This window comes from Bacillus sp. AFS055030, assembly GCF_002574545.1.
Lineage (GTDB): Bacteria > Bacillota > Bacilli > Bacillales > Bacillaceae_G > Gottfriedia.
Window position 1 is genome coordinate 57,672 of sequence record NZ_NUGT01000026.1, and the last position, 48,112, is coordinate 105,783.

The 48,112-nt window shown below is 33.5% G+C and carries 50 protein-coding genes, 1 pseudogene and 1 other annotated feature (1 of these 52 running past the window's edge); of the genes and pseudogenes, 6 read left to right on the forward strand and 45 right to left on the reverse strand.

The window, feature by feature from the left end:
* The 19 genes and pseudogenes from CN925_RS11580 to CN925_RS11670 form a co-directional block, all read right to left on the reverse strand.
* Positions 1-410 carry the 5' portion of a peptidase U32 family protein gene (locus CN925_RS11580; RefSeq protein ID WP_098846386.1) on the reverse strand. It extends 868 nt beyond the left edge of the window, so 410 of the gene's 1,278 nt are visible here — the first part of the coding sequence; its start codon is at positions 408-410; its stop codon lies off the left edge, out of view.
* Between the two features lie 113 nt (positions 411-523).
* Positions 524-1,456: a peptidase U32 family protein gene (locus tag CN925_RS11585; RefSeq protein ID WP_098846387.1), complete on the reverse strand. Its 933-nt coding sequence runs from the start codon at positions 1,454-1,456 to the stop codon at positions 524-526.
* The gene (locus tag CN925_RS11590) at positions 1,449-2,108 is read right to left on the reverse strand and encodes an O-methyltransferase (protein ID WP_098846388.1); all 660 of its coding nucleotides are present in this window, start codon (positions 2,106-2,108) and stop codon (positions 1,449-1,451) included. The genes CN925_RS11585 and CN925_RS11590 overlap by 8 nt, the downstream gene beginning before the upstream one ends.
* A 234-nt stretch (positions 2,109-2,342) precedes the next feature.
* The gene (gene mltG / locus CN925_RS11595) at positions 2,343-3,437 is read right to left on the reverse strand and encodes an endolytic transglycosylase MltG (RefSeq protein WP_286138330.1); all 1,095 of its coding nucleotides are present in this window, start codon (positions 3,435-3,437) and stop codon (positions 2,343-2,345) included.
* 121 nt (positions 3,438-3,558) lie between these two features.
* On the reverse strand, positions 3,559-3,849 hold the full coding sequence (locus CN925_RS11600) for a DUF1292 domain-containing protein (protein ID WP_056472710.1): 291 nt from the start codon (positions 3,847-3,849) through the stop codon (positions 3,559-3,561).
* A 124-nt stretch (positions 3,850-3,973) separates the two neighbouring features.
* Positions 3,974-4,390, reverse strand: a complete 417-nt coding sequence (ruvX, locus tag CN925_RS11605) for a Holliday junction resolvase RuvX (RefSeq protein ID WP_098846389.1) — start codon at positions 4,388-4,390, stop codon at positions 3,974-3,976.
* A gap of 3 nt (positions 4,391-4,393) precedes the next feature.
* The gene (locus CN925_RS11610; protein WP_056472706.1) at positions 4,394-4,660 is read right to left on the reverse strand and encodes an IreB family regulatory phosphoprotein; all 267 of its coding nucleotides are present in this window, start codon (positions 4,658-4,660) and stop codon (positions 4,394-4,396) included.
* A 114-nt stretch (positions 4,661-4,774) separates the two neighbouring features.
* Positions 4,775-7,426 (reverse strand): alanine--tRNA ligase, encoded by a 2,652-nt coding sequence (gene alaS, locus CN925_RS11615; protein ID WP_098846390.1) that lies wholly within the window; start codon positions 7,424-7,426, stop codon positions 4,775-4,777.
* A gap of 358 nt (positions 7,427-7,784) precedes the next feature.
* Positions 7,785-8,852 carry an AI-2E family transporter gene (locus CN925_RS11620; RefSeq protein ID WP_098846391.1) on the reverse strand — a complete coding sequence of 356 codons (1,068 nt, stop codon included), beginning with the start codon at positions 8,850-8,852 and terminating at the stop codon, positions 7,785-7,787.
* 41 nt (positions 8,853-8,893) lie between these two features.
* Positions 8,894-9,582, reverse strand: a pseudogene (locus CN925_RS11625) (GNAT family N-acetyltransferase).
* A gap of 13 nt (positions 9,583-9,595) precedes the next feature.
* Positions 9,596-9,730: a DUF3918 family protein gene (locus tag CN925_RS11630; protein WP_088013672.1), complete on the reverse strand. Its 135-nt coding sequence runs from the start codon at positions 9,728-9,730 to the stop codon at positions 9,596-9,598.
* Between the two features lie 13 nt (positions 9,731-9,743).
* Positions 9,744-9,932, reverse strand: a complete 189-nt coding sequence (locus CN925_RS11635; RefSeq protein WP_098846392.1) for a hypothetical protein — start codon at positions 9,930-9,932, stop codon at positions 9,744-9,746.
* Between the two features lie 111 nt (positions 9,933-10,043).
* On the reverse strand, positions 10,044-12,401 hold the full coding sequence (recD2, locus tag CN925_RS11640; protein ID WP_098846393.1) for an SF1B family DNA helicase RecD2: 2,358 nt from the start codon (positions 12,399-12,401) through the stop codon (positions 10,044-10,046).
* Between the two features lie 35 nt (positions 12,402-12,436).
* On the reverse strand, positions 12,437-13,096 hold the full coding sequence (locus tag CN925_RS11645) for a tetratricopeptide repeat protein (protein ID WP_098846394.1): 660 nt from the start codon (positions 13,094-13,096) through the stop codon (positions 12,437-12,439).
* Between the two features lie 185 nt (positions 13,097-13,281).
* The gene (gene mnmA, locus CN925_RS11650; protein ID WP_098846395.1) at positions 13,282-14,400 is read right to left on the reverse strand and encodes a tRNA 2-thiouridine(34) synthase MnmA; all 1,119 of its coding nucleotides are present in this window, start codon (positions 14,398-14,400) and stop codon (positions 13,282-13,284) included.
* Positions 14,401-14,427: 27 nt separating this feature from the next.
* Positions 14,428-15,573 (reverse strand): cysteine desulfurase family protein, encoded by a 1,146-nt coding sequence (locus CN925_RS11655; protein ID WP_098846396.1) that lies wholly within the window; start codon positions 15,571-15,573, stop codon positions 14,428-14,430.
* A gap of 54 nt (positions 15,574-15,627) precedes the next feature.
* Positions 15,628-16,044, reverse strand: a complete 417-nt coding sequence (gene cymR, locus CN925_RS11660) for a cysteine metabolism transcriptional regulator CymR (RefSeq protein ID WP_056472685.1) — start codon at positions 16,042-16,044, stop codon at positions 15,628-15,630.
* A 301-nt stretch (positions 16,045-16,345) separates the two neighbouring features.
* Complete coding sequence (locus tag CN925_RS11665) at positions 16,346-16,558, reverse strand: hypothetical protein (RefSeq protein ID WP_098846397.1); 213 nt, start codon at positions 16,556-16,558, stop codon at positions 16,346-16,348.
* Between the two features lie 43 nt (positions 16,559-16,601).
* Positions 16,602-16,934: a DUF4257 domain-containing protein gene (locus tag CN925_RS11670; RefSeq protein ID WP_180232938.1), complete on the reverse strand. Its 333-nt coding sequence runs from the start codon at positions 16,932-16,934 to the stop codon at positions 16,602-16,604.
* A gap of 298 nt (positions 16,935-17,232) precedes the next feature.
* On the opposite strand from CN925_RS11670, the gene CN925_RS11675 reads away from it, so the two are divergent.
* Positions 17,233-18,993, forward strand: coding sequence for a hypothetical protein (locus CN925_RS11675; protein ID WP_098846399.1), 1,761 nt, complete (start codon positions 17,233-17,235; stop codon positions 18,991-18,993).
* A gap of 168 nt (positions 18,994-19,161) precedes the next feature.
* Here CN925_RS11675 and CN925_RS11680 read toward each other — a convergent pair whose 3' ends face one another.
* Complete coding sequence (locus CN925_RS11680; RefSeq protein ID WP_098846400.1) at positions 19,162-20,451, reverse strand: replication-associated recombination protein A; 1,290 nt, start codon at positions 20,449-20,451, stop codon at positions 19,162-19,164.
* Positions 20,452-20,589: 138 nt separating this feature from the next.
* On the opposite strand from CN925_RS11680, the gene CN925_RS11685 reads away from it, so the two are divergent.
* On the forward strand, positions 20,590-21,021 hold the full coding sequence (locus CN925_RS11685) for an SANT/Myb-like DNA-binding domain-containing protein (protein WP_098846401.1): 432 nt from the start codon (positions 20,590-20,592) through the stop codon (positions 21,019-21,021).
* A 99-nt stretch (positions 21,022-21,120) separates the two neighbouring features.
* Positions 21,121-21,339 (forward strand): hypothetical protein, encoded by a 219-nt coding sequence (locus CN925_RS11690; RefSeq protein WP_098846402.1) that lies wholly within the window; start codon positions 21,121-21,123, stop codon positions 21,337-21,339.
* 56 nt (positions 21,340-21,395) lie between these two features.
* Here CN925_RS11690 and CN925_RS11695 read toward each other — a convergent pair whose 3' ends face one another.
* The 13 genes from CN925_RS11695 to CN925_RS11755 all read right to left on the reverse strand — a co-directional run bounded on the left by CN925_RS11695 (position 21,396) and on the right by CN925_RS11755 (position 36,106).
* Positions 21,396-21,644: a hypothetical protein gene (locus tag CN925_RS11695; RefSeq protein WP_098846403.1), complete on the reverse strand. Its 249-nt coding sequence runs from the start codon at positions 21,642-21,644 to the stop codon at positions 21,396-21,398.
* 80 nt (positions 21,645-21,724) lie between these two features.
* The gene (locus CN925_RS11700; RefSeq protein ID WP_098846404.1) at positions 21,725-22,492 is read right to left on the reverse strand and encodes a tRNA threonylcarbamoyladenosine dehydratase; all 768 of its coding nucleotides are present in this window, start codon (positions 22,490-22,492) and stop codon (positions 21,725-21,727) included.
* A gap of 165 nt (positions 22,493-22,657) precedes the next feature.
* Positions 22,658-24,427 (reverse strand): aspartate--tRNA ligase, encoded by a 1,770-nt coding sequence (gene aspS / locus CN925_RS11705; protein ID WP_098846405.1) that lies wholly within the window; start codon positions 24,425-24,427, stop codon positions 22,658-22,660.
* A 19-nt stretch (positions 24,428-24,446) separates the two neighbouring features.
* Positions 24,447-25,712 (reverse strand): histidine--tRNA ligase, encoded by a 1,266-nt coding sequence (gene hisS, locus CN925_RS11710; RefSeq protein WP_098846406.1) that lies wholly within the window; start codon positions 25,710-25,712, stop codon positions 24,447-24,449.
* Positions 25,713-25,776: 64 nt separating this feature from the next.
* Positions 25,777-26,004, reverse strand: a binding site (T-box leader).
* Between the two features lie 71 nt (positions 26,005-26,075).
* Positions 26,076-26,249 (reverse strand): hypothetical protein, encoded by a 174-nt coding sequence (locus CN925_RS21320; protein ID WP_088013656.1) that lies wholly within the window; start codon positions 26,247-26,249, stop codon positions 26,076-26,078.
* Positions 26,250-26,414: 165 nt separating this feature from the next.
* Positions 26,415-26,594, reverse strand: a complete 180-nt coding sequence (locus tag CN925_RS11720) for a hypothetical protein (RefSeq protein WP_098846407.1) — start codon at positions 26,592-26,594, stop codon at positions 26,415-26,417.
* 128 nt (positions 26,595-26,722) lie between these two features.
* A complete protein-coding gene (gene dtd, locus CN925_RS11725) occupies positions 26,723-27,163 on the reverse strand; it encodes a D-aminoacyl-tRNA deacylase (protein WP_098846408.1) in 441 nt (146 codons plus the stop codon).
* Between the two features lie 16 nt (positions 27,164-27,179).
* Positions 27,180-29,375, reverse strand: coding sequence for a RelA/SpoT family protein (locus CN925_RS11730; protein ID WP_098846409.1), 2,196 nt, complete (start codon positions 29,373-29,375; stop codon positions 27,180-27,182).
* 162 nt (positions 29,376-29,537) lie between these two features.
* Entirely contained in the window at positions 29,538-30,050 is a 513-nt protein-coding gene (locus CN925_RS11735; RefSeq protein WP_098846410.1) for an adenine phosphoribosyltransferase, read from the reverse strand.
* The gene (recJ, locus tag CN925_RS11740) at positions 30,050-32,401 is read right to left on the reverse strand and encodes a single-stranded-DNA-specific exonuclease RecJ (RefSeq protein WP_098846411.1); all 2,352 of its coding nucleotides are present in this window, start codon (positions 32,399-32,401) and stop codon (positions 30,050-30,052) included. Before recJ ends, CN925_RS11735 begins: the two co-directional genes overlap by 1 nt.
* Before the next feature lie 39 nt (positions 32,402-32,440).
* Positions 32,441-33,352, reverse strand: coding sequence for a cation diffusion facilitator family transporter (locus CN925_RS11745; protein WP_098846412.1), 912 nt, complete (start codon positions 33,350-33,352; stop codon positions 32,441-32,443).
* Positions 33,353-33,487: 135 nt separating this feature from the next.
* Positions 33,488-35,725 carry a protein translocase subunit SecDF gene (gene secDF, locus CN925_RS11750; RefSeq protein WP_098846413.1) on the reverse strand — a complete coding sequence of 746 codons (2,238 nt, stop codon included), beginning with the start codon at positions 35,723-35,725 and terminating at the stop codon, positions 33,488-33,490.
* A 102-nt stretch (positions 35,726-35,827) separates the two neighbouring features.
* A complete protein-coding gene (locus CN925_RS11755; RefSeq protein WP_098846414.1) occupies positions 35,828-36,106 on the reverse strand; it encodes a post-transcriptional regulator in 279 nt (92 codons plus the stop codon).
* Positions 36,107-36,263: 157 nt separating this feature from the next.
* Between CN925_RS11755 and spoVB the strand changes: the two genes are divergently transcribed.
* Positions 36,264-37,820: a stage V sporulation protein B gene (gene spoVB / locus CN925_RS11760; protein WP_098846415.1), complete on the forward strand. Its 1,557-nt coding sequence runs from the start codon at positions 36,264-36,266 to the stop codon at positions 37,818-37,820.
* A 154-nt stretch (positions 37,821-37,974) separates the two neighbouring features.
* Here spoVB and CN925_RS11765 read toward each other — a convergent pair whose 3' ends face one another.
* Positions 37,975-38,625: a DUF421 domain-containing protein gene (locus CN925_RS11765; RefSeq protein WP_098846416.1), complete on the reverse strand. Its 651-nt coding sequence runs from the start codon at positions 38,623-38,625 to the stop codon at positions 37,975-37,977.
* Positions 38,626-38,845: 220 nt separating this feature from the next.
* On the opposite strand from CN925_RS11765, the gene CN925_RS11770 reads away from it, so the two are divergent.
* The gene (locus CN925_RS11770; protein ID WP_098846417.1) at positions 38,846-39,229 is read left to right on the forward strand and encodes a TIGR04086 family membrane protein; all 384 of its coding nucleotides are present in this window, start codon (positions 38,846-38,848) and stop codon (positions 39,227-39,229) included.
* Between the two features lie 115 nt (positions 39,230-39,344).
* On the opposite strand, the gene yajC is transcribed toward CN925_RS11770, so the two are convergent.
* From yajC to ruvA, 6 genes are all read right to left on the reverse strand, one after another.
* On the reverse strand, positions 39,345-39,617 hold the full coding sequence (gene yajC / locus CN925_RS11775) for a preprotein translocase subunit YajC (RefSeq protein ID WP_286138332.1): 273 nt from the start codon (positions 39,615-39,617) through the stop codon (positions 39,345-39,347).
* A 27-nt stretch (positions 39,618-39,644) separates the two neighbouring features.
* Positions 39,645-40,784, reverse strand: coding sequence for a tRNA guanosine(34) transglycosylase Tgt (gene tgt / locus CN925_RS11780; RefSeq protein WP_098846418.1), 1,140 nt, complete (start codon positions 40,782-40,784; stop codon positions 39,645-39,647).
* Positions 40,785-40,804: 20 nt separating this feature from the next.
* Positions 40,805-41,833, reverse strand: coding sequence for a tRNA preQ1(34) S-adenosylmethionine ribosyltransferase-isomerase QueA (gene queA, locus CN925_RS11785; protein ID WP_098846419.1), 1,029 nt, complete (start codon positions 41,831-41,833; stop codon positions 40,805-40,807).
* Positions 41,834-41,920: 87 nt separating this feature from the next.
* Positions 41,921-42,118 (reverse strand): DUF2905 domain-containing protein, encoded by a 198-nt coding sequence (locus CN925_RS11790; protein WP_056472616.1) that lies wholly within the window; start codon positions 42,116-42,118, stop codon positions 41,921-41,923.
* Positions 42,115-43,116, reverse strand: coding sequence for a Holliday junction branch migration DNA helicase RuvB (ruvB, locus tag CN925_RS11795; RefSeq protein WP_098846420.1), 1,002 nt, complete (start codon positions 43,114-43,116; stop codon positions 42,115-42,117). The genes CN925_RS11790 and ruvB overlap by 4 nt, the downstream gene beginning before the upstream one ends.
* A gap of 5 nt (positions 43,117-43,121) precedes the next feature.
* A complete protein-coding gene (gene ruvA / locus CN925_RS11800) occupies positions 43,122-43,739 on the reverse strand; it encodes a Holliday junction branch migration protein RuvA (RefSeq protein WP_098846421.1) in 618 nt (205 codons plus the stop codon).
* Between the two features lie 195 nt (positions 43,740-43,934).
* Here ruvA and CN925_RS11805 point away from each other — a divergent pair, with 195 nt between their 5' ends.
* A complete protein-coding gene (locus CN925_RS11805) occupies positions 43,935-44,486 on the forward strand; it encodes a GNAT family N-acetyltransferase (RefSeq protein ID WP_098846432.1) in 552 nt (183 codons plus the stop codon).
* An 86-nt stretch (positions 44,487-44,572) separates the two neighbouring features.
* On the opposite strand, the gene CN925_RS11810 is transcribed toward CN925_RS11805, so the two are convergent.
* The 5 genes from CN925_RS11810 to CN925_RS21325 form a co-directional block, all read right to left on the reverse strand.
* Positions 44,573-45,082, reverse strand: a complete 510-nt coding sequence (locus tag CN925_RS11810) for a BofC C-terminal domain-containing protein (protein ID WP_180232939.1) — start codon at positions 45,080-45,082, stop codon at positions 44,573-44,575.
* A 230-nt stretch (positions 45,083-45,312) separates the two neighbouring features.
* On the reverse strand, positions 45,313-45,771 hold the full coding sequence (locus CN925_RS11815; RefSeq protein WP_098846423.1) for a GNAT family N-acetyltransferase: 459 nt from the start codon (positions 45,769-45,771) through the stop codon (positions 45,313-45,315).
* Positions 45,772-45,793: 22 nt separating this feature from the next.
* Complete coding sequence (locus CN925_RS11820; protein WP_098846424.1) at positions 45,794-46,375, reverse strand: TetR/AcrR family transcriptional regulator; 582 nt, start codon at positions 46,373-46,375, stop codon at positions 45,794-45,796.
* Positions 46,376-46,608: 233 nt separating this feature from the next.
* On the reverse strand, positions 46,609-47,373 hold the full coding sequence (locus CN925_RS11825; RefSeq protein WP_180232940.1) for a YhcN/YlaJ family sporulation lipoprotein: 765 nt from the start codon (positions 47,371-47,373) through the stop codon (positions 46,609-46,611).
* 241 nt (positions 47,374-47,614) lie between these two features.
* Positions 47,615-48,112 (reverse strand): hypothetical protein (locus tag CN925_RS21325; protein ID WP_483295192.1); only part of this gene is annotated, 498 nt, incomplete at its 5' end.

Consider the following 48,112-nt stretch of genomic DNA (forward strand, 5'->3'; position numbering starts at 1 on the left):
AAAGATTGTTGTGTACTTAAATGTACTTCTAATTTTGGTGCAGCTTCTTTACATGTTTCAATAATATATGGGTCAGCTACAATAATTCCTGTAACTCCTGCAGCTTCAATCCCTTGTAAATACTCAACTAATCCGTCCATGTTTTCGTTATGAGCAAATATATTTGTTGTTACATAAATCTTTGCATTAAATTTGTTTGCAAATTCTACTCCTTCAGCCATTTCTTCAATTGAGAAGTTATCTGCATTCGAACGTAGGCCAAACTCTCTACCACCAATAAATACAGCATCTGCGCCATATCTTACTGCAATTTTTAATTTTTCTAAATTACCAGCAGGTGCTAATAGCTCAGGTTTTTTTACGATTATACGTTTGCCATCAACTATTTTATCTAATTGTCCAATTGCCATTATGAATCCTCCTCTTTAATACAGGACTACAGTCCAAAGCTCTAAAATACCGTTTTTGGCAATAGAATCTATTGGCTATCCTGTTGTTATTCCATGTTCTAATCTTACTTCTATTAATACACCGTTTCTTTAAAGAAGAATCCTGTGTCCAGTGGTCTGTTTACTGGTTGGATTGCTTCGATTTTGTCGAAAAGTTCGTCTTTGATTTCTTCGTAAGCTTCACGGTCTTCTACACATAGGTCTATAGCTTGTCTATATAGTTTTGTAACTTCAATGATATACTCTGAAGATTTTAAGACACCATCAATTTTGAATGAATCAATACCTGCATCAACTAATTCTTCTAACTCGTTAACAATACAGATATCATTTGGACTCATAATATGCGTTCCGTTTTGATCTTCAAAAATTGGATATTTATTGTTACGCTCGTGGTCAACTAAGAACATATTTCTTTCATATTTCTTTTGTTGAACGATTTCTAAATTCTTTCCTTGGTATTCAAAATAGTTACCAACAAGAGAACGTTTTGATTGGAACATAGCAGTCATTCCATGTACTTGTACTTCGATTTCTACTTTAGCATTTTCTTTTATTTCAGCGACAGCTTCAAAGCTTAATTCTCTAGCTAATACCGCACGTTTAGATCCACGTTTACCCCAGTAATTACAAGTAAACCAGTTTGTAGCTGTTGTTTCAGTATTCCAATGTAATTGCATATTAGGTGCAATCTCACGCACTGACATAAGCACTGCAGGATCTCCAAATACAATTGCATCCACATTTGCATCTCTTAAAAAAGTAATATAATCTTCAATTTCATCAAGAATCTCATTATGGTAAACGCCATTCATCGCTACATATACTTTTACATTTTTTTTATGTGCAATTTCTACTGCTTCTTTTACAGCTTCACGATTAAATTCGCCCGCTAAACGTAATCCAAAACGTTGTTCACCTATAATAACTGCGTCTGCACCAGCATCAGCTAATTTATCTATATCATTTAGGTTAGTTGGCGTAACTAATAATTCAGGCTTATTCATTATTAACTCCCCTTTTTTTGCTAATAGCAACTCCATCACCAATTGGTATAATTGTTGAATCATACTTAGGGTGATTCATTAGCCATTCATTGTAATTTTGAATCTTTTTAATTAATGCTTTCTTTCGTCGATCATCAACTAGATCCGCACTTTCAGCAACTTGGCCTTTAAATAAAACATTATCAGAAATAATAACACCTCTGTCTGATAACAAAGGCTCATATAATTCAAAAAATCGTTTATACTGAGCTTTAGCTGCGTCGATAAAAATAACATCAAATTGTCTGTTTTCAGGCAACTTTTCTTTTAAAAGTAAAGCGTCACCTTCTAAAAGTAGAATTCGATCACTGTAATCACTTCGCCCAATAAACTCTTTTGCTTTGCGAATTCTCTCCGCATTTCGCTCCATTGTAACAATCTTCACATTTGGAAATTCTTTTGCCATCCGAATACTTGAATAGCCTATTGCACTACCAATTTCAAGAATGGAAGTCGGTTGGATTAAATAAAGTAAACCAAGCATAAATTCCATGCCTGCTTTATCCATTATCGGTACATGATGCTCAAGTGCATAAGTTTCCATTTCTTCTATAAAAGGTTCTCTATGTTTATAAAAATTCGACAAGTATTGACGAACTAAAACGTCATTCATTGCTAATAAAGCCTCCAATAGAAATACAACCTTGTCTAAAAACAAGGTGTAAGTAAAATTTCTTTGTATCTGAATTTATTTAGACCCGTAATATTCTAACATAAAAAAAAGACCCTTGGCTAGTACCAAGAATTGTTGCAACGCTTTCACTATTCTTTAATTTACAAAATTCCTCAGTAGACTATTTATACTACTGAGGAATTTAATATTTCGTATACAAGTATTTCCAACTTTTTATTTTATATGCTTTTCTTTTTCAGTATTGTGCTCTTTTAACGATTTTGTAAAGATTACTTTTCCTGTTTTATCAGCAAGGAAATATAAATAATCTGATTTGGCAGGCTCAAGAGCAGCTACTATACTATCAATGCCAGCACTTGCGATTGGACCGATTGGTAACCCTTTAATGTAATAAGTATTATAAGGAGATTTAACTTCTAAATCTTTATATAATACGCGTTGTTTATGTTTACCTAGTGCATACAAAACCGTTGGATCCGTTTGTAACGGCATTCCTATATCTAGACGATTGTAAAATACACTTGAAATTAACTTTCGATCTGTTGTACCTGTGGCTTCCTCCTCGATTAACGATGCCATTGTTAATGTCTGATGGGGAGTAAGCTTTTTGGTATCCATTTCTGTTTTAAATTGGTCTAATATTTTCGCTGTTTCAGTTAACATCGGTGTTATAATTTGTTCTAAGCTTGGGGTAAAATCCCCATACATATAAGTTGAAGGATATAAGTAGCCTTCTAATGGGTAGCGGATTCCAGGTTTAAAAATATCATTCGTTAGTAACTCAGGAAACTTTTTTTGTAGCCCCTGGATAAATACTTTATCATTCAACTGTTTTAGTACAGCTGCTTGATCTAATTTAAATTCTTTTGCAATAATCACTGCGATTTCTTTTAATTGTGAGCCTTCAGGAATCATTACATCCTTCACTGAAACCTGATATTTACCACCTACTTGTAAGTGGTTTACGATCGTTGCAACTCCTTGGTTTTCGCTAAAATGATAATTACCTGATTTCATACTTGTGTTATTATGCAGTTTCACATACATTTTAAAAATTGATGTATTTTTTATTAAGTTTTTCTCTTTTAAAATTGCTGCAATATTATCAACAGAGCTTCCTACAGGAATTGTTACTAATTTAATTTGTTTATTTGCTGAGTTAACAGGTTTTAACATATATTTATAAGTTGCAAACCCCGCTCCAATTACGACAATACAAGCAATAATTAAATATGTAAAAATAAGCATAACTTTGCTTTTTTTATTTGTATTCTTGTATCCATTTTTATCAAAATTGTTTATTGACAAACTTATCTGCCTCCTTTTCCACGTTATAGTATACTACAAAAATGTGCTAAATCGGCAATTTTCTACATAAAAAAATGCTAAACACTTTTATTAGTGCTTAGCATTTTTTTATACAGAGATCTTATTCTCCTTCTTCTTCGTCAAAGAACGTATTTAATACTTCTTCAACCATTTCCCACTCTTCGTCAGATTCGATTGGATATAACTCTCCATCTTCACCATCTTCTGCAGGAATGAAGCTAGATGCATGGTAGATTGGGTCTCCATCTTCATCAAACTCTTGTCCAACTGGACTATAAATTACGTATGATTTACCATAATCATCTGATTCAAAAGTCATGATAATATTGCAAAGAATCTCATTACCTTCCTCATCGATGATTGTAATTTGTCTGTCTTCACCGTGTTCCATTTATATCACCTCTATTATTTTAATCCTTTTATGTATTAGTATAAAAGAAAGTAGATGGAGAAGCCGCCAAAAAAAGTTAAACTGCAAATACTCTTGTTGTCGGCCATATCTCCATTCTTCTTTATCACTTTATACTATCTAAGTAGTTTTGTAAAATAACTACTGCTGCCATTTTATCGATTACTTGTTTTCTTTTCTTACGACTTACGTCAGCAGAGATTAGAAATCGTTCGGCAGCCATTGTTGAAAGTCTTTCATCCCATAGTATAACCGGAAGATTGAATTCTTCTTCAATCATTTTTCCAAAACGCTTGCAAGCTTCACCGCGTTCTCCAATACTTCCGTTCATATTTTTAGGAAGACCTACAACTATTCTTTCGATTTCGTAGCGATCGATGATTTCTTTTAGTCGGTCTAGTCCAAATTTCTGACGTTCTTCATCAATTTTGACTGTCTCAATACCTTGAGCTGTCCAACCAAGCGCATCACTTACAGCTACACCAATTGTTTTAGTACCTACATCTAGCCCAAGTGCTCTCATTAATTATTCTCCACGATGTTGTTGTAAGTAAGATTTAACTAATTCCTCAATGATTTCATCACGCTCTAATTTTTTCATCATACTTCTTGCGTCATTGTGACGAGGAATGTATGCAGGATCACCTGATAATAAGTATCCTACTATTTGATTGATTGGATTGTAGCCTTTTTCTTGTAACGCGTCATGAACCTTTAACAAAACTTCATTAACTCGTATATCTTGACCTTCATCTTGCAAACTAAACTTCATCGTTTTATCAAATGAATCCATACAAAGCACCCCACTTATCCGTATATTTTTAACTAATTACATTGTACCATTTTTATTACGCAGTTACGAATCAGCTAAAAATTTTTATATCTGTTATTGTACACGATTTTTGTATTATTTTGAAATCGTGTTCATCCATTTTTCAACAAAAGCAACAGCTTCGTCTAATTTCGAAGGATCCTTACCGCCAGCTTGAGCCATATCAGGACGGCCTCCGCCTCCTCCGCCACAAATTGAAGCAGCTTCTTTTATTAGATTTCCTGCATGATATCCTTGAGCTACTAAATCTTTTGTAACACCAGCAATTAAGTTTACTTTACCTTCATTAGCAGAACCAAGTAATACAACAACAGAACCAATTTTATTTTTAAGGTCATCAACCATTGTGCGAAGACTATTCATATCTGCTCCATTTACTCTAGCAGCAACGAACTTTACTCCATTTACTTCTTTCACGTTATTACTAATATTTCCTGCTTCAATATTGCTTAATTTTGAAGAAAGTGATTCATTCTCTTTTTGTACTTGTTTTAATTCTGATTGTAAAGTTTCAATACGAGCAACTACGTCTTTCGTATTTGATTTTAATAGGCTAGCTGCGTCTTTTAGTTGACCAATTTGTTCTTGCATATATTCATAAGCTGATTTGCCAGTTACTGCTTCAATACGACGTGTACCAGCTCCAATTCCTGACTCAGAAATTATTTTAAATGTACCGATCGATGCTGTGTTATCAACATGGCATCCACCACATAGTTCAAGACTATAATCTCCAACTTGTACTACTCGTACTACATCACCATATTTTTCACCGAATAATGCCATTGCTCCCATTGCTTTTGCTTCAGCAATTGCTTTTTCAGAAATTTGAACTGGAATGCTTTCCCAAACTTTTTCATTCACTATCTTTTCAATTGTTTCAAGTTCTTCAGACGTTACTTGACCGAAATGTGAGAAGTCAAAACGTAAGCGTTCTTGGTTTACTAATGAACCAGCTTGATTTACATGAGTTCCAAGTACATCTTTTAATGCTTGGTGTAATAAATGAGTAGCTGTATGGTTCTTTACAATACTTGAACGGTTAGCTTTATTAATTGTTGATGTAACTTTAGCACCAACTGATAAAGCACCTTCAACAACTTTCACTCGATGTAAATTTTGACCATTTGGTGCTTTTTGAACATCAAGCACTTCTACCTTTAAACCAGGAGCCGTTAACGTTCCACGGTCTGCAATTTGACCTCCACTTTCAGCATAGAAAGGAGTTACATCAAGAATTAAATGAGCTACTTCGCCATTTGCTACATCTTCAACTTTTTCTCCGTCTTGTACTAAAACAAGAACTGTAGATTCAACCGAACCTTCGCTATAACCTACAAAAACTGAAGTTTCCTTGATTTCACGAAGTGCTTCACTTTGTACTTGCATTGAATCAACATCTTGTCTTGCAGAACGAGCACGTTCACGTTGTTTTTCCATTTCTACTTCGAAACCTTCATGATCAACTGTTAATCCTTCTTCTTCTGCATATTCTTCCGTTAATTCAATTGGGAAACCATATGTGTCATAAAGACGGAAAACATCTTCACCTTTAATTACTGTACTTCCTTTAGCTTTTGCATCCTTCATTACATTTGTAAGAAGTGATAATCCTTCATGTAATGTTTCATGGAAACGCTCTTCTTCATTTTTAATTACTTTTTGAAGGAAAGGTACTTTTTCTTTCACATTTGGATAGTAGCTTTCCATGATTTCTGCAACCACTGGAACAAGTTCAAACATAAATGGACGTTCAATACCTAATTTTTTTGCAAATCGAACAGCACGACGGATTAAGCGACGTAATACATATCCACGACCTTCATTTGAAGGAAGAGCGCCATCTGCAACAGCAAAAGATACTGTACGGATATGGTCAGCAATTACTTTAAAAGCAGTATCTTGATCTAAATTTCCATTTCGATATTTTTGACCAGAAATTGTTTCAACAACATTGATAATTGGCATGAATAAATCAGTGTCAAAGTTTGTGTCTACTTCTTGTAGTACACTTGCCATACGCTCTAAGCCCATTCCAGTATCAATATTTTTGCTTGGTAACTCAGGGTATTCTTTACGGTCTAAACCTTCTTTTGAATTAAATTGAGAGAATACAATATTCCAAATTTCTAAATATCGATCATTTTCTAAATCCTCTTTTAATAATTTAATTCCAATGTTTTCTGGATCATATTTTGTTCCACGATCATAGAAAATCTCTGTACATGGTCCACATGGTCCTTCACCAATTTCCCAGAAGTTACCTTCTAATAAGATAATATGCTCAGGATCTAATCCTAATTTAATCCATAAATCATACGTTTCTTTATCCTCTGGATAGACTGTAACGTATAATTTGTCTTTATCAAATCCAAACCATTCAGATGAAGTTAAAAGTTCCCAACCCCATGTTACAGCTTCTTCTCGGAAATAATCTCCGATAGAGAAATTACCTAACATTTCAAAAAATGTATGGTGACGAGCTGTTTTCCCAACATTCTCAATATCATTTGTTCGAATTGATTTTTGTGAATTTGTTATTCTTGGATTCTCTGGAATAACTCGACCATCAAAATATTTTTTTAATGTCGCTACACCACTATTAATCCATAATAAAGTTGGATCATCTACTGGTACTAAAGATGCACTTGGCTCAATAGAGTGACCTTTTTCTTTAAAGAAGTCTAAGTACATTTGACGAATTTGAGCAGCAGTTAACTTTTTCATTATATTAACCTCCATTTAGTAAATTTATAATGTTATAAAAACAAAAAAATCCCGTCCCTAAAACAGGGACGAGATGTACTCGCGATACCACCCTGATTATGAATAGAAAGCTAGTTGCTTAGGCAAAATGCCTCGAAGTCTATTCATCACCTCAAAGAGACCGTAACGTGATCTGACGCGTCAGTGATTAGCTGCATTCAGGAGTAGCTTTTCTGTCACCCTTCATTAAAGTTTCTTTCAGCCTAGGAAACTTCTCTCTTTCGCATAAGCTTTAAATGGTTTAGTGACATACTGGTTCCTTCAAAATTTTGCAAATATAAATTGTATGAAAAAATAGTATCATTGTCAAAAATGAAAGTCAAGTTGAGAGACGTTCTTTTCTATTACTGTAATAACGAATAACTGAAATGATGACAACCAATAATGGAACTGCAATTAACAAACCAAAAAAACCAGCTATTTCACCTGCAACTAATAGAAAAAACATAATTATAACTGGATGAGTATGAATTGATTTACCAATTATGAGCGGAGAAAGGACGTTACCTTCAATCAATTGTAATACAATTAATGTAATACCTACTCTAATTAATAAACTTGTCCCTTCCGAAGCGGCAAGAAATAAAGTTGGTACTGCTCCAATAATCGGTCCGAAGTATGGAATGATATCTGTTATACCTATGATTACTCCTAATACTAGTGCGTACTTCATTCGAATAATCCATAAAAATATTGTTGCTAAAACAAACAGTAAAAAACAAACTAATATTTGACCACGAATATATTTTCCAAAAGTATTATTAAGCTCTTTTGCTAAACCTTTCGCTTCATATCGCCACTTGTAAGGGATAATTTTCCAAAACATATTCGATAAAACCTTATAGTCTTTTAAAAAGTAAAAAACGATAAATGGAATGATAAAGAGTGAAATGATATTATTTACTAATTCTTTCATCCATACACCAGATTTATTCAATAATGATAATCCCGATTTTTCAGCACCATTTATCATTAAATCAACACGATTATGAAGAAAAATTGGCATCCTCGAAGTCTTTCGTTCGATTTTTGATAAAAGATTATCATATAATGCCATTACTTTAGGAAAAGCTTTTAAAATATCTTGCCACTGTTGTTTAAAAATAGGGAGTAATAAATAAAGCCCTAGTACACACCCTCCAAAAAATATTAAATAAATCAATAATATCGCAATTGCTCGTTTTACCCCTTTATTATGAATATATTCAATTGCTGGATGTAACAAATAAGCAATTATTAACCCGATCAAAAAGGGAACCATCGATTTTAAAACACCAATTACAATATGTAAATAAACCGGTTTTAAATAATAAAAAACGATTCCAACCAATCCAATTAACAAAATTAAACATAATCGATAGATCCACTTTAACTTTAACCCGTCCATAAAAAAACCTCCATACTGTTAATTAGTATGGAGAATTTCCATTAACTTATGTGACTCGTTAAAAAATTTACGAAATCTTTTCTCTTCACAACATTCAATACACATTTAGTTTTAGCCTCTTTTTCAACAATCGATAATTCTTTTGGAAAATCCTTTTCTACACCAATTGTCATATAAGCTAATTTCTCCTGTGCACGCCTTGATCTTGTATTTGACTCTTTGGCACCAGCAAAAACATAGTCCATTTTCAACTCGTTAAAAGCAATTTTTAAGATTTCAATTTTTGAAGCTTCATTATACCCTTGCCCCAAAATGGAACTCCGATCCAAGTGCCGATATGACAAATTCCATCGCCTCGGTCAATATGCTTTAAACTAGTTATACCGACAACTTCATCTTGTTCATTCAAAATGATCCGATTTATTACTTTACCTTCTAATTCCTGCTGGACAATATAACGAATAAAACCAATTGTATCATCAATATGATCTACCTTTATTCCTAAAACATCTTTCACACCTGGATCTGATGATAGCTTAAAAACTGCTTTTGCATACTTTACATCATTCTTAACAAGCTTAACTCCTACTCCCATATTTACCATCTCTTTTCCATCTTTTTTTAAATGATATAAGAAGGTGTTCATTTTCTCAATGAAAATTTTTTCAGCAAATGTTTCTACATTCCTGTGGGTTTGATTACATAAGAAAAGCACATGCCCAAAAGACATGTGCTTAAAAAAATTAAAGCATTTTTTTCAATGACTTTCTCATACGTTTCATGTTCTTTTGAGTAAGCCATTTGTTATCGTACATTAATTTCATCGCAAGTGCACCTGCACCTAAACCTAAACCTAATAAAGAGCTTTTTCTAGCCATCAATTACCCACTCCTACATACTAAGTTTTCGATCCTGTTCATCAAATAAATCATCTAACGAACTTAACGTACCATCTTCTTCAACTTGGTGGGTATAAATCATCCCTTTATTAATTGTTAGTTCAATATAACATCCCCAACAATAATATTGATTTACACCTATTTTCCCTAAGTCTTTACTATGACAATTTGGACAAATCACAACGCTCGCTCCCTTAGCCTAAAAAGGCAATGTTTCTAAGCATTGTGACCAAATTTTCATAAAAATATACGTTAGTACAGGAATCGTCTTGCACTATATATTCTTAGTCAATTACATGAAATCATAAGGTGAAAGATTTGGTAATTCATCTGAAAGCTGAAATGGTAAATCCTCATTTAGCTGTACTTCACCATTTTCAATTCCTTTTAGTTTCATGCATAATGTAGTTTGTCTTTGCCCATCATCTGTTCTTCCAATGCCTTGAATAAATGCATCTTGTTCACCGCACATGATTAAGAATTTTTTACTTCTTGTCACTGCAGTGTAAATTAAATTTCTTCGAAGCATTCGATAATAACTTTTGACAATTGGAAGCACAATAATATCAAATTCACTTCCTTGCGACTTATGAATTGAACAACAGTAAGCAAGTGTTAATTGAGAAAAATCTGGTCTAGTATAGGTCACTTCATTTCCATCAAATGAAACGATTATTAGATCTTGTTGTTCAACATTTTCTTTGGCGAAAAAAATGTTTACAATTTCGCCCATATCTCCATTAAAGACATTATTTTCAGGTACGTTTACGAGTTGGAGAACTTTATCACCTGTACGGAATGTTGTATCACCGAAACTCATTTCTCGTTGCTTCTCTTTTTTAGGGTTAAACACCTCTTGTAGCCCTTCATTTAAAGCATCAATTCCAGCTGGACCACGATACATCGGCGCTAATACTTGGATATCTCTTACAGGAAAACCTTTTTTGTGGGCGTTTTCACACACTTTTTTGACGACTTCGACAACTTGTTGACTTGAACAACCAATAAATGAACGATCTTTTCTTTGTTCAAATAAATCCTCGGAAATTGTTCCATCTTTTATATAATGTGCAAGCGTAATAATCGACGAATCTTCTGATTGACGATAAATGTCTTTTAATCTTACTGTTGGAACAGTACCAGAGTTTAATAAGTCTTTTAAGACTTGACCTGGACCAACAGAAGGTAATTGATCCTCATCCCCAACAAAAATGACTTGGCAGCCTTCTGGAATGCTTTTGAGTAATTGATTCCCTAACCAAACATCGACCATTGAAAACTCATCAATGATCAGTAACTTTCCATTTAAGGGATTTTCCTCATGATGGCTAAACTCACCTTCCCTTGTCCAACCGAGTAATCGATGGATTGTTACTGCCGGTAATCCAGTTGCTTCACTCATTCGTTTTGCCGCTCTACCTGTAGGTGCAGCAAGCAAATATGGAAATGGATCATCTTTTGGGTAAGAATGTTGATCTAAAGATAAATCATGGATGGTTGAAAATAGATTAACGATCCCTTTAATAACTGTTGTTTTACCTGTCCCTGGTCCACCCGTTAGAACCATCATTGCTGACTCCATAGCCTTTTTGATCGCCTGAGCTTGTGAAGGTGCATATTTTACATTCATTTTTGATTCAAGATCTTCTAGCTCTTTTGCAAATCTAGTTTCAGTCATTTCTCCTAAATCTGGAGCACTGTTTAATAATTTTTGGATCGCATTTACAATGCCTTTCTCAGCGTAATAAAGAGCAGCTAAATAGATTCTCTCATCTTCCATTACTAGCTTCCCGTCTGCTACTAATCGGTTCATTTCCCGAGAAATGTCGACTGCTTCGACAAGTTCTTTATCTTGTTTCATTAATAATTGTCTAGTTTCATCAATAAACTGATCCTGTGTAATATAAACATGTCCTTCTTGCATCGATAAATGCTCTAAAATATAAATACAACCGGCACGTATTCGATCTGGATGATTTCCTGTAATTCCGATTGCACGACCAATTTCATCAGCTCTTCCAAACCCAATCCCATCCACATCTTCAATTAACTTAAATGGATTTGTTCTGATCACATCTAGAGTTGATTCATTGTACGTTTTATAAATCTTAATCGATAAACCCGTTCCAATACCGTAGCTACTTAAAAAGCTGATTACTTTTTCAAGACCTTGATGTGAAAGAATTGTTTCATAAATTTCTTTAGCCTTGGATTTTGCTAACCCGGGGACACCTTCTAAGCTATCTGCATTATCTAAAATTTTATTAATTGCCCCTTCACCTAAATGATCAACTATTTTTTCGGCTGTTTTCTTTCCAATTCCTTTAAACAAATCTGAGGATAAATATTGAATAACACCTTTTTTAGTAGATGGAAGTTCTTTTTCAAATGATGAAATTTGAAATTGTTTCCCATACCTCGGATGGTCTTTTACAATCCCCTTAAATGTATAGGTTTCATCTTCATTCATTCTCGGAATATTCCCAGTAATGGTCATTTCCTGTTCACAATTTGATAAATTGGTATCAACTACTTTTACCTTTGCAACAGTATAAAAATTTTCTACATTATAAAAGATGATTGTTGTGATATGCCCTTTAATATATGGTGTCTCATCAACAAACAATTCCATTTCACTTTGGGTTTGCATTACTCCACCTCCCCGAACTTACTTAAAAACTAGTTTCATTCCTCTTCTTTATTTTCAATCACTTTTAGAGCATGCATCGCAAGCATATGATCATCTTGACTTTCAATCGCTTTATTAAAATGATCTTTTGCAGTCGTAACTTGATCATTAAACATCGCAATAATGCCTAAATTATAGTGGGCATCAGCATGATATTCATCTAATTGTAAAACCTTTTCTAAATTCATTTTCGCTTCATCTAACATTTCTAATTTAGCTAAAGTAAGGCCATATTGGAATAATGCGTCTACATCTTGATCATCTAGCTCAATCGCTCGTTGAAAAAATGGAAGTGCAAATCGATCTTCTCCATTATTAACACAGCATAAACCTATCATAAAATGGACATCACTATCATTCATCCCAAGTTTCACACAATGTTGAAAATGTTTTTTAGCTAATTCAAACTTTCCATCTTCAAAATACACTGTCCCTACTGCATAATGTGCTGCTGCCAATTCCGGATCAATTTCTAAAGCCTTTTCAAAAAAACGACAAGCCCTTTCTACATCTCCCATCGAAAGTAAAAGTTGACCAAAATTAACATATGCTAATGAATTAGTAGGATTTTCTTCAATTTCTTTCGTTAAATAATTAGCTGCATCCTCTAAGTTTCCCTCTTGCAGTGCTGCTACTCCACGTTCAAAATTATTCATACATGACACCTCTATGTAGTTTCTTTCAATTATTTTTGGATAGACTTCAACAGTTTAGTATATCTATTTTACACTAACACACCATAGTTTACATTTCAAAGGAACGTTTCTTCAAAATTCAACGTTAAATCAGTATTTTCATTCAAAAAAAATAACCCCAACCATTTCGATTGGGGTAAATAGATTTATCTTAAATAGGTTAATTCCTTACCATCGATAAATGCACGATCAATTGTACCTCCACCTAGGCAGTCTGTTCCGTCATAAAATACAACGGCTTGTCCTGGAGTGATTGCACGAATTTTTTCGTGGCAAAGTATTCTTACTGAGTTATCATCTAAAATATGAACTGTTACCTCGTTATCTTCAGAACGATAACGGAATTTAGCAGTACATGTAAATGAGCCTTCTTTCGGTTTATCTGATGTCCAACTAATATCAGAAGCAAGTACTTCATTACTATAAAGTAAGTCATTGTGGAATCCTTGTTCAACTAATAAAACATTATTTTTTAAGTCTTTACCTACAACAAACCAAGGATCTCCATTTCCACCGATTCCAAGTCCATGACGTTGTCCAATTGTATAATACATTAGTCCATCATGTTTACCTTTCACTTCCCCGTTCATTGTTCTCATTTCACCAGGTTGTGCAGGTAAATAATTACTTAGAAATTCTTTAAAGTTACGTTCACCTATGAAGCAAATTCCAGTACTGTCCTTTTTCTTTGCTGTTGCTAAATCTGCCTCTTCAGCAATTTTACGGATTTCAGGCTTTAAATAGCCTCCAAGTGGGAACATAACTTTCGATAGTTGTTCTTGGCCAAGTTGATTTAAGAAATAAGTTTGGTCCTTGTTGCTATCGATTCCTCGTAACATTTTATATTCTCCGTCACGAAACTCAACACCGGCATAATGACCTGTTGCTACATAATCTGCTCCAAGTTCCATTGCATGTTCAAGAAATGCTTTAAACTTAATTTCTTTGTTACACATTACGTCTGGATTTGGCGTTCTACCTTTTTTATATTCATCTAAGAAATAAGTAAACACTTTATCCCAATATTGCTTTTCAAAATTCACTGCATAATACGGAATTCCTATTTGATTACAAACTGCAATTACATCTTCATAATCTTCAGTTGCTGTACATACACCAAATTCATCTGTGTCATCCCAGTTTTTCATAAAAATACCGATGACATCATATCCTTGTTGTTTCAATAAATATGCTGTTACAGATGAATCTACACCACCTGACATTCCTACTACTACGCGAGTGTCTTTTGGATCTTTTTTATTCATAAATAATATCCCCTCGCATTTTTAAATTTATATTTTAACTAATCGTTTTACAATTGAAGAAACACGCTCTCCAAGTATCCGGATTTGTTCGTCTGTATTTCCATAACCAAAACTGAATCGAATCGAAGAACGTATTTTAGGTGAATCGATTCCAAACATCTCAACTAAAACATGTGATGGATCTATGCTACCAGCTGTACAAGCAGACCCGCTTGATGCTGCTATGCCTGATAAATCAAGGTTTACCAAAAATGATTCAATTGAAATATCTTCAAATGATAAGTTTAACACATGTGGTGCAAAAAACGACTCATTTCCATTTTTTTCAAAACGAATTCCGTTTTCCTTTAGTACACTAAGTAAGATGTCACGGAAGCGCAAATAGTTTTTTACACGATCATCTCTTTCGATGTGAATGACTTCTACTGCTTTAGCTAATCCAACAATACCAGGAACATTTTCTGTCCCTGCACGACGTTTACGCTCTTGTTGTCCACCATATTGTAATTGTTTAAAAATCGCATTTTCACTTACATAAAGAAAACCTACACCTTTAGGTCCATTAATTTTATGTGAGGAAATGGATAAAAAGTCTACACCAAGTTCTTCAACATTAATTGGAATTAAACCGTAAGCTTGTACAGCATCTGTATGGAAATGAGCTTTATGGTTACTAAGAAGTTCACCTATTTCTTTAATTGGTTGAACTGTTCCGATTTCATTATTAACCATCATAATGGATACTAAAATCGTATCATCACGTAGTGCAGCTTTTACATCATCTACATTCACACGACCTGTATGATCAACAGGTAAATACGTAACCTCAAAGCCTTCCTTTTCAAGAGCCTGACATGTATGTAATATAGCATGATGCTCGATGCTAGAGGTAATAATGTGCTTACCATATTTTTGATTTGCATAAGCAGCGCCTAAAACAGCAAGATTATCACTTTCTGTTCCACCGCTTGTAAAAATAATTTCATTAACTTTTGATCCTATACTATTAGCACAAATCATGCGTGCAGTATCAATCTTTTGACGAGCTTGTCGACCAAATGAATGAATACTAGATGGATTTCCAAAAGTCTCTTGCATTTCGACAACCATCTTTTCAATTACTTCTGGATGCATTGGAGAAGTTGCAGCATGATCTACATAAATACGTTCCATTTTTATTAAATCCTTTCCTTATGAAGCGTTCAACTATCTTTGAACGCGCTAAAATTAAATATAAAACATATATCCATTTAAATCATCAGATTCTAATTTTGCTAAATCCTCAAGACTCGTATGGTCTAACACTTCATTAATCGCTTTTTGAACACGAGTCCATAACTCTCTTTGTGCAGGATTTTCATCTTCAAGATTTTCGATTGGAGATAATGATCCTTCAAGTGCAGTTATCACTTCCCCTGCAGAAATTTCATTTGGTTCCTTTGTTAAAATATACCCACCATATGCTCCGCGAATACTCTTAACTAATCCCGCATTACGTAATAATGAAATAATTTGTTCTAAATAATGCTCAGAAAGATTTTGTGCTTTCGCAATACTCTTTAGAGAAATTGGTTTATCACAATATCTTTTTGCTAATTCAATCATAACTGTCAGTCCGTATCTTCCCTTTGTTGAAATCTTCATTAATTCACTCCGTTCAATAAACTGTATCTCTTATTTTAATCAGATTTATCCTATTTTTAAACTGTAGTAATACAATTATTGTACACTATTTAGCGTATAAATTCACATGTCAGGAAAAAAATGCACTAAACCAATTGGAAAAGTGCAATATCTATCTATAGTCGCTCCGTTTCTCAATTTCTCTATTTATCTAGTAGTTTAATAATCCCCACAAAAAAAAACACCCCTAATGTATTATAGTTAAACTATACAACATGATTGGTGTTTTCAATTTTAGTCTGTTTCATTTTTGGGGGTTTGCCTAACTTTTTAATTTACCAGCTCGCACGAATTGAGCAGCTGCTGCCTTTTCATCGAAATCTTCAACATTTTTTCTAGATTCTCTTATGTTATTTAAAAAGCTTACAATTTGGAATTCGATACTTTTTATTTCGTATTCAGTATCGGCATTTAACAAATCCTCTAATAAATCTAAATAAATGGCTTTCTCTTCAGGTGTTAGCGCTAGCCTCATTACATGCCTCCTTCAACTTTTGCTAAGTAAATTATTAAAAATACTACACAATTTGCTTAGAAATATTATGCAGTGAACTTACCCTTTCTCGTTCAGTGTTAAGTGCCCTACTTAAAAGAAAGCTTTGAGATGAGAGACCAGCTAATATACAGTATCCGATTACCATACGCATATCTTTTAACATGTTTTCTGGTATAAATAAAGAAACAAATAATGTTGCAGCTGTTGATCCAAATAAAATATCTGCAAGAAAACCTAAATAAAAGCCTTTCTTTCGTCTCACGGGGAGCATAATCGTACCTTTGTTAAACAGGATGTGAAAAATAAATCCGGTCACTCCACCAATGACAACTGCCAGGACATAGAGTTTAACCATGTTCATCCTCCATTCTTATTTTTAGGTACAAAAAAAATTCCTACTTTCTTTTCGAGAATAACTTAATCGAAATGATCGCAAGGATTGGACAAGTTCTATATAAAAATATGAACAGCTTGTTCTTATTATTATAATAAATTTTCAAAACATTTTGTAAAATTTATCCAATTATGACAAAAAATAAGTGAAAAGACCTGAATTTCTAAGTCATCGGATATACTACAAGACTATTTAACTATTTCCCATTACCCTTAATATGATATATTGGAATTAAAAAGAAGCTAGAGGAGGTTTTAAGTTGGCTGTACAAAGAAAATTCAAGAAAATAGTAAATCAATTACGCCATCAAGATCTTTATCAGCGTGCAAAAGGCATTGACCAACTTAGAAAGTCTCTTCGATCAGGTGCTTCTATTGAATCATTAATATATTTATTAGAAGAAGCGGGAACCAATTTCCCGAAATCAATAGAAGATTGGGATGATGGAAGCTATCACTTAGTTGGATTTTGTTCAGAGTTCGAATGCGAAGAATTAATAGCTCCAATCGAAAAGAATTTTGAAGCATATAGTGAACGAGCAAAACTTCAAGCGCTCTATTTATTAATAAGTCTGAAATCAGAGTTAGCAAGAGATGCTTATATACGAATCATTGAAAAAAATAGCAATCAATACTCGCTTGATATCGATGTTCAATTCATTTTCGAAGAGACAAATTGGGCTCCGGTACTCGTAAAAAAACTATTACATTTAATCGAAAATGAAGAAACTGCAATGTCTATTTTCCATCTGATTCTACTCTGTAAGAGGAATTCAATTTCGCTACCTTTTTCACCCGCTGAGAACGATTATATTACCGAACAAATGAAAGGTTTATATAAACTTAAACTGGATTCATATTTACATTATGATCAAGACTACACCTTAAAATATGTATACCAAGCTTGGAAGGAATCTTACCTCACAGTTCGAACAGAGATGGGTATTTGTCTTCAGTTGATGCAATATTATTATGACGATTGTATTCATGAAAATTTAAAAGAAGCACTTGAGTATAATGATCCATACCTAAAAGTGGATGCTGTTATATCATTGATGGAACATGGCGTACAAATTGAAAAAGATATCCTTGATTATTGTGCTCATAATATTGAATCTGCTGTATGGTTTTATACGAAATTAAATGAATTTTCAAAGAAAGATATCTATACATTTACAGAAGAGCATCAACATAGTTTTGTGAAAAACAGACTGTTTCTTTATTTAATTACTCATGAGGACTTTGGTGTGATTCCCGACGAGATCGAAATTATAAAGCGATATGATACTTCAAACTATTATGAACAAGAAGTAACTTATTATTTAACTAAATTTCGTAGTCAACAAGAAAATTGGGAAGAAAATGACTGGATGGCTGCTTATGTAGGAGCGTATATTACAGAACAAATTCCTAGTCCGCTTTTTTTTGATGAAACAATTACAGCATTTACAAAATGGGATCAATACACTGAGGATGAACATAAAACGCAGCTTGAATTATTGAATAAAGAAGAAAATGATAAATTAGGTCAAGAAGTCATTTTAGAATCAAAACCTAGCTGGCAGTTCGGGACTTATTTTCTAGGTTTTCTAACAGCTGTTCGAACTGGTACTGCTTTTAGCAATCACGATCCTATTTATTTTATCTTACTAGCATTACTATGGACTATTTTCTTATATAAACTATATGCAACCATTCAATTACGAAAAAAGTCTAAAGTAATTTTAACAAGTAGACAGTTAACCTTAAAGAAAGGTAATGAATTGAAGTCAATTGAGCTTCATAAGATTAATCGAATGACGATTGAACTTCGAAAATGGGGTAAAAACGACGGTAAGAAAGCAGCATATCAACGAAAAGTGAATTATATTGTTTTTTATGATAAAGATGACAAAGAGATTTTATCTATCCCTTCAACTTTTATTAAACCCGATTTACTTTTCCTCGAGATAAAATTATTAACTAGTCATTTAGTTGATTCCCCGACTATTGGTGTGTTTGAAAATGATGTTAGTGCGTAAAAGTAAAGTCGAGACTCGAATCTCGACTTTTTTTATTCATGTTCCGTTCATATTAGGGTGTTATCCTATTACTAAAGATTTTTATATTCTGCATATTTTTACGGGGGACAGGATTCTTTATGTTTTCTAGGGAAGGTAGATTAAGCTACCTCCTATTTATCAATTTACCTAATTACGATTTTTCTTAAACTGCTGTAGTTTTTCAAAAATGGCTCCGTAACGTTTTTCATTACCTGCTTCTTTTGGTTTGTAGTAAACTTGATTTACTAGTCGATCAGGAAGATATTGTTGATTTACCCAACCGCCAAAATTCCCTAAAGGATGATCGTGGGGATAAATATAACCAATCCCATGCCCCATATCCTTTGCACCTGTATAATGACTATCTTTCAAATGCGCTGGAATATCATCATGTAGCCCACTTCTGACATCATTTAAAGCTCGATCAATTGATGTAACACTAGAATTTGATTTGGATGACAAACATAGTTCAATTACCACGTTTGAAAGAATAATTCTTGCTTCAGGAAATCCAACTTGCTTTGCGGCTTCACAAGCCAGGACAACCTTCCAAGGTTCGCCAGCTAATCCGATATCCTCGTAAGCAATCACTAATAATCTTCGAATAATGCTCGTTAAATCGCCCGCTTCAATGAGCCTCGCCAAATAGTAAAGTGCTGCATTTACATCACTGCCTCGAATACTCTTTTGGAAACCAGACAATGTGTCGTAATGAAAATCTCCATTTTTATCATGATTAAAACCTTTCGAACGAAGAAATTCATCAATCACTTCATCTTGTACGATAATTGTTCCATCAGATTCCTTCGGTGACCCGTAGACAATTGACTCTAATATATTTAATGATGATCTTGCGTCACCATTTACGCCGTGAGCAATCTTTAATATTTGTTCCTCTGATATTTGGACTTGTAAATTTCCTAGTCCTCTTTCTTCGTCTCTTAAAGCTTTATCTAATAATTTATAAATATGTTTTGGTAAAAGCGGTTCTAATTTTAAAATATGGTTACAGCGTGAGCGTATTGCGCTGTTAACATCGTGATATGGATTCTCAGTAGTTGCTCCAATTAATGTGATAAATCCGCTTTCTACATATGATAATAAATAATCCTGTTGTAACTTAGACCAACGATGTATTTCATCTGCAAAAAGAATGATCTCACCGAACATTTTCGCTTCATGAACAATATCATCAAGTTCTTTTTTACCAGAAGTAGTCGCATTTACAGTTACAAAACGTTTATCGACAGTACCTGCAATTGCATGGGCAAACGAAGTCTTACCAATTCCAGGTTCTCCGTGTATTAACATTGAAGGAACTCGTCCGCTATGTATTAATCGATATAACGCTGATTCTTTTCCGATAATTTTTTCCTGACCAATTAACTCATCAATCGTCCTTGGTCTCATACGATATGCTAGAGGTTCATGACTCATTTTTCTCCCTCCTTTATAACTCTTTTTACTATTGTAATTGAATTGGAAACATTTTTCATCTGCACCATGCAAATAATTAATTTTACTAACAATTTATTTGGTGAAGATAATAATAGATGAAATAAAGAAGGTGAAAAAATGAATGCTCAAAAAACAAAATGGTCACTTGAAGATGAAAACATATTAATTGAGCTAGTTGAAAAATATGAAAGTAAAGGTAAATCGAAACAAGAAGCATTCGAAATGGTTGCTAATATTATTAATCGGACAAAGGCAGCATGTGCTTCTAGATACCGAAAACTATCAAAAGATCAAGTTAGAGAAATAAATAATCCTAAAGAAGGTACTAAATTAAATAAACCTGTAAATCCTCCTTTATTAAATTTAGAAATGATTATCGAATTCTTATTGAATTTTGAACAAAATCAACAAGTTTCAAAGGAGAATATACTGTTAAAAGAAAGAGTAGAAAAATTAAAAAATGAAAATGAACATTTAACTAAAAAAATGGTTAATCTAAAAACATTAATCCAAAAGAAACAAAATATATTAATCAATCTAGCAGAATAAATTTGGACAAAATAATGTAAAACATTCACAGTATATTATGAATTGATATATTGTATAATGTAGTAACAAATGGCATGTATTAGTAAGGAGTATATTTTGATGAATTGGAAAAAAGGCGGTTTATGGATTATCATATTTTTTATTATTAAAGGTACACTATCTACGCTTTTAATTATTACTGGTGCAAAATACTTTAACTTATCATATCTTCAAATTTTACTTCTTGTAGTTGGACTATTAATTATTTCTCTAATTGGACGTCAATTTGTGAGAAGACGTAAAAATATCGCGAAAAATGAGAAGGATTTAACTATGTAACCCTCTAGGGTAATGTGTCCGAACTAAAAACCCCCAATAAATTTTGGGGGTCATTTTTACTTACTAGGCTTACGTTTATTCATTTCAATCGATTCCTCATCATTCACAACACCATCATTGCCAACCCTACCATTTTTCTCAACAACATTATTTTTCTTTTGATACTTGACATTAATCCGATTAGATAAATTGTCTACATGTTGCTGTTGTGGATCTTTTTCCACGTCACTTGTACTATTACAAGCAGTTAATAATGTTAAAGATAACGCGAAAGTGCAAAATACTTTCAAGGCTCTATTCAACATCAAACACCTCCTATTGAAGGTAGTTTTTGCATTAATAAATAAAAAACTGTAGGAAATTACTTCCTACAGTCAGTGTGTGGTTATTCTTTACCTACACGCTTTATTTCAATATCCTTTATTAATTCACGTACTGCATGACTAGCTGCGATTAAGCCAGCAACTGATGGTACAAAGGCATTTGAAGATGGTGGCATTTTTGCTTTACGTATTTTTGTATTTTCATCTGGTACGATTTCTTTACGTACATCTTCACGAATAACAATAGGACTTTCGTCTGAATAGACAACTGTTACTCCTTTTTGAATGCCTTCTTTACGAAGTTTAGTTCGAATAACCTTTGCAATTGGATCATGAGTTGTTTTTGATATATCAGCAATTTTAAATCGAGTTGGATCCATTTTATTCGCAGCACCCATACTTGAAATCAGTGGAATTCCACGACGACGACATTCTTTAATTAAGTGAATTTTATATGTAATTGTATCAGACGCATCAATTACAAAATCTAATGGAACTTCGAAAAACTTTTCAAATGTTTCTTCTGTATAAAACATTCTATGTGTAATTACTTCGCACTCAGGATTAATCTCAAGAATACGTTGTTTCATCATTTCTACTTTAGGCTCTCCAACTGTTGATAATAAAGCATGAATTTGTCTATTCACATTTGTAATATCAATAACATCTTTATCAACTAGAATTAAACGGCCGACTCCTGAACGTGCTAAAGCTTCTGCAGCAAATGAGCCAACGCCTCCAATACCTAAAATAGCTACCGTACTGTTTTGTAATCGCTCTAAACCTGCTTTACCAAAAGCAAGCTCATTACGAGAAAATTGGTGTAACATTTATTCAACTCCCACTATCTTAATCAGATTACAATGATTTAAATATACATGATACAAGCTATTGACATCAAGCTTGATTTAAAGAATATCAAAATTTTTCTTAATCTCCCAACAAGAAAAAGGAAAGGAGTAAGAAAATGAATTCCTTCACCCTTCCTTTTTATTTTACTCTTCTACAGTTGTTTTTAACGCTAATTCTTCTAATTGTCCAGAAGAAACTGGGCTTGGTGCATTTGTTAATAAACAACTTGCTGAAGCTGTTTTAGGGAATGCTATTGTGTCTCGTAAATTTGAGCGACCTGCAAGTAACATAACAATACGGTCTAAACCTAACGCAATTCCTCCGTGTGGTGGAGTTCCGTATTCAAATGCTTCCATTAAGAAACCAAATTGTTCTTGTGCTTCTTCTTCAGAAAATCCTAAGCATTTGAACATTTTTTCTTGTACGTCTCTTTCGTAAATTCGAACTGATCCTCCACCAAGTTCGTAACCATTTAATACTAGGTCATACGCTTGAGCTTTTACGCTACCTGGATCTGTGTCCAATTTATCAATATCTTCACGAACAGGTGAAGTGAATGGATGATGAGCAGCAAAATAACGATTTAACTCTGCATCATATTCAAGTAATGGCCAGTCAGTAACCCATAAGAAATTGAATTTAGATTGATCAATTAAATCTAAGTCTTTACCTAGTTTTAATCGAAGTGCACCTAAGCTATTTGCAACTACAGAAGCATCCGAAGCTACGAATAAAATTAAGTCTCCTGCTTCAGCTTCTACAGCTAATTTTAATGTAGCAAACTCTTCTTCACTAAAGAATTTAGCGATTGGACCTTTGAAACCATCTTCTTCAAGTTTTAACCAAGCAAGACCTTTTGCTCCATAACGACCGGCATATTCTTGAAGACCATCGATGTCTTTTCGAGAATAATTTGCTGCTTGACCTTTTACATTTAAACATTTTACTTGCCCACCGTTTTCAACAGCTGAAGTAAATACTTTAAATCCACTTTCTTTAGCGAACGATGAAACATCAATTAACTCTAATCCAAAACGAGTATCAGGCTTATCAGAACCGTAACGATTCATCGCTTCCTCATAGCTCATACGTGGAAGTGGCGTTACTAGTTCAACACCTTTTGTTTCTTTCATCATTTTAACCATCATTCTTTCAGACATTTCCATTATTTCCTCTTGAGAAAGGAAGCTAGTTTCAATGTCTATTTGAGTAAATTCTGGTTGACGATCAGCACGTAAATCTTCATCACGGAAGCATCGCGCAATTTGGAAATAGCGTTCAAATCCTGAAACCATTAATAATTGTTTAAAAATTTGCGGTGATTGTGGTAATGCATAAAACTCACCAGGATGTACACGACTAGGTACTAAATAGTCACGAGCTCCTTCTGGTGTACTCTTCGTTAAAATTGGCGTTTCAACTTCTAAGAAGTCTTCACCATCTAAGAAATCACGAATTGATTTTGTAATTTTTGAACGTAATTTAAATGTGTCATACATAACAGGACGACGTAAATCTAAATAACGATATTTTAAACGAAGGTCTTCTGCTACTTCCGTTTTATTTTCGATTGCAAATGGAGGATTCTTAGCTTTATTAATAATCTCAAGCTTTTCAACAGAAACTTCGATTGCTCCCGTTTCAAGATTTGTATTCGCTGTACCTTCACCACGAGATACGACTTTCCCGTGAACGTGAAGAATGAATTCATTACGTACAGTTTCAGCTAGCGCTAAAGCTTCACCTGAAGTTTCAGGATTAAAAACGATTTGTACAAGTCCAGAACGGTCACGTAAATCAATAAAGATTAATCCACCTAAATCACGTCTTTTTTGTACCCATCCTTTAAGAGTTACACTTTGACCAATATGTGATTCTCTTAATTCACCACATAAATGCGTTCGTTGTTCCATTTTCAATTCCCCCATTTGATTATTTAGAGCTTACGTATTTTACAAAGATGTCTAATGCAACTTCTTCTTGTGCACCAGTCTCCTGGTCTTTTAAATTAATGACTCCTCGAGATAATTCTTCCTCACCTAGAATCGCTACATATTTTGCTTTATAACGTTCCGCTGCTTTGAATTGAGCTTTTATTTTACGATCTTGGTAATCTTTTTCACAAACAAGACCAGCTTTACGCAATTGATATAAAATTGCAGTTGCTTCTTTTTTCACTTCTTCTCCAATTCCGATAATGAATACATCCATTTCTTGTTGAATTGGTAGTTCAATTCCTTCTGTTTCAAGCGCTAAAATTAAACGCTCTATACTTAACGCGAAACCAATACCAGGCGTATTCGGACCTCCGATTTCTTCAACTAATCCGTTATAGCGACCGCCACCACTTAAAGTTGAAATTGTACCGAATCCTTTTCCTTCTAACATAATTTCAAATACAGTGTGATTATAATAATCTAAACCACGTACTAAATTTGCATCAATTTCAAACGGAATTTTCATAGTTGTTAAGTAAGATTGAACAGCCTCGAAATAGTTCTTAGATTCTTCGTTTAAATATTCTAAAATCGAAGGTGCTGTCTTCATCGAAGGGTGATCATGATCTTTTTTACAATCTAATACACGTAATGGATTCGTTTCTAAACGATTTTTACAATCATTACACAACTCATGTGCTACCGGTTTAAAATGATTAACAAGTGCTTCACGGTGCGCTTTACGGCTATCTAAGTCACCCAAACTATTAAGAACTAACTTAACATTTTTCAAACCAAGACCACGATATAAATCCATAGATAGCGCTAATACTTCTGCATCGATAGAAGGATCATTACTACCTAAAGCTTCGATACCAAACTGTACGAACTGACGATAGCGACCCGCCTGTGGACGTTCATAACGGAACATAGGACCGATATAGTACAACTTAGTAGGTTGATTACTATTTCCAAACATTTTATTTTCAACATAAGATCGAGCGATTGACGCTGTACCTTCTGGACGTAATGTTAATTGACGATCTCCGCGATCTGTAAATGTGTACATTTCTTTTTGAACAATATCTGTTGTATCTCCAACACCACGTTGGAATAACTCGGTATGTTCAAAGATTGGTGTACGAATTTCGTTATAGTTATATCGTTTACATAAGTCTCTAGCAAACTTTTCAATATACTGCCATTTTTCAATTGTACCTGGTAAAAGATCCTGAGTACCTCTTGGGATATTAATCGACATTGTAAATCCTCCTAAATAAACCTTTATAAATACAAAAAACCCTCGTTCCTACTGAAATAAAAACAGTAGGGACGAGAGTTATAAGCCCGTGGTGCCACCCTAATTGAAGAACAAAAAACTGTTCTCCCACTTTCATCGTTAACGCCGATTACGTTTATCCTTACTAGAAATCGTTCAGAATAAAGCCTCGGGAGTGTCTTTCAAATAGTCTACTTGTGGAAATGCTCTCAGCCACGGCACTTCCTCTCTCTCCAAGAGATCCTATCCTACTTTTCTCCGTCTATGGAATGTTCGTATGTATCAATATGTTATTTAATATCTTACGTTCGGATCCAACAAATGTCAAGAACAGTTAAAAATTTTTTACGAACGCTCCAACTGTCTTTTCAAATCACGCACTTCTCTTAATGTTAAACCAAACTCACTTGCCATCTCTAAAGAATTGGATTCTTGTCCTCTATTTTGAAATTCATGAAAATCCATATTCAAGACACCTTTTCTACCTGACCCTAGACTATTACGATTATTTATTCTCATGCTGCAGTCTCCTTCCAAGTATGTTGTTATATAGGATGTCCAATTAATTAGTCGATTAAACAATTAATATTTGTGGTGAAGGATTTATTTGATTTGATATTTTTTGTTCTGTAATTATCTAAATCAAAGTTCTTCTCAATAAAAAAACCATGGTGCACCCCATGGCTAAAAAAATACTCTTAGTGTAGATTGTATGCTTTCAACTGATCCGTCAATGAAATACATAAGTCCGTAATAAACTAGGATAATTAAAATAACAAATAAAAGTGCTTTAAAGAAGCTTTTGAGGATCGTAAACAAAATTACTCCAGCGATAAGGATTAACACGATTGTAATTATGTCCATATAGTACCTCCTCTAAAATTCTTTTAAGAACTGGTGTACTTCAGTATATTCGCTTTAATAAGTTATTATTTTAATAATTAATTTGTCCAAAAAAAATGCCTCCTTTTTGGCAAAGGAGGTAGGCTATCTTATTTACTTTCAATCATAATGGTAATTGGTCCCCAGTTTGTAAATGTTACATCCATATCTGCACCAAAAATACCCGTTTGTACTTCATATCCTTGTTCGCGTAAATATGAATTAAAATATTCGTATAATTCATTTGCGATTTCTGGCTTGGCTGCATCTGTGAAACTAGGACGTCTACCTTTTCTCGTATCACCATATAAAGTGAATTGAGAAACGGATAGAATCTGGCCACCAACATCATTTAATGATAAATTCATTTTTCCTAGTTCGTCTTCAAAAATTCTTAGGTTAACTGCTTTGTCAGCACAATATTTTACATCTTCAATTGTATCTTCATGCGTTATTCCGACTAGCAATAATAACCCTTTAGGTATTTGACCAACTATTTGTCCGTCGACTACCACTTTTGCTTCTTTTGTGCGTTGTAATAATACTTTCATAAGTGGCACCTCCTATTTAGTGGAAAATACGTCTCACAGAGTAAATGTCTGGAATTTGTTTAACTTTATCCACTACTTTTTGCAGGTGGTTTATATTACGAATAGACAAACTCATTGTAATAGTTGCCATTTTATTTCGATCATTTTTTCCTGTTACTGAAGAGATATTCGTTTTAGTTTCATTTACTACTGAAAGAACTTCATTTAAAAGACCACGACGATCGTATCCGAAAATTTCTATATCAACATTATAATCGCGTTCGAACGTAGGACTTTCCTCCCAGTCAACTTCAATAAAGCGATCTTCTTCACTATCATTTAGCATGTTTACGCAATCGCTTCTATGAACTGAGATTCCTCTGCCTTTTGTGATATAGCCAACAATATCATCACCAGGTACAGGATTACAGCATTTTGATAAACGGATCAGTAAATTATCTACGCCTTTTACAGAAATACCAGCATCTTTTCGACGTGATGGCGCCTTTTTAAGGTCCGAAGAAAGTTCTTTTAATCGGTCTTCTAGCTCAATTTCCGTACGTTTACGGAATTTATCTGTTAAACGATGAGCAATCTGTGTTGCTGTAATTCCATTGTATCCAACGGCTGCATACATATCTTCTGCATTAGAGAAATTAAATTTCTCTGCGACGCGTTTTAAATTTTCAGACGTTAACACTTCTTTTAAATCACATTCTAGCGCTTTAATTTCTTTTTCAACTAATTCTTTGCCCTTTTCAACATTCTCTTCTCTTCTTTGCTTTTTAAAATATTGACGGATTTTATTTTTAGCATGTGAAGACTGAGCGACCTTTAACCAGTCTTGGCTAGGTCCATAAGAATGTTTTGATGTCATAATCTCAACGATATCACCAGTTTTAAGTTTATAATCAAGTGGCACCATTTTCCCATTTACTTTTGAACCAATTGTTTTATTACCGATTTCAGAGTGAATTCGGTAAGCAAAATCAATCGGTACAGATCCTAGTGGTAATTCAAACACATCACCTTTTGGAGTAAATACAAACACCATATCAGAGAATAAGTCCATTTTTACTGATTCCATAAACTCTTCTGCATTTGTAGAATTATCTTGCCATTCAATAATTTCACGGAACCAACTTAATTTATTTTCTAACGTTTTTTGTGAAGTAGGATTTACATTATCTTCTTTGTATGCCCAGTGTGCTGCAACACCATACTCAGCAATTTGGTGCATTTCGTGTGTTCGAATTTGCACTTCTAGCGGTTCACCTTTTGGACCGATTACAGTTGTATGAAGAGATTGATATAGATTTGCCTTAGGCATGGCAATATAATCTTTAAAACGACCTGGCATTGGTTTCCAGCATGTATGAATAACGCCTAAAACAGCGTAGCAATCTTTAATACTATTAACAATTACACGTACAGCTAATAAGTCATAGATCTCGTTAAATTGCTTATTTTGCTTAGCCATTTTATGATAAATGCTATAAATATGCTTAGGACGTCCAGAAATTTCTGTTTTAATTTCTACATCTTCAAGTTGAGTCGAGATTTCGTTTATAACCTCTTCTAAATATTGCTCGCGCTCTGCTCTTTTTCGCTTCATTAAGTTAACTATTCGATAGTATTGCTGTGGATTTAAATAGCGTAACGCTGTGTCTTCTAGCTCCCACTTAACTTTACTAATCCCTAGTCGATGAGCAAGAGGTGCAAATATTTCTAATGTTTCATTCGCAATTCGCATACGTTTTTCTTGAGGTAAATGTTTTAACGTTCTCATATTGTGAAGGCGATCGGCTAATTTAATTAATATTACTCTCAAGTCCTGTGCCATCGCTACAAACATTTTGCGATGATTTTCAGCTTGCTGTTCTTCCTTCGATTTAAACTTAATTTTACCTAATTTTGTTACACCATCTACAAGCATAGATACTTCTTTGCCAAAATGGTTTTCTAAGTCCTCTTTAGATACTTCAGTATCCTCTACTACATCATGAAGAAACCCAGCACTAATGGTTGTAGCATCCATCTCTAAGCCAACAAGGATACCTGCTACTTGAACCGGGTGTATAATATATGGTTCACCTGACTTACGAAATTGCTCACTATGTGCATCACGAGCATATTCATAAGCACGTTTAATAAACGCCACATCATCTTCTTTTAAATAATGGGTCGCTTGCTCTAAAACCTGTTCTGCTGTCAAAACTTGCTCAGTAGCCATCTAATCACCTTAAATCATTATTTCTTCTATTATCATGAAAATTTCGTTTTTTGTAAAGCAGGAGTCGTCAAATTTCATTTTTTTTTGCAGATCTTTGATAGAAAAAGAGCACTCTGATTAATCAGAGTACCCTGTTTGGATAACATTATAATATGTTAAAAATTAATATGTCATTAGTGTAAATATATCATAACCTTCTAATTTTTTACGACCTTCTAAGTAAGAAAGCTCAATTAAGAAAGCAATCCCTACTACAATTCCACCTAATTCTTCAACTAGTTTGATTGTAGCTTCAATCGTACCACCAGTAGCTAATAAATCATCAGTGATCAGTACACGTTGACCTGGTTTAATAGCATCTTTATGCATTGTTAACGTATTTGTACCATATTCTAAATCGTAGTTGTAGCTAATAACTTCACGAGGTAATTTACCTGGTTTACGAACAGGTGCAAAACCTATTTCTAAAGCGTAAGAAATTGGACAACCAACGATAAATCCACGTGCTTCTGGTCCAACTACTAAATCAACATTTTTTTCTTTCGCATAAGCTACGATTTGATCAGTTGCTTCTTTATAAGCTTTTCCATCATTCATTAATGATGAAATATCTTTAAACTGAACGCCTTCTTTAGGCCAGTCCGGTACAATCGTTATATAATCTTTTAAATTCATTAAATAAGTGCCTCCCCATTTTCGGAAAAATGACTTTTCATATTTTGAAAAAATGTAGTTAATTCATCACATTTTGAGTACAGAAATAAACGTTCTAGTTCAATACTAGCTAATTTTCTTGCATACGTATTAGATAAAGAGAGATCTTTCTTCTCAGTTTGTGGCAACAAACGAATTTTTCCATCCTCTATTGTAACAAATTCTAAATCAAAAAACACCTTTGTCATAAAATCGACTTGTTCTTTTTTCCATCCCATCTTACGACATAATGCCACTTCATACATGTTCATGTCAAATGGATTAGTATTCGCTAGGATTGAATAGAATTTTTTAAAACTTTCTCTACTTGGAATTGGTGAGAAGAAATGTAATTCTTCTTGATTGAAAATTAAGTAGATGCGTTCAGATAAACCATGACGAAAAACTTCTTTCAAATCATTTTTAGAATTAGGTAAATCAAGTAGGATCACATAATTATTTTGTATATTAATATCTAAGTTTAGTACATCTTCATATGAAACAAACTTAGAAATAGGATATTTAGATTTTAAATTTTCATACTCATTTGATGATTGATGTAAAAATATGAATTTTTCTTCGGTACGAGGTAAAGTTAATCGATGTGGTTCTTGACCTCTTAAGTCAAACAACTGCCAATGATTTACTTTTATATCATGAATCATCAACTGTGGCTTACGTTTACCATTCCATTCGTTAATAGAAGCCATTCCTAAACAAGATACTTTTGATCCACTTGCAATTTCATTAGCAACATGTCCAAATCCAAACCCTACAGCATCAAGGAATGTATTTTCATCTTTTAGTTGTACTTTCAGATGTGCTCCTTCATTACCGATTTGTTTAATATTTAGAGCATCAACCTCGTTTATTTCTATAACGGGTTTTGGATTATGCATCCCAAAAGGTGCTAGCATATTTAATTCATTAATAAATGAGATTGAAACTTCACTAGCCTGACATGTTATATCGACTTCTTTTAATGGAATAAAATCTTCATCTTTCATAATTAGATCTGCATATTCGTTTAAACGATGTCTTAATATCTCGACATCCTCAATAGCCAATGTCATACCAGCAGCAAGTGTATGACCTCCAAAATGAGGTAAAATATCTTTACATTTTGTTAAGTTTTCAAATAAAGAAAAACCTTCAATACTCCTTGCTGAACCTTTTGCTATTCCTTTTTCACGATCGATACTTAAAACAATTACTGGTTTATAAAAACGATCCACTAATTTCGATGCAACGATTCCAACTACGCCAGCATTCCAGCCTTCTTTTGCGACTATAATCACTTTATTTGAACAAGAAGTATCAAGTTCGTTCACTTGCCTTATTGCCTCTTCTGTCATACGTGAAACTAATTCTTGTCTTTCCTTATTTAAGACTTCAATTTGCTCAGCTCTTTTTTTAGCAAGTGCTCGATCATTTTCTAAAATTAATTCTACTGCAGGCTTAGCATCACCAAGTCTACCAACTGCGTTAATTCTAGGACCAATTGCAAATCCAATTGTTTCTTCCGTAATGGAATCTGTCGTTGTTCCACTAATTTCTAAAAGGGCTTTTAATCCTTCACGCTGAGTTTGCTTTAGTTGCCTTACACCTTTTTTTACAATTAAACGATTTTCATCCACTAAAGGTACTAAATCAGCAACAGTTCCAATAGAAACTAGCTCCAAATATTCCTCGGGCTCCCTACCTAATAATGCAGAAGCGAATTTAAATACAACTCCTACACCTGCTAATTCTTTAAATGGATAGCTAGGGCTTAACTTTGGATGAATAATAGCTATAGCGTTTGGTAATTCTTCTGGTGGTTCATGATGATCCGTAATAATTACATCTATGCCTAGTTCATTTGCAAATTTTACTTCTTCTGCTGCAGAAATACCTGTATCCACAGTAATGATCAAAGAATAACCTTGTTCATTAGCCCAACTAAATGCATTTTTATTTGGACCATACCCTTCAGTAAAACGATTTGGTATATAAAAATCTACTTTTGCTTCTAATTCCATTAATGTTAAATACAATACTGAAGTACTGCTAACTCCATCTGCATCATAATCGCCAAAAATTAATATTTTTTCATTTTCTTCAATCGCTTGAAATACTCTGTCAATTGCAATATCCATACCCTCTAATAAAAACGGGTCATGAAAGTTCATTTGATCTTCATATAAAAACTTACTTGCTTCATCTACTGTCTTAAATCCACGAGTAACAAGTAGTTTTGCTAATAGAGGGGAAATCTGTAATTCTTTACTTAATATTTGCTCTTCTTGGTGATTCGATAATTTCGGTTTCCAACGTGCTTTTGACTTTAACAATACTCTCACCCCTAACTGTACTATTATACTAAAGTAAACTTATTGGATGAAAGAGTTATTTTTATCATTATATGGATTAATATGGACAAAAACATTTTCCACATCTTTTTGTTCCATCAACTTTGCTTTAACATTTTTTCCAATCTTATGTCCTTCTTCTACCGTTATATATGGGTCTACGGAGACTTTTATATCAATTATGACGTAATAGCCGTGTTCCCTTGCATAGAGAGAATTTATTTCTTTAACTCCTACTACATTCTTAACGATTTCTTTATATGGTTTAATATCTTCTTCATGAAGGACATGATCCATTGTCGTATGTATTGATTCCGCTCCAATATCCCACGCCATTTTTAAAATCATAATTGCTACAATAAGACCAGCAGCAGGATCTGCATATAAAAGTATTGGCATATTAAATTTAGTACCTAAAATTGCAATTCCAATACCAACCATAGCTGCAGCAGATGAGTATACATCAGAGCGATGTTCATATGCATTAGCGATAATTGCGTCACTATTTAACCTTTTCCCTAAAGCATATTTATAACGAAACATCCATTCTTTTAAAAATATAGAGATAAAAGCTGCAAATAAAGCAATTAACTCTGGTGGATGGACGGGCTTAAAAAATGCTGTTATAGAGGATTTAGTTATTTCAATTCCAACGATAAATAAAAGTACTGCAACAATAATTGCAGCAATTGATTCAGCTTTACCATGGCCATAAGGGTGATCCTCATCAGGCGGCATCTTCGCAGCTCTTAAACCAAATAAAACCGCAATTGAACCAATCACATCTGATGCAGAATGTACTGCATCTGCCATTAACGCTTTACTATTTCCAATATATCCAATAATCGCTTTCACAATTGCCAGAAGTAAATTTCCATATATCCCGATATAAGCCCCCTTCTTGGCTTCCTTATAACGCTCTTCTTGTTCCATATACTTTACCTACTTCCCTTTTTCTAACTCAAAAAAATACACTTTACATTTTTAACACATTATATTAGTATCTTCAATTCTTAATGAATTTAATACAAAAAAAGAGTATAAGCAAAAGCCTATACTCTTTTAACATTATTTAGCTTCTTCAACATCGATTACTTGGTTTTTATCAAGTTGACGACCTTTAATAAATAACCAAATTTGTGAAGCGATAAAGATTGACGAATATGTTCCAACAACTAAACCTACTAATAATGCGATTGAGAAGTTTAAAATTGCATGACTTCCGAATAAAAGCAATGCAAGTACTGCTAATAATACAGTTAGTACTGTTTTAACAGATCGACCTAAAGTTTGGCGAATTGAATCATTTACAACTTCATTCAATTCTTCTCTAGTGCGAATTTTCTTCTTAAGCTTCATATTTTCGCGAACTCGGTCAAATGTAACAATCGAGTCATTAATAGAATAACCGACAATCGTAAGAACCGCCGCGATGAATGTTATATCTACTTCTAATCTAAATATACTAAATACTACAACAATGAAGAATGCATCATGTAGTAGGGCAATTACTGAAGCAATTGCATAAGAGAATTGGAAACGTATTGATACGTAAAGAATAATACCTGCTGATGCGATGATCAGTGCTTTAATGGCATTACCTGCTAATTCTCTACCAACAATAGGATCAACCGTACTTACGTTTGGTTCTACCCCAAATTTAGTTGTAAAATCTTTTTTCAAATCATTAATCTGATCTTTTGTTAATACACCTTTAAATACGATTGAACCTGTTTTTGCATCATTTGTCGAAACAGTAATACTTTCAGGCTTCAAGTTCATTTTTGAGATTTCATCATTAACAACTTGTTTTGTAACAGCTGATTTTGATTCAAATGTTACACGTGTACCACTTGCAAAATCAATTCCTAAATTTAATCGGAAAATAGAAAGTAGAATACCCCCTATAATTACTATAACGATTGAAAAATAAACAAATTTTCGGCCAATGCTTACAAAATTGACTTTATCATATTTTGTAGGTGGATGAGCTAGATTATGATTTAAACCAAGGATTTCACTTTGTTTTACACCAAACCATGTTTTCTTATTATTTAAGTAACGACTTTGAACTAATAAAGAAAGTAATAATCGAGTACCGAACACGGCAGTTAAAAAGCTTACTAAAATACTAACAATTAAACTTGTTGCAAATCCTTTTACAGAGCTTGTACCGAATGAGAATAATACCGCAGCAGCAAGTAAAGTTGTAATATTCGCATCAAAAATCGTTCCAAATGAACGCTGATTACCTGCACGATACGCAGATGCAACTGATTTTCCTAGTTTAAGCTCGTCTTTCAATCTCTCAAAAGTGATAATATTGTTATCAACCGCAATACCAACACCAAGTATTAACGCCGCAATACCAGGAAGTGTTAATACTGCATTCATGCCGTCAAATACAAGTAATGTTACGTATGTATAAGCTATTAACATAATGCTTGCGATTAAACCTGGTAAGCGATAGAAATAGAGCATAAATAAGAAAATAACTGATACGCCAATAATTCCAGCAAAAATTGTTTCATTCAGAGCATCTGTACCAAATTTAGCACCGATTGATGTTGAATACATCTCTTCAAGTTGAACTGGAAGAGCCCCAGCATTTAATAAGTCTGAAAGTTCTTTTGCACTTTCAACTGTAAATGTAGAACCAACAATAGAAAGTGAATCATCGGTAAATACTTGATTTACACTTGCTGCAGATAAGAATTTAGGCTTTGCTTTTGCCGATTCCTTTTTAAAAGAGTCTTCTCCTTCTTTGAAATCTAACCAAATAACCATCATATTATTTGGAGCACCCATATTTAACACTTTAGTTGTTACATCTTTAACCTTAGAAGCATCCTTGAATGTAATTGATACACTAGGCTTACCCATTTGGTCAAATGTTTGCTTTGAAGCGCCTTCTTTCAAATCCGCTCCAGTCATTAGAACCTTATCATTTACGTCACGAATTGTTAAGTTCGCTTCCGTAGAAAGAATATCACGTGCCTTAGCTTGATCCTTTATACCAGCTAATTGTACACGAATACGATCTTTCCCTTCGATTTGAATATTTGGTTCACTTACTCCTAATACGTTTACACGTTTTTCAAGAGCTTTTGCTGTACTTACTAAAACATTTTTGTTTATTACGTCGCCTTTCTTAATCGGCTTAACTTTATAAAGTACCTCAAACCCACCCTGAAGATCCAGACCAAGCTTAATCTTATTCGCGGTACCAAAGATAGTTGTGCCAATTACTGCTGCTAATACAGCAATAATTAAGAAGAAGGCAACAATTCTGTTACGCTTCACCATGTTGTGAATTTCCTCCTCTAACTAGTTCAAGTTCTAGTACGAAAATGGTATATTGTCATTCTTATATTATACAAATGCAATTTTTTTATTGTCAATTAATGGTTAAACTGACTCCCCAAACTGCCAAGTAGGTGATTTAAATGCTTCGATTCGAATATAATTCATATAATCGTTTACAGTTAATGAGAGTATGTCTTCTACCAGTTGAAAAAGCTTTGGTTCGTCCTCTTTCTTTCGCCATGATGTTCTTTCGAGGCATTCCCATAAGTCATCCTCACTGACAGTATCGAATCCAAGCATTCTAAATTCATCCAGTTTACTTTCAATAACTACTTGTAGCATAGGTTTAAATTCCGCAGCTTGTTGATGAAAAGTCGACATACTCTTCCCCCCTAATTTTCTGTATTTTTAGAAAAATGATTTTAGACCTTCACATTTCAATTACTAGATGTTGAACTAACTTGTCATGCTTGCCTACATTTCTAGCATATATATAATTGTAAATCATTCTAGGCTGTTTGAGAAGGTGGTAAAAGTAATGACAAAGCAAACGTTTTTAAGAGGAACGTTTTTTTTACTTATTGCAGGGCTCATCACAAGAATATTAGGATTTTTTAATCGAATTGTAGTGGCAAGAATAATGGGAGAAGAAGGCGTAGGGTTATTTATGATGGCAGTCCCGACACTTTTTTTGGTCATGACGCTTACACAGCTCGGCCTACCGATTGCCATTTCAAAATTAATTGCAGAAGCAGTTGCCCAAAATAGACAAGATCGGATTAAAAAGATTTTAGCGATTTCTATGTCAATCACTGGCGTATTATGTATTATATTTACAACAGCAATGATCTTTTTATCCCCTTTTATTGCTAAAAACTTATTAACGGATGATAGGACTATGTACCCTTTAATTGCCATCGCTCCTGTTGTTCCAATTATCGCAATCTCATCTGTTTTACGCGGATATTTTCAAGGCGTTCAGAATATGCGTCCATCTTCATTTTCCCAAGTTATTGAACAAGTTGTACGAATCGTACTAGTTGCAGTTTGTACTAAAACTTTTTTACCATATGGAGTTGAATTTGCCGCTAGTGGCGCCATTATTTCTTCTGTATTAGGTGAATTAGCCTCTTTAATTTATATGCTGTATGTTTTTAAGAAAGAAAAAAACGCAAAGTTCATTTCTGGTTTTAAGAACAATATTAAAGATGGTAGAAAAACGCTTAGCGACCTATTAAGTATTGCACTACCAACAACTGGAAGTCGATTAATTGGTTCAATATCAATGTTTTTAGAACCAATCGTTGTCTCACAAAGTTTAGCGATTGCAGGGGTTACCGCAGCTGTTGCAACTAAACAATATGGCTTACTTGCAGGATATGCTTTACCTCTATTACTTTTACCAGCGTTTATTACTTATGCACTATCTACTTCACTTGTGCCAGCGATTAGTGAAGCTATGGCCAAAAAAGATCGTGTAACGGTTGAAAGAAGATTACAGCAAGCATTACGCTACTCAATGATTGCTGGTGGTTGGTCTGTTGTCATTTTATACGTCTTTGCTTCCCCAATTTTAACATTAATGTATAAAAGTGACCAAGCTACGAATTTTATATACCTTTTAGCACCTTGCTTTATTTTTTACTATTTCCAAGGACCACTACAGGCTGTCTTGCAGGCACTTAATCTTGCAAATTCAGCCATGATCAATAGCTTTGTTGGTTCAGTCATTAAAATCGCTAGTATATTATTACTAGCTACAAGTCCAAAGTTTGGTATTAACGGTGTTGCCTTAGCCATGAATATTAGTATCGTAACAATAACAGTTCTTCATTATTTCACTGTTTTAAAGGCTATCAATTTTTCAATTTACGTTAAGGATTACATTTATTGTCTAATCATTTTAGGTATTTGTGTTTACGTCGGGAAGTTCATTAAAGAATACGTAGTTTTTTCTTCTTCATTATTAGTACAAACCTTAGCAAGTATTTCTGTTGTTACATTAATGTATATCTTATTAACTTTATTATGTAACCTAGTTAAAAAGGATGAGATCATCCGAATCCCATTTTTTAAAAAGTTAATGACAAGATAAGTGACCAAGGGAATAGACAATAACAGAACCACAAAGTACTTAATACTTTTGTGGTTTTACGTTGTTGAAAAAAGAATTTGTCAATTAAATTGTTGTATGATCATTGATAGATAAGATGTGTCTCGTTGATTTCATATAACCTTTAGATACTGCATCATTCGTCTTTCTTATCAAAGAAAATTTCTTCGCCTCGTAAGCTACAATAAGATACTTGATTAAAGTCATCATAGCCATGTTTTTTTAGCTGTTCTAATAACCATTTTTTATCTTTATTATACTCTTTTAAATTATCTTCTTGAACGGTACCATCTAATATTAACGGAAATGTGAGTGAACTATAGTTAAGATCACCGTTTATTTCTTTTTTAAATATTGATAATTTGCCTGTAGGCTCTAGTAATGCATAATCGACATCTCTTACATCTCCAATATCTTTCTCCCTTAGTTGTAGTAAGAGGTCATCAAATGTGTACCTCTGTTTTTTCATCTCTTTCTCAAGTATTTTACCTTTGCTAATAATCAATACTGGATGTCCATCTAATACTTTTCTGAACACAACACTTTTTAACGAGATTAAAGAAAAAATTATTTGGATAGCCACAATTAAAAACATTGGATAAATAACTTTTATAATTGGTTCATTGTGGGTTTCAATTCCGATAGCTGCTATTTCAGTTAACAATATATAAACAACTAAATCTAATAAGCTTAACTCTCCAATTTCTCTTTTTCCCATTAATCGAAAGAATAACGCAATAATTAAATAGATTGAAATGGTACGAATCGTCATTGAACCTAATTCCATTTTACTTACCCTCACATCCAAAAACTTGTTAATTTAAAAAAAATGTTCCTTAGCGCTTAACACTTGAAAATATGAGTACGAATACTACAATTATCCACTAAGAAAATAATATAGTAGAAATTTGTTCATAATTTTACTATTTGTAATTGCCCTATAAGTATTCTAAAAATCCATCTCATGAATATGCTTGTATTAAAAGAGTGTACAAGGGGGAATATGAATGAAAAAAACAGCTGTAGCTGTCTCTTTTGGCTTTTTAACTATTCTACTTTTAGTATTGTCAATTAGTTTAATTTTATCATTACTACTTAAACTAACTTCACTTACAGAAGCAAGTGTCACAACAACAACTCTGATCCTATCATTTATCGTTATGTTAATTGGTGGTTTTGTTACAGGAGCGAAAGGGAAAGAAAAAGGTTGGATTCTTGGCTTATTAACGAGTGGAGTATATTCTATTTTTGTATTTTTTGTACAGTTTCTTGGCTATGATCGAACTTTTTCACAGGAACAACTTATGTATCATGGTATTTTCTTAGGGGTTTGTATGTTAGGGTCTATTTTTGGAGTGAATGCTGCAAGTAATAAATCTTATAATAAATAATCAGTCTGATCATTCATTATTTGTCTAAACACTTCGGACATTAATTCCTTACAAAATAAACAAAACGCTAGTTTCCAAACGGAACTAGCGTTTCTTACGACACAATTAATTAAAATTAAGCTTGTGTTCTTGTTTCACGAATAGCGTTTCTTTCAAATACCATACGTGATCCATCAGCAGTTTTTAATGTAATTGTATTATTTTCTTCGTTAACAGCATCAACTAAACCGTGTAATCCACCGATTGTTACAACCATATCGCCTTTGCTAATTCCAGCTTGCATAAGAGCTGTTTGCTTTTGACGTTTTTGTTGTGGACGGATTAGTAAGAAGTAGAAAACTATAAACATTAATATTAGAGGTAAAATCCCCATTAAACCATTGCCCATCTAAATCTTCCTTTCTCTATGTAAATTTTAGAAGTTCCTAGCGTTCGGCTTATTAAAACCGTATTGTTCAAAAAACTCTTCTCGGAAATCACCTAAACGGTCTTCGCGGATTGCTTGGCGAACTTGTTCCATTAATTGTAACAGAAAATGTAAGTTATGGTAAGTAGTCAATCGCATTCCAAACGTTTCTTCGCATCGGATTAAATGACGGATATATGCTCTTGTATAGTTTTTACATGCATAACAATCACAATTAGGATCTAATGGCGTATAATCCTCTGCATATTTTGCATTCTTAATAACTAATCGACCTTCACTAGTCATACATGTACCATTTCGAGCGATACGCGTTGGAAGTACACAGTCAAACATATCTACTCCTCGTATTGCGCCATCAATTAATGAGTCAGGAGAACCTACACCCATTAAGTATCTTGGTCTATCCGTTGGTAGTAAAGGAGTCGTAAATTCTAAAACACGATTCATTACATCCTTTGGTTCACCAACTGATAATCCACCAATTGCATAACCTGGGAAATCTAAAGAAACTAAATCTCTTGCAGATTGTTTACGAAGTTCTTCGTATTCTCCACCTTGTACAATACCAAATAATCCTTGATCCTCTGGTCTTTCGTGAGCATTTAAACAACGCTCTGCCCATCTGCTAGTTCTTTCAACTGAACGTTTCATATAATCATACTCAGCAGGATATGGTGGACACTCATCAAATGCCATCATAATATCAGAACCTAATGCATTTTGAATTTCCATCGCCTTTTCAGGTGAAAGGAATAATTTATCGCCATTTAAGTGATTTCTGAAATGTACGCCTTCTTCTTCTATTTTTCGGAATTGACTTAAGCTAAATACTTGGAATCCACCTGAATCAGTTAAAATTGCACGATCCCAGTTCATAAATTTATGTAAGCCACCTGCTTTTTTAATAATCTCATGACCAGGTCTTAACCATAAATGATAAGTATTACTTAAAATAATACCAGATCCCATTGCTTTTAAATCTTCAGGAGCCATTGTTTTAACAGTGGCTAATGTTCCAACAGGCATAAATGCTGGAGTTTCAAATGAACCATGTGGAGTATGGACAATTCCTAATCTCGCACCTGTTTGCTTACAAGTTTTAATATGTTCATAACGAATTGCTGTCATTTTTCGATTCCTTTCAATTCTTAAAGTATTAACATTGCATCGCCAAAGCTAAAAAAGCGATATTTTTGATCTACTGCTTCTTTATAAGCAGATAAAACTGGTTCTCTTCCAGCTAATGCACTAATCAGCATAATTAAAGTTGATTTTGGTAAATGGAAGTTCGTAATCATCCCGTCTATTCCCATAAATCTATATCCTGGGAAAATGAAGATAGACGTCCAACCACTAGCCCCTACAAACTTACCGTTATTAGCTGTAGCAATCGTTTCAACTGTACGAGTAGAAGTTGTTCCAACAGTAATGATTCTACCACCGTTTACTTTTGTTTCATTTAACAGTTTAGCCGTTTCATCAGACATATAGTAGTATTCCGAGTGCATATCGTGTTCTTCAATCGATTCTACACTTACTGGTCTGAATGTACCTAACCCTACATGCAATGTAATAAATGCTAACTTTACACCTTTTTCTTGAACTTTCGCTAAGAGTTCCTTTGTAAAATGCAAACCTGCTGTAGGCGCTGCCGCTGAACCAATTTCTTTAGCGAACACAGTCTGGTAACGATCTCTATCTTCTAATTTTTCTTTAATATATGGAGGAAGTGGCATTTCACCTAGTTGGTCTAAGATTTCATAAAAAATTCCATCATATTGGAATTTTAATTTTCTTCCACCTTGATCACTAGTTCCTACACATTCCGCCTTTAATCTGCCATCTCCAAATGAAATAATTGTACCTTCTTTTACTCTTTTAGCAGGCTTAACTAATGTTTCCCATACATCCTGCTCTTCTTGTTGCAGTAATAATACTTCTATTTGGGCACCTGTATCTTCTTTCACACCAAATAGTCGAGCAGGCATGACTTTTGTTTCGTTTAAAACTAAACAATCGCTTTCTTGTAAGTAATCTAACACATCTGGAAACTGTTTATGCTCAACATTTCCAGACTCTTTATGTAATACCATTAGTCTCGATGCTTCTCTGTCCAACAAAGGAGTTTGAGCAATCAATTCTTCAGGTAAATCAAAATCAAATAAATTTACATCCATTTCTATACACCTCATAAATTTCAGAGGTAAGGAGAAAGGGAGAGTATGCACTATTCCCTATTCCAAACTCTATTTATTCGTACTCTTTTATTTTCTCCCAAATAATGAAAAAATAAGTGAAAGTAAAATACTGATAATAATACATGTTACAATCGGAAAGTAAAACGATACATTTCCTTTTTTAATAAAAATATCGCCTGGTAGTTTCCCTACAAATCGAATAAACAATCCAACAACTAATAAGATAATTCCTAATGTAATTAGAATTTTTGACAGATCAATCATTGATTTGGCACCTGCAATCCAAAATGTTTGTATGTTAAATCAGTTACAATTCGTCCTCTAGGTGTCCTCTGAAGAAATCCAATTTGAAGTAAATATGGCTCATAAACATCTTCAATCGTTTGTGACTCTTCCCCGATCGAAGCTGCAATCGTATCAACCCCAACAGGTCCGCCTTTAAATCGCTCAATGATAGCTAGTAACAATTTATGATCGATATGGTCTAGACCTGCTTCATCTACCTGCATTTGGATTAATGAGTCTTTTGCTATTTCAAAGGTAATAATTCCACTCCCTTGAACTTGTGCAAAATCCCTAACTCTTCGTAATAAACGGTTTGCAATTCGAGGTGTTCCACGAGATCTTCTAGCTACCTCTAGGGCAGCATCATTTTCAATTTCCATTCCAAATAATTCTGCTGTCCTTTTAACGATCAATGCTAGCTGTTCAACTGTATAAAATTCTAATCGATTTAATACGCCAAAACGATCTCTAAGTGGTGAAGAAAGGAGACCAGCTCTAGTTGTTGCACCTATTAAAGTAAATGGTGGCAAATCAATTCTTACCGACCTAGCAGTTGCATCCTTTCCAATTACGATATCAAAGAAAAAGTCTTCCATTGCTGGGTAAAGTACTTCTTCTACAGTTCGTGGCAATCGGTGAATTTCATCGATAAACAATACATCACCTGGTTGAAGTGAAGTCAAAATAGCTGCTAAATCTCCAGGACGCTCAATTGCTGGTCCTGAAGTCGTTTTGAATCCAACACCTAGTTCATTCGCAATAATCGCTGCTAAAGTGGTTTTACCTAATCCAGGAGGACCGTATAATAGAACATGGTCTAAAGACTCATTTCGCATTTTTGCAGCTTCAATAAAAACTTGCAAATTCTTTTTAACTTTATCTTGCCCAATATATTCCCTTAATGATTGAGGCCTTAGTGAAAGCTCTTGATCAAGTTCCTCTCCACTACTTTCACTTGATAAAATTCGGTCATCCATTCCCATCACCTCTTAGCTTGCAATAGTAATTGAAGTGCTTTTTTAATATATTCATCAGTTGACAGTTTCTCAGTCTTTAATAACGGTGCGATTTTTTTAACTTCTTTTTCTGCATAGCCTAATGCTTTTAAAGCTTCAATTGCATCATCTAATGAAGATGCTGCATTTTCTTTTTCTTCAACTGCATCTAGATCAGTAAATAAATCAACTTGAACTGCTCCAAAGACTTTTTCAAGTTTTCCTTTTAAGTCAAGGATCATTTGCCTTGCTGTCTTTTTACCAACACCAGGAAATTTTGTTAAAAATACCTCATCCTCTTCCTCTATCGCTTGCACAATTTGATTTGGCTCTCCAGTCGCAACAATTGCCAAGGCACCTTTAGGACCGATTCCTGACACACTTAACAATTTTTGAAATAAAGTACGTTCATCTAGTGTTTTAAAACCATATAGCATCATAACATCTTCTCTTACATAATGATGAGTATAAACTTTTATGATTTCATTTGAAGGTCTAAAAACATATGGATTAGGAGTAAATAATTGATAGCCCATTCCATTATGATCAATTACTATATATTCTGGTCCAACCCATTCGATCTTTCCAATTATGTATTCGTACATGGTTTTCTCCCCTTTTTACATGTATTCCATTGTACCATAGATAGAAGAAGGAAAAAAATAGTCGACTGTCGAAAATAAAAATTTTATACATATGATTTAAATAAAAAATTTATTATAAAAATGACTATAAATATAAGTACACATTTTAAGCACAATACTTAAGAAAATCCATAGGGAGGCCATTTTGATTTGAACATGTTTCCAATTCTAAAGACCGAGCGACTTTATTTAAGAGAAATTAAAGTCACTGATCTTAATCGAATATTTACTATTTTATCAAGAGAAGATGTCACCAAATATTATGGACTAGATGCACTAAAAAATAGTAGTGAAGTATTGGACGTCATTCATCAGTTTAGAGAAATGTATGAAACGCGCACTGGCATCCGTTGGGGGATGATTGATAGTGAAACAAATAAATTAATCGGAACATGTGGTTTTACTGCGTATCAAGAACGAAACAAAAGGGCTGAAGTTGGCTATGAACTACACCCAGACTATTGGAGAAAAGGGTTTGCGACAGAAGCTTTAAAAGCATTATTATCATATGGATTTCATATTCTTCAACTAAATCGAATTGGAGCGATCGTTTATCCAGAAAATCTACCTTCCCAAAAACTTCTAGAAAAAATAGGATTTACGAATGAGGGGCTACTCCGCAAATATTTAGTACAAGGTAGTACAGCGCATGATACTTATGTTTATTCAATTTTGCGAAGTGAATGGGAAAGAAATGAGGTAAAGTGATTTGAACCTCCAAATACAAATCCACAAGGAGAATGAATTACCTTGTGGATTCTTTATTTAGATCATATATAGTTGAATTCCGAAATTCAATTTACGATTCTTTCATACTCTTTTAAATAATGTAATAGATAATCGTAATGATTTTTGGTCGATATTTTAATCCCTCTTTCTAGCTGCTTTTGTTTATTTACTTCTAATTTATTCGTATCGATTTGAAAAAAAGATTCAATAATATTATTTCCACTCGGTACTCCGATATATAAATTTAAAACTCCATTTGGATTTATTCCTAAATAGCCTTTCGACTTCAAAGTAGGTGAAAGATCATTTATTTTTTTCAATAGCACGATCTGATCATCATTTTCTTCTATGACTTTCCAACCCTTAAATTCTTTTTTTACTTGTCCCAGCGTTTTGTGTTGATTTATATAAATCTCCTCAATCACTTCACCGTTTATATATACTTTATGTAAAATGATTGTAATCCCCTTTTTGTTAGAACTCTGATGAAGATCATTATGAGCTGCCAATGTTTCAGTTTGTGCTGGAATTAAGAAAGCTAGTAAACAAACAAATAATAAAATGAACTTTTTCACAAACATCCACTCCTTTAGACAAAATCATACAAGCTTTTTTAGTTTGACCTTTCCTTTTATCTTTATCCAAGATGTTTAAAAGTTTTAAAATGCCATTAATCTTCTAAACAAAAAAAACCTAAAGAGTCGTCTTTAGGAAAGGGGTGAAAAAATGTTTTATGAACCTCAATCTAATTTTAGCATTTAACGATTTAAAGAGAATCAAATTAATATGAACACTTTATGAAAACTTAATTAAATTTATTTTCAAATAAAGATATAAAAAAATTAGGTGCCACTTCAATACTTTTTTGAAATTTAAATCCAAATGATTTATATAAATTAATGGCTGGTAGATTTTCCGATCCTGTTGAAACAATTATCTTTTTCTTTTTGGCAATTTCATTTAAAAAATAATCAACTAATTTACTAGCAATGCCCCGCTTAAAGTAACTAGGATGTACTACTAGTCTGCATATTTGATACTCGTTTTCGTCTTCTGAATAGGCCAAAAATCCTTTTAAATCATTCTCAATTACATAACCGATAAAGATTTCTTTGGATTCTCTAATACTTTCGACATTGTCCTTTAATTGCGGTATTCCTTCAAAATTGATTAGCTTTGCCTCTACCATATATGCAGGTAGCTGTACATTTAGAATTGAATTTGCCATTTTTTTATCTTTATTGTCTAATTTAAAAATCAACATTTTCTCCTCCTAACCCTGACCTCTAATCCTGACCTTTTGATAAACCATTTAGGATATAAAAGTTAAATAACTCAGTAATTTTTCTAGGACTTAGTGCTTCGTGCTCTTTCTCCCAATCGATTTTAAGTGTTGTATAAAGTCGAAACATGACCAAAGCAGTTATTTCTGGATCACATTCAACAATTTCTTTCTTTGCGATTGCTTCTTCAATTTTTTTCTGTATGTATAAAATGATTGATTGATTCAACCTTTTTAATGCGTCATGTACTACAGTAGTTCCAATTTCTTTTTGTTCCTGAAGTAACTTTATAGTCAATTCATGTTCATTGTGAAATGCAATAAATACTTCAATCCCTTTATGAGCTTTTTCAATAAATGAATCTTCATCATGAATGGATTGTTCTGCTAAAAATTTCATTTCAGCAATCAAATTATTAATGATTTCATCAAACAATTCTTCTTTATTTTTGAAGAAAGTATAGATTGTTCCCTTTCCAACGTTTGCTTGTTTGGCGATTTGACTCATTGTAGTTGCTTTATAGCCAAAAATAGTAAATGACTTTGTGGCAGCTTGTAAAATATTTTGCTTTTTCAAAAAACTCACCTCAAAATTCTCTATTTAACCAATTGACCACTTCGTACTTATGGTCAACCTAAAAATCACTTTACCATATTGTTTGAACCTCATCAAACGCATTAGTTAACTATGCTAAAACTAAAATGAATAATTTTTCTAAAGCATAGTGAAAACCGATTCCTAAAACTTACTATATTCACGATACTTTAAAAAAGGAAGAAGCAAGAAAGCTTCTTCCTTTTTAATGTAAAAATGGCTTGTTATCGGTTTGGATTAGTAGCATCCTTAACATCATTTTTTACATTACGATACATATGTTTAACATTTTTTTTTGTATCGTATAACACATTTTTAGTGGCATTTGGAACATTATTTGTAATGTTTTTTAAATTATTTAAAATTGTTCCATCAAATGTTACATATACTTTTTTACCAGTCGTGTATGGTGATAAAGTGTCTTTTATTTTAGAACGAAATGCGCTTTGATCAATATTTTCATTTACCAAATCTACTGCAACAAGAACCTGATCACCAACAGCAACCGTGGTTGCATTGTCTACATTTGACATTTGTTCTACTCGTTTAGAAATTTGGTCAGCAAACTTTCGTTCACCCGCATTCATATTAGTGTTGTAACTAATATTTGTATATGGTACAAGAGGAGCTGTGTTTAAATCATTATTATAACGAACTTGATCCATTGTGTAGTTTCTATTGAGGTTTCTTCCATATGTTCCATCATGGATTACGCCATCATTAGTATACTCACTACCTAATCCTTCATTTATACGATCATTTCCGAAGTGATTATTTCTCTTTGTGAAATAATCTTGGTTATTCGGATAGTTAACGTTTTCATAACGATCATTAACAGCATAAGGGTTCGTCGGTCTATTGAAGTTTACTTTATCATAACCAACATTTCTTTTATGGTCATTCATGGCATTATTGTCTGTTCCACAAGCAGATAATGTTAAAGCTGTTAGCAACGTACCTGTAGCAACGATAAGACCTTTTTTATTCAATATAAAACCCTCCCTTTAATTACAACCAATTGTAATACTAAAATTGTATTACAAAGTTAGGTTGACCTTTTTAAGTGGATTTTAAATTGTTAATTGATGGTTTGAAATTCATTTTAAGTAAAAAGTGGTCTCTGAAGGCTTTTACACGGAAATTAAATAAAACTCCAATTTATTCCTGTATCAAAATGGTTAAAATAAAAAAAAGACGATTAGAAATTAATCGCCTTTTACATAAAATTCTTTATTGTTCATCTTCCTCGAAATAAGGCACTCCGTATGAAGACTGATTTTGTGCATAAGGAGTAAATAATTGCGAATTTGGATCAAAATAAGGTTCTGATGCATCACGATACATAGGAGTATTAGGTCCTGTAGCATATGGTGACACAACTGGTCCGCCTTGGAACTTTGGATAGTCCATAGCTGGCATTGTTTGTGGGAAGTTTTCATTTGGTCCCATATATGCCGGTAATGTTTGTGGGAAGTTTGCGTTTGGTCCCATATATGCCGGCATTGTTTGTGGGAAGTTTCCGTTTGGTCCCATATATGCTGGCATTGTTTGTGGGAAATTTTCATTTGGTCCCATATATGCTGGCATTGTTTGTGGGAAATTTTCATTTGGTCCCATATATGCCGGTAATGTTTGTGGGAAGTTTGCGTTCGGTCCCATATATGCCGGTAATGTTTGTGGGAAGTTTGCGTTTGGTCCCATATATGCCGGCATTGTTTGTGGGAAGTT

Bases quoted from the DNA above. Each gene is read 5' to 3' on its own strand.
- CN925_RS11585 (WP_098846387.1), bottom strand. From the start codon at position 1,456: ATGAATAAGCCTGAATTATTAGTTACGCCAACTAACCTAAATGATATA.
- CN925_RS11590 (WP_098846388.1), bottom strand. From the start codon at position 2,108: ATGAATGACGTTTTAGTTCGTCAATACTTGTCGAATTTTTATAAACAT.
- CN925_RS11600 (WP_056472710.1), bottom strand. From the start codon at position 3,849: ATGGAACACGGTGAAGACAGACAAATTACAATCATCGATGAGGAAGGT.
- ruvX (WP_098846389.1), bottom strand. From the start codon at position 4,390: ATGAGAGCACTTGGGCTAGATGTAGGTACTAAAACAATTGGTGTAGCT.
- CN925_RS11610 (WP_056472706.1), bottom strand. From the start codon at position 4,660: ATGGATTCATTTGATAAAACGATGAAGTTTAGTTTGCAAGATGAAGGT.
- alaS (WP_098846390.1), bottom strand. From the start codon at position 7,426: ATGAAAAAGTTAACTGCTGCTCAAATTCGTCAAATGTACTTAGACTTC.
- CN925_RS11620 (WP_098846391.1), bottom strand. From the start codon at position 8,852: ATGGACGGGTTAAAGTTAAAGTGGATCTATCGATTATGTTTAATTTTG.
- CN925_RS11630 (WP_088013672.1), bottom strand. From the start codon at position 9,730: ATGGCTAGAAAAAGCTCTTTATTAGGTTTAGGTTTAGGTGCAGGTGCA.
- recD2 (WP_098846393.1), bottom strand. From the start codon at position 12,401: ATGCAAACCCAAAGTGAAATGGAATTGTTTGTTGATGAGACACCATAT.
- CN925_RS11645 (WP_098846394.1), bottom strand. From the start codon at position 13,096: ATGAATAATTTTGAACGTGGAGTAGCAGCACTGCAAGAGGGAAACTTA.
- mnmA (WP_098846395.1), bottom strand. From the start codon at position 14,400: ATGAATAAAAAAGATCCAAAAGACACTCGCGTAGTAGTAGGAATGTCA.
- CN925_RS11655 (WP_098846396.1), bottom strand. From the start codon at position 15,573: ATGGAACGTATTTATGTAGATCATGCTGCAACTTCTCCAATGCATCCA.
- cymR (WP_056472685.1), bottom strand. From the start codon at position 16,044: ATGAAGATTTCAACAAAGGGAAGATACGGACTGACAGTTATGATTGAA.
- CN925_RS11665 (WP_098846397.1), bottom strand. From the start codon at position 16,558: ATGAGGCTAGCGCTAACACCTGAAGAGAAAGCCATTTATTTAGATTTA.
- CN925_RS11670 (WP_180232938.1), bottom strand. From the start codon at position 16,934: ATGGTTAAACTCTATGTCCTGGCAGTTGTCATTGGTGGAGTGACCGGA.
- CN925_RS11680 (WP_098846400.1), bottom strand. From the start codon at position 20,451: ATGAGTCATGAACCTCTAGCATATCGTATGAGACCAAGGACGATTGAT.
- CN925_RS11685 (WP_098846401.1), top strand. From the start codon at position 20,590: ATGAATGCTCAAAAAACAAAATGGTCACTTGAAGATGAAAACATATTA.
- CN925_RS11690 (WP_098846402.1), top strand. From the start codon at position 21,121: ATGAATTGGAAAAAAGGCGGTTTATGGATTATCATATTTTTTATTATT.
- CN925_RS11695 (WP_098846403.1), bottom strand. From the start codon at position 21,644: ATGTTGAATAGAGCCTTGAAAGTATTTTGCACTTTCGCGTTATCTTTA.
- CN925_RS11700 (WP_098846404.1), bottom strand. From the start codon at position 22,492: ATGTTACACCAATTTTCTCGTAATGAGCTTGCTTTTGGTAAAGCAGGT.
- aspS (WP_098846405.1), bottom strand. From the start codon at position 24,427: ATGGAACAACGAACGCATTTATGTGGTGAATTAAGAGAATCACATATT.
- hisS (WP_098846406.1), bottom strand. From the start codon at position 25,712: ATGTCGATTAATATCCCAAGAGGTACTCAGGATCTTTTACCAGGTACA.
- CN925_RS21320 (WP_088013656.1), bottom strand. From the start codon at position 26,249: ATGAGAATAAATAATCGTAATAGTCTAGGGTCAGGTAGAAAAGGTGTC.
- CN925_RS11720 (WP_098846407.1), bottom strand. From the start codon at position 26,594: ATGGACATAATTACAATCGTGTTAATCCTTATCGCTGGAGTAATTTTG.
- dtd (WP_098846408.1), bottom strand. From the start codon at position 27,163: ATGAAAGTATTATTACAACGCACAAAAGAAGCAAAAGTGGTAGTCGAC.
- CN925_RS11730 (WP_098846409.1), bottom strand. From the start codon at position 29,375: ATGGCTACTGAGCAAGTTTTGACAGCAGAACAGGTTTTAGAGCAAGCG.
- CN925_RS11735 (WP_098846410.1), bottom strand. From the start codon at position 30,050: ATGAATTTAAAAGATTATATAACGATTGTACCGGACTGGCCTAAAGAA.
- CN925_RS11745 (WP_098846412.1), bottom strand. From the start codon at position 33,352: ATGGAACAAGAAGAGCGTTATAAGGAAGCCAAGAAGGGGGCTTATATC.
- secDF (WP_098846413.1), bottom strand. From the start codon at position 35,725: ATGGTGAAGCGTAACAGAATTGTTGCCTTCTTCTTAATTATTGCTGTA.
- CN925_RS11755 (WP_098846414.1), bottom strand. From the start codon at position 36,106: ATGTCGACTTTTCATCAACAAGCTGCGGAATTTAAACCTATGCTACAA.
- spoVB (WP_098846415.1), top strand. From the start codon at position 36,264: ATGACAAAGCAAACGTTTTTAAGAGGAACGTTTTTTTTACTTATTGCA.
- CN925_RS11765 (WP_098846416.1), bottom strand. From the start codon at position 38,625: ATGGAATTAGGTTCAATGACGATTCGTACCATTTCAATCTATTTAATT.
- CN925_RS11770 (WP_098846417.1), top strand. From the start codon at position 38,846: ATGAAAAAAACAGCTGTAGCTGTCTCTTTTGGCTTTTTAACTATTCTA.
- yajC (WP_286138332.1), bottom strand. From the start codon at position 39,617: ATGGGCAATGGTTTAATGGGGATTTTACCTCTAATATTAATGTTTATA.
- tgt (WP_098846418.1), bottom strand. From the start codon at position 40,784: ATGACAGCAATTCGTTATGAACATATTAAAACTTGTAAGCAAACAGGT.
- queA (WP_098846419.1), bottom strand. From the start codon at position 41,833: ATGGATGTAAATTTATTTGATTTTGATTTACCTGAAGAATTGATTGCT.
- CN925_RS11790 (WP_056472616.1), bottom strand. From the start codon at position 42,118: ATGATTGATCTGTCAAAAATTCTAATTACATTAGGAATTATCTTATTA.
- ruvB (WP_098846420.1), bottom strand. From the start codon at position 43,116: ATGGATGACCGAATTTTATCAAGTGAAAGTAGTGGAGAGGAACTTGAT.
- ruvA (WP_098846421.1), bottom strand. From the start codon at position 43,739: ATGTACGAATACATAATTGGAAAGATCGAATGGGTTGGACCAGAATAT.
- CN925_RS11805 (WP_098846432.1), top strand. From the start codon at position 43,935: ATGTTTCCAATTCTAAAGACCGAGCGACTTTATTTAAGAGAAATTAAA.
- CN925_RS11815 (WP_098846423.1), bottom strand. From the start codon at position 45,771: ATGTTGATTTTTAAATTAGACAATAAAGATAAAAAAATGGCAAATTCA.